The sequence below is a fragment of the Marinobacterium sp. MBR-111 genome (genome assembly GCF_040547585.1).
GTDB classification, from domain to species: Bacteria; Pseudomonadota; Gammaproteobacteria; order Pseudomonadales; family Balneatricaceae; genus Marinobacterium; species Marinobacterium iners.
In genome coordinates this window covers 114,266-171,936 of the sequence record NZ_JBEPQA010000001.1, presented here as the reverse complement: position 1 = coordinate 171,936, position 57,671 = coordinate 114,266, and the positions used below count along the sequence as shown (strand labels likewise).

Annotated in this window: 49 protein-coding genes and 4 tRNA genes (2 of these 53 running past the window's edge); 11 read left to right on the top strand and 42 right to left on the bottom strand. The window is 54.9% G+C overall.

Annotated features, from left to right (window positions below):
• Positions 1 to 1,196, bottom strand: the 5' portion of a protein-coding gene (locus ABIE61_RS00790) for a protein adenylyltransferase SelO (RefSeq protein ID WP_354405988.1). It extends 280 nt beyond the left edge of the window; only the first 1,196 of its 1,476 coding nucleotides appear in the window; its start codon is at positions 1,194 to 1,196; the stop codon falls past the left edge of the window.
• A gap of 125 nt (positions 1,197 to 1,321) precedes the next feature.
• On the opposite strand from ABIE61_RS00790, the gene ABIE61_RS00785 reads away from it, so the two are divergent.
• Positions 1,322 to 1,642, top strand: a complete 321-nt coding sequence (locus ABIE61_RS00785) for a DUF3301 domain-containing protein (protein WP_091823349.1) — start codon at positions 1,322 to 1,324, stop codon at positions 1,640 to 1,642.
• Here the strand turns inward: ABIE61_RS00785 and ABIE61_RS00780 are convergent.
• The 11 genes from ABIE61_RS00780 to sdhC all read right to left on the bottom strand — a co-directional run bounded on the left by ABIE61_RS00780 (position 1,639) and on the right by sdhC (position 14,876).
• Positions 1,639 to 2,097 (bottom strand): YaiI/YqxD family protein, encoded by a 459-nt coding sequence (locus ABIE61_RS00780; protein ID WP_354405986.1) that lies wholly within the window; start codon positions 2,095 to 2,097, stop codon positions 1,639 to 1,641. The genes ABIE61_RS00785 and ABIE61_RS00780 overlap by 4 nt on opposite strands.
• Positions 2,098 to 2,106: 9 nt before the next feature.
• On the bottom strand, positions 2,107 to 3,483 hold the full coding sequence (dbpA, locus tag ABIE61_RS00775) for an ATP-dependent RNA helicase DbpA (protein WP_354405985.1): 1,377 nt from the start codon (positions 3,481 to 3,483) through the stop codon (positions 2,107 to 2,109).
• Positions 3,484 to 3,597: 114 nt separating this feature from the next.
• Positions 3,598 to 4,479 carry a succinate--CoA ligase subunit alpha gene (sucD, locus tag ABIE61_RS00770; protein ID WP_091823358.1) on the bottom strand — a complete coding sequence of 294 codons (882 nt, stop codon included), beginning with the start codon at positions 4,477 to 4,479 and terminating at the stop codon, positions 3,598 to 3,600.
• A gap of 2 nt (positions 4,480 to 4,481) precedes the next feature.
• Positions 4,482 to 5,648: an ADP-forming succinate--CoA ligase subunit beta gene (gene sucC, locus ABIE61_RS00765; protein WP_091823361.1), complete on the bottom strand. Its 1,167-nt coding sequence runs from the start codon at positions 5,646 to 5,648 to the stop codon at positions 4,482 to 4,484.
• Between the two features lie 123 nt (positions 5,649 to 5,771).
• Positions 5,772 to 7,211, bottom strand: a complete 1,440-nt coding sequence (lpdA, locus tag ABIE61_RS00760; RefSeq protein ID WP_206834448.1) for a dihydrolipoyl dehydrogenase — start codon at positions 7,209 to 7,211, stop codon at positions 5,772 to 5,774.
• A 40-nt stretch (positions 7,212 to 7,251) separates the two neighbouring features.
• The gene (odhB, locus tag ABIE61_RS00755) at positions 7,252 to 8,472 is read right to left on the bottom strand and encodes a 2-oxoglutarate dehydrogenase complex dihydrolipoyllysine-residue succinyltransferase (RefSeq protein ID WP_091823368.1); all 1,221 of its coding nucleotides are present in this window, start codon (positions 8,470 to 8,472) and stop codon (positions 7,252 to 7,254) included.
• A gap of 48 nt (positions 8,473 to 8,520) precedes the next feature.
• Positions 8,521 to 11,352 carry a 2-oxoglutarate dehydrogenase E1 component gene (locus tag ABIE61_RS00750; RefSeq protein ID WP_354405982.1) on the bottom strand — a complete coding sequence of 944 codons (2,832 nt, stop codon included), beginning with the start codon at positions 11,350 to 11,352 and terminating at the stop codon, positions 8,521 to 8,523.
• A gap of 309 nt (positions 11,353 to 11,661) precedes the next feature.
• Positions 11,662 to 12,366: a succinate dehydrogenase iron-sulfur subunit gene (locus tag ABIE61_RS00745; protein ID WP_091823375.1), complete on the bottom strand. Its 705-nt coding sequence runs from the start codon at positions 12,364 to 12,366 to the stop codon at positions 11,662 to 11,664.
• Between the two features lie 12 nt (positions 12,367 to 12,378).
• Entirely contained in the window at positions 12,379 to 14,154 is a 1,776-nt protein-coding gene (gene sdhA / locus ABIE61_RS00740) for a succinate dehydrogenase flavoprotein subunit (protein WP_354405980.1), read from the bottom strand.
• 3 nt (positions 14,155 to 14,157) lie between these two features.
• The gene (gene sdhD, locus ABIE61_RS00735; protein ID WP_091823381.1) at positions 14,158 to 14,505 is read right to left on the bottom strand and encodes a succinate dehydrogenase, hydrophobic membrane anchor protein; all 348 of its coding nucleotides are present in this window, start codon (positions 14,503 to 14,505) and stop codon (positions 14,158 to 14,160) included.
• The gene (gene sdhC / locus ABIE61_RS00730) at positions 14,499 to 14,876 is read right to left on the bottom strand and encodes a succinate dehydrogenase, cytochrome b556 subunit (RefSeq protein WP_091823384.1); all 378 of its coding nucleotides are present in this window, start codon (positions 14,874 to 14,876) and stop codon (positions 14,499 to 14,501) included. The genes sdhD and sdhC overlap by 7 nt, the downstream gene beginning before the upstream one ends.
• Positions 14,877 to 15,315: 439 nt before the next feature.
• Here sdhC and gltA point away from each other — a divergent pair, with 439 nt between their 5' ends.
• Complete coding sequence (gene gltA / locus ABIE61_RS00725; RefSeq protein WP_091823387.1) at positions 15,316 to 16,593, top strand: citrate synthase; 1,278 nt, start codon at positions 15,316 to 15,318, stop codon at positions 16,591 to 16,593.
• A gap of 412 nt (positions 16,594 to 17,005) precedes the next feature.
• Here the strand turns inward: gltA and ABIE61_RS00720 are convergent, their stop codons facing one another.
• The 3 genes from ABIE61_RS00720 to ABIE61_RS00710 all read right to left on the bottom strand — a co-directional run bounded on the left by ABIE61_RS00720 (position 17,006) and on the right by ABIE61_RS00710 (position 20,623).
• Complete coding sequence (locus ABIE61_RS00720; protein ID WP_354405977.1) at positions 17,006 to 17,743, bottom strand: HD domain-containing protein; 738 nt, start codon at positions 17,741 to 17,743, stop codon at positions 17,006 to 17,008.
• 98 nt (positions 17,744 to 17,841) lie between these two features.
• Positions 17,842 to 17,918: transfer RNA gene (locus ABIE61_RS00715), tRNA-Val, on the bottom strand.
• A 92-nt stretch (positions 17,919 to 18,010) separates the two neighbouring features.
• Positions 18,011 to 20,623 (bottom strand): putative bifunctional diguanylate cyclase/phosphodiesterase, encoded by a 2,613-nt coding sequence (locus tag ABIE61_RS00710; RefSeq protein WP_354405976.1) that lies wholly within the window; start codon positions 20,621 to 20,623, stop codon positions 18,011 to 18,013.
• Between the two features lie 74 nt (positions 20,624 to 20,697).
• On the opposite strand from ABIE61_RS00710, the gene ABIE61_RS00705 reads away from it, so the two are divergent.
• Positions 20,698 to 21,534 carry a substrate-binding periplasmic protein gene (locus ABIE61_RS00705; RefSeq protein ID WP_354405974.1) on the top strand — a complete coding sequence of 279 codons (837 nt, stop codon included), beginning with the start codon at positions 20,698 to 20,700 and terminating at the stop codon, positions 21,532 to 21,534.
• Here the strand turns inward: ABIE61_RS00705 and ABIE61_RS00700 are convergent.
• The 9 genes from ABIE61_RS00700 to uvrB all read right to left on the bottom strand — a co-directional run bounded on the left by ABIE61_RS00700 (position 21,528) and on the right by uvrB (position 32,462).
• Positions 21,528 to 22,178 (bottom strand): response regulator, encoded by a 651-nt coding sequence (locus tag ABIE61_RS00700; RefSeq protein ID WP_354405972.1) that lies wholly within the window; start codon positions 22,176 to 22,178, stop codon positions 21,528 to 21,530. The two genes, ABIE61_RS00705 and ABIE61_RS00700, sit on opposite strands and share 7 nt — an antisense overlap.
• Positions 22,175 to 23,545, bottom strand: a complete 1,371-nt coding sequence (locus ABIE61_RS00695) for a cache domain-containing protein (RefSeq protein WP_354405971.1) — start codon at positions 23,543 to 23,545, stop codon at positions 22,175 to 22,177. Before ABIE61_RS00695 ends, ABIE61_RS00700 begins: the two co-directional genes overlap by 4 nt.
• A gap of 71 nt (positions 23,546 to 23,616) precedes the next feature.
• Entirely contained in the window at positions 23,617 to 24,906 is a 1,290-nt protein-coding gene (locus ABIE61_RS00690; RefSeq protein WP_354405969.1) for a TRAP transporter large permease, read from the bottom strand.
• A gap of 17 nt (positions 24,907 to 24,923) precedes the next feature.
• Positions 24,924 to 25,460, bottom strand: coding sequence for a TRAP transporter small permease subunit (locus tag ABIE61_RS00685; RefSeq protein ID WP_091823569.1), 537 nt, complete (start codon positions 25,458 to 25,460; stop codon positions 24,924 to 24,926).
• Positions 25,461 to 25,547: 87 nt separating this feature from the next.
• Complete coding sequence (locus tag ABIE61_RS00680; RefSeq protein WP_091823572.1) at positions 25,548 to 26,621, bottom strand: TRAP transporter substrate-binding protein; 1,074 nt, start codon at positions 26,619 to 26,621, stop codon at positions 25,548 to 25,550.
• A gap of 167 nt (positions 26,622 to 26,788) precedes the next feature.
• Positions 26,789 to 28,528 (bottom strand): sensor histidine kinase, encoded by a 1,740-nt coding sequence (locus tag ABIE61_RS00675; protein WP_354405967.1) that lies wholly within the window; start codon positions 28,526 to 28,528, stop codon positions 26,789 to 26,791.
• A gap of 4 nt (positions 28,529 to 28,532) precedes the next feature.
• Complete coding sequence (locus ABIE61_RS00670; protein ID WP_354405966.1) at positions 28,533 to 29,654, bottom strand: substrate-binding domain-containing protein; 1,122 nt, start codon at positions 29,652 to 29,654, stop codon at positions 28,533 to 28,535.
• Between the two features lie 48 nt (positions 29,655 to 29,702).
• Positions 29,703 to 30,416: a sulfite exporter TauE/SafE family protein gene (locus ABIE61_RS00665; protein ID WP_354405964.1), complete on the bottom strand. Its 714-nt coding sequence runs from the start codon at positions 30,414 to 30,416 to the stop codon at positions 29,703 to 29,705.
• 33 nt (positions 30,417 to 30,449) lie between these two features.
• Entirely contained in the window at positions 30,450 to 32,462 is a 2,013-nt protein-coding gene (uvrB, locus tag ABIE61_RS00660; RefSeq protein WP_354405963.1) for an excinuclease ABC subunit UvrB, read from the bottom strand.
• Between the two features lie 187 nt (positions 32,463 to 32,649).
• On the opposite strand from uvrB, the gene ABIE61_RS00655 reads away from it, so the two are divergent.
• The 4 genes from ABIE61_RS00655 (at position 32,650) to ABIE61_RS00640 (ending at position 37,118) form a co-directional block, all read left to right on the top strand.
• Positions 32,650 to 33,837, top strand: a complete 1,188-nt coding sequence (locus tag ABIE61_RS00655; RefSeq protein WP_354405962.1) for a pyridoxal phosphate-dependent aminotransferase — start codon at positions 32,650 to 32,652, stop codon at positions 33,835 to 33,837.
• 59 nt (positions 33,838 to 33,896) lie between these two features.
• Complete coding sequence (locus ABIE61_RS00650; protein WP_354405960.1) at positions 33,897 to 35,090, top strand: GGDEF domain-containing protein; 1,194 nt, start codon at positions 33,897 to 33,899, stop codon at positions 35,088 to 35,090.
• A 71-nt stretch (positions 35,091 to 35,161) separates the two neighbouring features.
• The gene (locus tag ABIE61_RS00645) at positions 35,162 to 35,818 is read left to right on the top strand and encodes a TetR/AcrR family transcriptional regulator (protein ID WP_354405958.1); all 657 of its coding nucleotides are present in this window, start codon (positions 35,162 to 35,164) and stop codon (positions 35,816 to 35,818) included.
• Positions 35,805 to 37,118: a TolC family outer membrane protein gene (locus tag ABIE61_RS00640; protein WP_354405956.1), complete on the top strand. Its 1,314-nt coding sequence runs from the start codon at positions 35,805 to 35,807 to the stop codon at positions 37,116 to 37,118. The genes ABIE61_RS00645 and ABIE61_RS00640 overlap by 14 nt, the downstream gene beginning before the upstream one ends.
• Positions 37,119 to 37,210: 92 nt before the next feature.
• Here the strand turns inward: ABIE61_RS00640 and ABIE61_RS00635 are convergent, their stop codons facing one another.
• From ABIE61_RS00635 to ABIE61_RS00615, 5 genes are all read right to left on the bottom strand, one after another.
• The gene (locus tag ABIE61_RS00635; protein ID WP_206834466.1) at positions 37,211 to 38,002 is read right to left on the bottom strand and encodes a hypothetical protein; all 792 of its coding nucleotides are present in this window, start codon (positions 38,000 to 38,002) and stop codon (positions 37,211 to 37,213) included.
• 35 nt (positions 38,003 to 38,037) lie between these two features.
• Positions 38,038 to 38,685, bottom strand: a complete 648-nt coding sequence (locus tag ABIE61_RS00630) for a hypothetical protein (RefSeq protein ID WP_091823596.1) — start codon at positions 38,683 to 38,685, stop codon at positions 38,038 to 38,040.
• A gap of 24 nt (positions 38,686 to 38,709) precedes the next feature.
• A complete protein-coding gene (dcd, locus tag ABIE61_RS00625) occupies positions 38,710 to 39,276 on the bottom strand; it encodes a dCTP deaminase (RefSeq protein WP_091823599.1) in 567 nt (188 codons plus the stop codon).
• A 113-nt stretch (positions 39,277 to 39,389) separates the two neighbouring features.
• Positions 39,390 to 40,487 carry an iron-sulfur cluster carrier protein ApbC gene (gene apbC / locus ABIE61_RS00620; protein WP_354405954.1) on the bottom strand — a complete coding sequence of 366 codons (1,098 nt, stop codon included), beginning with the start codon at positions 40,485 to 40,487 and terminating at the stop codon, positions 39,390 to 39,392.
• A 53-nt stretch (positions 40,488 to 40,540) separates the two neighbouring features.
• Positions 40,541 to 44,020, bottom strand: a complete 3,480-nt coding sequence (locus tag ABIE61_RS00615) for an acyl-[ACP]--phospholipid O-acyltransferase (RefSeq protein WP_354405952.1) — start codon at positions 44,018 to 44,020, stop codon at positions 40,541 to 40,543.
• Between the two features lie 126 nt (positions 44,021 to 44,146).
• On the opposite strand from ABIE61_RS00615, the gene ABIE61_RS00610 reads away from it, so the two are divergent.
• On the top strand, positions 44,147 to 45,778 hold the full coding sequence (locus ABIE61_RS00610) for a BCCT family transporter (RefSeq protein ID WP_354405950.1): 1,632 nt from the start codon (positions 44,147 to 44,149) through the stop codon (positions 45,776 to 45,778).
• Positions 45,779 to 45,793: 15 nt separating this feature from the next.
• On the opposite strand, the gene ABIE61_RS00605 is transcribed toward ABIE61_RS00610, so the two are convergent.
• Entirely contained in the window at positions 45,794 to 46,549 is a 756-nt protein-coding gene (locus ABIE61_RS00605; RefSeq protein WP_354405949.1) for an EAL domain-containing protein, read from the bottom strand.
• Between the two features lie 157 nt (positions 46,550 to 46,706).
• Here ABIE61_RS00605 and ABIE61_RS00600 point away from each other — a divergent pair, with 157 nt between their 5' ends.
• Positions 46,707 to 47,315, top strand: coding sequence for a peptidylprolyl isomerase (locus tag ABIE61_RS00600; protein ID WP_502915014.1), 609 nt, complete (start codon positions 46,707 to 46,709; stop codon positions 47,313 to 47,315).
• A 53-nt stretch (positions 47,316 to 47,368) separates the two neighbouring features.
• Here ABIE61_RS00600 and paaE read toward each other — a convergent pair whose 3' ends face one another.
• The 6 genes from paaE to ABIE61_RS00570 form a co-directional block, all read right to left on the bottom strand.
• Positions 47,369 to 48,466 carry a 1,2-phenylacetyl-CoA epoxidase subunit PaaE gene (paaE, locus tag ABIE61_RS00595; RefSeq protein ID WP_354405947.1) on the bottom strand — a complete coding sequence of 366 codons (1,098 nt, stop codon included), beginning with the start codon at positions 48,464 to 48,466 and terminating at the stop codon, positions 47,369 to 47,371.
• An 8-nt stretch (positions 48,467 to 48,474) separates the two neighbouring features.
• Complete coding sequence (gene paaD, locus ABIE61_RS00590) at positions 48,475 to 49,014, bottom strand: 1,2-phenylacetyl-CoA epoxidase subunit PaaD (protein ID WP_091823617.1); 540 nt, start codon at positions 49,012 to 49,014, stop codon at positions 48,475 to 48,477.
• Positions 49,015 to 49,020: 6 nt separating this feature from the next.
• On the bottom strand, positions 49,021 to 49,785 hold the full coding sequence (paaC, locus tag ABIE61_RS00585; RefSeq protein ID WP_354405944.1) for a 1,2-phenylacetyl-CoA epoxidase subunit PaaC: 765 nt from the start codon (positions 49,783 to 49,785) through the stop codon (positions 49,021 to 49,023).
• A gap of 19 nt (positions 49,786 to 49,804) precedes the next feature.
• The gene (gene paaB, locus ABIE61_RS00580; RefSeq protein ID WP_091823623.1) at positions 49,805 to 50,098 is read right to left on the bottom strand and encodes a 1,2-phenylacetyl-CoA epoxidase subunit PaaB; all 294 of its coding nucleotides are present in this window, start codon (positions 50,096 to 50,098) and stop codon (positions 49,805 to 49,807) included.
• Between the two features lie 13 nt (positions 50,099 to 50,111).
• Positions 50,112 to 51,053 carry a 1,2-phenylacetyl-CoA epoxidase subunit PaaA gene (gene paaA, locus ABIE61_RS00575; protein WP_091823626.1) on the bottom strand — a complete coding sequence of 314 codons (942 nt, stop codon included), beginning with the start codon at positions 51,051 to 51,053 and terminating at the stop codon, positions 50,112 to 50,114.
• Positions 51,054 to 51,460: 407 nt separating this feature from the next.
• Positions 51,461 to 52,207 (bottom strand): metallophosphoesterase, encoded by a 747-nt coding sequence (locus ABIE61_RS00570; protein WP_206834475.1) that lies wholly within the window; start codon positions 52,205 to 52,207, stop codon positions 51,461 to 51,463.
• A 186-nt stretch (positions 52,208 to 52,393) separates the two neighbouring features.
• Here ABIE61_RS00570 and ABIE61_RS00565 point away from each other — a divergent pair, with 186 nt between their 5' ends.
• Positions 52,394 to 54,259, top strand: a complete 1,866-nt coding sequence (locus ABIE61_RS00565; RefSeq protein WP_354405942.1) for a thiamine pyrophosphate-dependent enzyme — start codon at positions 52,394 to 52,396, stop codon at positions 54,257 to 54,259.
• Positions 54,256 to 54,852: an indolepyruvate oxidoreductase subunit beta gene (locus tag ABIE61_RS00560; protein WP_354405941.1), complete on the top strand. Its 597-nt coding sequence runs from the start codon at positions 54,256 to 54,258 to the stop codon at positions 54,850 to 54,852. The genes ABIE61_RS00565 and ABIE61_RS00560 overlap by 4 nt, the downstream gene beginning before the upstream one ends.
• A gap of 5 nt (positions 54,853 to 54,857) precedes the next feature.
• On the opposite strand, the gene ABIE61_RS00555 is transcribed toward ABIE61_RS00560, so the two are convergent.
• The 6 genes from ABIE61_RS00555 to ABIE61_RS00530 all read right to left on the bottom strand — a co-directional run.
• A tRNA-Ala gene (locus tag ABIE61_RS00555) sits at positions 54,858 to 54,933 on the bottom strand.
• 25 nt (positions 54,934 to 54,958) lie between these two features.
• Positions 54,959 to 55,034 (bottom strand) — tRNA-Glu (locus ABIE61_RS00550).
• Between the two features lie 16 nt (positions 55,035 to 55,050).
• A tRNA-Ala gene (locus tag ABIE61_RS00545) sits at positions 55,051 to 55,126 on the bottom strand.
• Positions 55,127 to 55,214: 88 nt separating this feature from the next.
• Entirely contained in the window at positions 55,215 to 56,699 is a 1,485-nt protein-coding gene (gltX, locus tag ABIE61_RS00540; RefSeq protein ID WP_354405940.1) for a glutamate--tRNA ligase, read from the bottom strand.
• 81 nt (positions 56,700 to 56,780) lie between these two features.
• On the bottom strand, positions 56,781 to 57,152 hold the full coding sequence (locus ABIE61_RS00535) for a diacylglycerol kinase (protein ID WP_354405938.1): 372 nt from the start codon (positions 57,150 to 57,152) through the stop codon (positions 56,781 to 56,783).
• Positions 57,149 to 57,671, bottom strand: partial view of a phosphoethanolamine transferase gene (locus ABIE61_RS00530; protein WP_354405936.1) — the 3' end only. It continues 1,235 nt past the right edge of the window; only the last 523 of its 1,758 coding nucleotides appear in the window; the start codon falls outside the window, past its right edge; it ends in the stop codon at positions 57,149 to 57,151. Before ABIE61_RS00530 ends, ABIE61_RS00535 begins: the two co-directional genes overlap by 4 nt.

Here is a 57,671-nt window from a genome sequence, read left to right as displayed (position 1 = left end):
GCCTTCTCCTGCCTCGCCAACGCAAGCAGACTGTTGGTAGACGAGGTATCGCCCGGCTGCCATTCACACAAGTGACGCAGAAACCGGTTGTGGTCCATCCGTTGTGCAGTCCAGATCGCTTCCAGCCTGACAATCAGATCAGCATCGTCCGACCGAGGGGTTTGCAGTCCTAGACGTGCCCGCATTCTCTTCAGCTTTGCCGCTTCATAGAGCTCTTCGAAGCGATCCAGCTCGACCTCCAACCTTGATTTTTCTATCAGTGGCAGCAGCGCCTGGGCCAGTGCTGAGAGGTTCCACAACACAATGGACGGCTGACGTGAGAAGGCGTAGCGCCCGGCATGGTCATTCTTGTTGGCTACATGATCCGGTTCATAATGGTCCATGAACGTGAATGGGCCATAGTCGAAGGTCTCACCGATGATCGACATGTTATCGGTATTCAGCACACCATGCACAAAACCGTAGGCTTGCCAGAGTGCCACCAGCTCAGCACTACGTCTCACCACTTCGGCAAACATCTGTGCCACGGGCTGCTCGGCTGATTGCAACTGTGGGTAATAGCGTTCTATACAATACTGGGCAAGCCGATGCAGATCATCATGCTGACCACTGTAATAGAAGTACTCGAAGTGCCCGAAACGGATATGGCTGGAGGTGACACGCAGCAACATGGCGCAGGGCTCCATGCCATTGCGCAGGGTGTACTCTTCACTTCCCAGCAGACACAGCGCACGTGTTGTCGGAATGCCCAAACCACACATTGCTTCCGAGGCCAGATACTCGCGAATACTGGAACGCAATACGGCACGACCATCACCGAAACGGGAAAAGGCGGTCTTGCCTGCCCCCTTAAGGTGCAGATCCAGCCGCTGCCCTTCTGGGCCAATCACCTCTCCCAGCAACAAACCGCGCCCGTCACCAAGATCCGGATTGTAGCTTCCGAACTGATGGCCGGTGTACTTCATCGCCAACGGCTCTGTACCCGGCCAGTCGACTTCACCACCACATACCTGTGCCAGCAGGCCTGGACTGACTCCACAGGGATCAAGGCCCAGTTGGCGTGCAACCGGCGGATTGAAGCTGATCAAATGGGCATGCTTCAGCGGACAAATACGTGTCGGTTGAAACCAGTGCCGCGGTAAGCGTGCATAACTGTTGTCAAATACCAGCCCGTCCAGGCCTTGCAAATGAGACATGACCACCCCCTAACGTTCAATGCCATTAACCTAGCATTTTGATCAGGTATTTTCACCCCTCAATTCCACAGGGTTATTTTTAACGCAACGGCTGGTATTATGAGCCCCCCTTGAAGGAGACCTCTATGTGGATTGAGCTGTCTGATCTGTTCTGGCTGGCGCTGACAGCCTGTCTGTGTTTGATGTGGTGGCAGAATCTGAAGGTACGTGAGTATGCCACGCGCCAGGTACGGGCCTATTGCCAGCAACAGGACGTACAGCTACTGGATGAGAGTATCGCATTGAAGAGCATGAAACCGAGGCGCAATTCCAAAGGCCTTCTCGAACTGGAGCGCTGCTACCAATTCAGTTTCACATCAACTGGAGATGAGCGCTATAACGGCCTGATCCGCCTTAGCGGACGCCGGGTACAGGGTTTTGAACTTCCACCCCACCGTATCGGTTAACCCTTGCTTCGCAGCGCCTTACTGATCAGACGGTCGAGCTGATTGGCAAAGGCCTGGCGGTCGGACTGGCTCATGGCCGCAGGACCGCCACTTTGTACGCCGCTGGCGCGCAACGTTTCCATAAAATCACGCATATTCAGCCGGACACGAATATTTTCCGCCGTAAACTGCTCGCCTCGCGGCGTTAGAGCCATCGCGCCCTTGTCCAGCAGCTCTGCCGCCAGTGGTATGTCACTGGTAATCACAAGGTCGCCGGCCTCACAGCGGCGTACGATCTCGTGGTCAGCCACGTCAAACCCACCGGAAACCTGGATCGCGCGGATATTCGCGGAGGGCGGCACCTTGATTGCATGATTGGCAATAAGTGTCAGCTCCAGCCCAGTCCGATCAGCCGCTCTAAAGAGTATCTCTTTAATCACCACCGGACAGGCATCAGCATCGACCCAGATCTTCATGTCTTTTCCTCAACGCAACTGTCGTACACGGCAGCTGCGGCCCTTGATCTTGCCCTGAGACAGCTTACGTACCGCTTCTTTCGCCACCGGCCGACTGACCGCCACATAGGTACAAAAATCAAACACGCGAATTTTGCCGACCTCATCACCCTGAAGCCCCTCGCCACCGGTCAATGCACCCAAAACATCTCCGGGGCGGATCTTCTGTTTTTTACCGATATCAAGTTGCAACGTTGCCATCGGTGGACGATAACTGCCATCAGCACGCGCGGCGGGCAAAGGCTCTTCCGTGGCAATTATATCCAGCTGAGCTTCAATGCCCGCAAGCTTGTGACCTTCCCGGTCGCTGAACAGGGTTACTGCCACACCACTCTGGCCGGCACGACCGGTGCGTCCAATGCGATGTACATGCACCTGAGACTCCTTGGCGGGACGATAGTTGACCACAAGATCAAGCCCTTCTATATCCAGCCCCCTGGCTGCAACATCAGTAGCCACCAATACAGAAGCGCTTTGATTGGAGAACCGCACCAGGGTCTGATCACGCTGGCGCTGATCAAGATCACCGTGCAGAGCCACCGCGGCAATCCCCTCCTGTCGCAAAAAAGATTCCAGATCGCGCACTTCCTGCTTGGTATTGCAGAACACTACCGCCGATACCGGACGATAATGGTAGAGCAGTGCCGTCAAAGCCGCCTGACGCTCCTCTTCGGCAACGCGATGAAAATGCTGGCGAATGCTGCCGGACTGATGCAGCGAGGCCACTTCCACCCGAACCGGGTTGGTTAGAATACGGCTGGCAATGTCCTCAATCTCACGTGGATAGGTTGCGCTGAACAGAAGGCTTTGGCGCTTGGCCGGCGTCTGATCAACAATCGCGTCCACCGCAGCTTGGAAGCCCATTTCCAGCATGCGATCGGCTTCATCCAGCACCAGCACCTGCAACCTGTCCAGTTTGAGAGTGCCCTTGCGCAGGTGTTCCTCAAGGCGCCCAGGGGTGCCGACAACGATATGGGCACCATGCTCCAGTGAGCCAATCTGTGGCCCCAGAGGCTGCCCTCCGCACAATGTCAGCGTTTTGACATTGGGGATCTGACGCGCAAGACGGCGCAATTCCTGTGCAACCTGATCAGCCAGCTCGCGGGTCGGGCAGAGCACCAGCACCTGAACATGAAAACGTGTGGGGTCAAGCTGCTGCAGCACCCCCAGACCGAAGGCCGCCGTTTTGCCTGATCCGGTTCTGCCCTGAGCGATAAGATCCTTGCCGTCCAGAATCACGGGGAGACTCTCATGCTGAATCGGGGTCATCAAGTGATAATCAAGCGAGGCGAGATTGTCCAGCAGCTCGGCACGCAACGGCAGGACTGAAAAGGGATGTTGACTCAAGGGAATACCTTCGGAATGTGTTTCTGAAGGCGCATTCTAGCAGAGGGCGGATAGGGGCGCACGGAAACAAAAAAGGCAGCCGAAGCTGCCTTTTTGAAAGAAACCCGACGGCTCTTACTTCATTGCCCAACCGGTCACTTCAGACAGTGCCTTGCCGATATCGGCCAGAGAGCGAACAGTCTTCACACCAGCGTCTTCCAGAGCCGCAAACTTCTCGTCTGCAGTACCCTTGCCACCGGAGATGATCGCACCAGCGTGGCCCATGCGTTTGCCCGGAGGTGCAGTAACACCCGCGATATAAGAAACAACCGGCTTGGTTACGTTAGCCTTGATGTAGGCAGCCGCTTCTTCCTCGGCAGAACCACCGATCTCACCGATCATAACAATCGCTTCAGTCTGCGGATCGTTCTGGAACATTTCCAGGATGTCGATGAAGTTGGAGCCCGGGATTGGGTCACCACCGATACCAACACAGGTAGACTGACCGAAGCCAGCGTCAGTAGTCTGTTTAACCGCTTCGTACGTCAGAGTACCAGAACGGGAAACGATACCGACTTTACCCGGCAGGTGGATGTGGCCCGGCATGATACCGATTTTGCACTCACCCGGAGTGATAACGCCCGGGCAGTTCGGGCCGATCAGGCGCACGCCCAGTTCATCACACTTCACTTTGCACTGCAGCATATCCATTACCGGGATGTGCTCGGTGATGCAAACGATCAGTTTGATGCCAGCATTGGCGGCTTCCAGGATGGAATCCTTACAGAAGGGAGCCGGAACGTAGATAACAGACGCTTCAGCGCCAGTCGCTTCTACAGCTTCCTTAACGGTGTTGAATACCGGCAGACCCAGGTGCTCAGTACCGCCCTTGCCCGGAGTTACACCACCAACCATTTTGGTGCCGTAGGCAATCGCCTGCTCAGAGTGGAAAGTACCCTGGCCACCGGTAAAGCCCTGACAGATGACTTTGGTATCTTTGTTGATCAGAACGGCCATGATTATTTACCCTCCGCTGCTTTGACTGCCTGCTGAGCAGCGTCAGTCAGGCTGGTTGCTGCAATGATGTCCAGACCGGATTCGGCCAGTTTCTGCGCACCCAGCTCAGCGTTGTTACCTTCCAGACGTACCACAACCGGTACGTTGACACCCACTTCTTTAACTGCACCGATGATACCGTCAGCGATCAGGTCGCAACGTACGATACCGCCGAAGATGTTAACCAGAACCGCTTTAACGTTCTTGTCTTCAAGGATGATCTTGAACGCTTCAGTTACACGTTCCTTAGTTGCACCACCACCAACGTCCAGGAAGTTGGCCGGGAAACCGCCGTGCAGAGACACGATATCCATGGTACCCATGGCCAGGCCTGCGCCGTTTACCATGCAACCGATAGTGCCGGTCAGTGCCACGTAGTTCAGATCCCACTCGGCTGCACGCGCTTCACGCTCGTCTTCCTGAGACGGGTCGTGCATGCCCTGCAGATCCTTATGGCGGTAAACAGAGTTACCGTCGATAACGATCTTGGCATCCAGGCAGTGCAGGTTGCCCTGGTCAGTGATGACCAGCGGGTTGATTTCGAGCAGTGCCAGATCTTTCTCTTCGAACATCTTGGCCAGGCCAAGGAAGATGTTGACGAACTGTTTGATCTGATCACCTTGCAGGCCCAGCTGGAACGCCAGCTCACGACCCTGATACGGCTGAGCGCCGGTCAAGGGATCGATGGTTGCTTTCAGGATCTTTTCCGGAGTCTCTTCAGCAACTTTCTCGATCTCGACACCACCTTCGGTGGAAGCCATGAACACGATGCGACGGCTGGAGCGGTCAACAACCGCACCCAGATACAGCTCGTTAGCGATATCGGTGCAGGTTTCAACCAGAATTTTGGTAACCGGCTGACCATTGGCGTCTGTCTGATAAGTCACCAGACGCTGGCCCAGCCATTTTTCGGCAAATGCCTTGGCGTCAGCCGGAGAGTCAACCAGCTTTACACCACCTGCTTTACCACGGCCACCGGCGTGAACCTGGGCTTTTACAACCCACTTGTCTCCGCCAATTTTTTCAGCCGCTTCAGCAGCCGCTTCCGGAGTATCTACCGCGATCCCTTTGGAGACCGGCAGACCATATTCGGCAAACAGTTGTTTACCCTGGTACTCGTGAAGGTTCATGCTCTAATCCGTTGTATTTTCGGTTATACAGGTACCCCGACCAGAGTGCAGTCAGTCGGGATACACCTTTGCTCTGCAGATCGGCAAAAGCAGGATCTCTGCCCCACCGATTAACCCTTCAGGTTATCGCTTTTTGCGATTTGCAATGTGAATGGCGTGATTGTCCACGGCCAGTGCTGCTTCATGCACAGCTTCGCTGACGGTCGGGTGAGCGAACACCATCAGCTGCAGATCCTCTGCACTGGCGCAGAATTCCATCGCAATCACACCCTGAGCAATCAGTTCGGAGGCGATGCCACCGACCATGTGTACGCCCAGTATGCGGTCGGTCTCTTCGTCAGCAATGATCTTGACGAAGCCGTCAGTTGCATTGGCAGCCATTGCTCGGCCAGATGCAGCAAACGGAAATTTACCAACCTTGATTTTTACACCTTCGGACTTGAGCTGCTGTTCGGTCTTGCCGACCCAGGCCAACTCGGGGAAGGTATAAATAATGTTGGGGATGCAGTCATAGTTCAATGCAGCCTTGTGGCCAGCAATGATGTCAACGACCATAATCCCCTCTTCAGAGGCCTTGTGTGCCAGCATTGGGCCACGCACGGAGTCACCGATGGCGTAGACGCCTGGCGCATCAGTGCGGCAGCTGTCATCAACGAAGATGAAGCCGCGTTCGTCCAGTTTGACACCGCTGTCTGCTGCCAGCAGGCCCTGAGTCTGAGGACGACGTCCAACTGCTACGATCAGCTTGTCGAACACCATCTCCTGGTCACCGCTGGCATCAGCGAATTTTACCTTCACTTCCTTGCCATCGATGATCTCGGTGCCGGTGCAGCGCGCGCCCAGCTTGATGTCCAGACCCTGCTTGGTAAGCAGTTTTTTGGCTTCCTTGGCGACATCAACGTCAGCCAGTGCCAGGAAGTCATCCATCGCTTCAAATACGGTGACTTCAGAGCCGCAACGCGCCCAGATGGAGCCCATTTCCAGACCGATGACACCTGCACCAATGATACCCAGACGTTTCGGGGTTTCATCGATATTCAGGGCACCTTCATTATCCAGAATCAGACCTTCGGTCAGCGGTGCCGGCGGGATCTCGACCGGTACGGAACCAGACGCCAGAATCACGTTATCGGCAGCGTAAACGCCGGTTTTACCGTCCTGGGCCGTTACTTCAACCTGCTTGTTGGCCAGCAATTTGCCGGTACCCTGCAGCAAAGTCACGCCATTGGCCTTGAACAGACCGGCAATACCACCGGTCAGGTTCTTAACGATCTGATCCTTGCGGGCCACCATCTGCTTGGTGTCCATGCGCACGTTATCGGCCACGATACCCTGAGCAGCGAAACCGTGCTGAGCCTCATGCAGCTTGTGCGTGGTTTCAAGCAGTGCCTTCGACGGGATACAGCCGACGTTCAGACAGGTACCACCGAGAACCGGTGTACCCTTGTCATCAACCCACTTCTCGACACAGGCAGTTTTCAGACCCAGCTGAGCTGCACGAATTGCAGCCACGTACCCGCCGGGGCCGGCACCGATAACAATGAGATCAAATTTATCTGACATTACTTAATCCTGTTTTTCACTCGTTCGATTGCGGGTCTGATTAGACATCCAGCAGCATGCGTGCCGGGTCTTCCAGCAGATCCTTGATGGTGACGAGGAATTGTACCGCCTCTTTGCCATCAATCATACGGTGGTCATACGACAGCGCCAGGTACATCATAGGCAGGATCTCAACCTGTCCATTGACCGCCATTGGACGCTCCTGGATCTTGTGCATGCCCAGAATGGCAGTCTGCGGCGGGTTCAGGATCGGAGTGGACATCAGAGAACCGAACACACCACCGTTGGTGATGGTAAAGGTACCACCCTGCATGTCATCCATGCCCAGCTTGCCCTCACGACCACGTTTGCCGAAATCGGCAATAGTGCCTTCCACTTCAGCAAGGCTCATGGAATCCGTGTCACGAAGCACCGGTACCATCAGACCACGCTCAGTTGATACGGCAACACCGATATCCTGGTAGCCGTGATAGACCATGTCGTTACCGTCGATGGAAGCGTTGACCGCCGGGAAGCGCTTCAATGCTTCAGTAGCCGCCTTTACGAAGAAGGACATGAAGCCCAGACGCGTGCCGCCGTGAACCTTCTCGAACAGGTCCTTGTACTGCTTGCGCAGCTCCATGACCGGCTTCATGTTCACTTCGTTGTAGGTTGTGAGCATCGCCGCATTCTGCTGCGCTTCGACCAGACGCTTGGCGATGGTGGCACGCAGACGGGTCATCGGAACACGCTTCTCGGTGCGCTCGCCAGCCGGAATGTTCAGTGCCGGAGCTGCGGCTGCAGGAGCAGCGGCCGCCGGAGCTGCAGCAGGCTTGTTTTTCAGGAAGTTCTGTACGTCTTCCTTGGTGATACCACCATTCTTGCCGGTACCCGGAATTTTGGACGCATCCAGGCCGTTCTCCTCGATCAACTTGCGAGCGGCCGGACCAACCTTATCAGCGTCAGTGGTCACTTCCGCGGCAGGCGAATCGGCAGATTCGGCTGTGGGGGCCTTTTCAGCCGGTGCTGGCGCAGCCGCAGCCGCGCCCTCCTCGAAGATGGCAATAACTTCTTCGCTCAGAACAGTGTCACCTTCACCCTTGACGATCTCCTTGAGAACACCATCTGCCGGTGCAACCACTTCAAGAACGACCTTGTCGGTTTCGATGTCAACGATCAGCTCATCAGCTGAACATGCTTCACCCGGCTGCTTGTGCCAGGTTGCAACTGTTCCGTCAGCAACGGATTCAGGGAAAGTCGGCGCTTTAATATCGATGGACATGCTGTTTCCTTTATTAATGCTGCTCAGGTCTTGTATGCGAACCTGTCATTAACCGTTGATTGCTTCGTTGACCAGCTGCTCTTGCTGCTCAAGGTGAACCGAAATATAGCCTACTGCCGGTGCTGCGGCATGGGGACGACCCACACCCACCAGATGCAGCTTGGGATCATGCTGCTGCATCACATTGCGCATATGATGCTGACTGCAGTACCAGGCGCCCTGGTTCATCGGCTCTTCCTGACACCAAACCACCGATTCCAGATTGGTGTAATCAGCAATGGCATCTTTCAGGCCCTGTTCCGGGAACGGGTAGAGCTGCTCGATGCGAACGATGGCGACATCGTCCTTTTCCAGTTCGGCGCGACGGTTGTACAGGTCGTAGTAAACCTTGCCACTGCACATGACCACGCGTTTTACTTTCTTCGGATTCAGCTGATCCACTTCCGGAATCACCGGCTGGAACGTGCCTTCGGAAAGATCCTCAAGCGAACAGATCGCCTGCTTGTGACGCAGCAGAGACTTCGGAGACATCACAACCAGCGGCTTGCGCAGCGGACGCACGACCTGACGGCGCAGCAGGTGGAAAATCTGAGCCGGTGTGGATGGCACACACACCTGAATATTGTGCTCGGCACACATCTGCAGGAAACGCTCAAGGCGTGCGGATGAATGCTCGGGGCCCTGACCTTCAAAGCCGTGAGGCAACAGCATGGTCAGACCGCACAGACGGCCCCACTTGTGCTCACCGGAGGTAATGAACTGATCGATAACGACCTGCGCTCCGTTGGCAAAGTCACCAAACTGAGCTTCCCAGATTACCAATGCATTCGGCGTAGTGGTTGAGTAACCATATTCGAAGCCCAGTACCGCTTCCTCAGAGAGGAAGGAGTCATAGATATCAAAGGCTGGCTGCCCATCTGCAAGATTCCGCAGTGGAGTATAAGTGGAAGCATCCTTCTGGTTATGGATCACCGCATGGCGGTGAGAGAAGGTTCCACGCCCCACATCCTGACCGGTAAGGCGAATTGGATAGCCCTCAGCCAGCAGTGTTGCATAGGCCATGGTCTCTGCGAAGCCCCAGTTGATTTCCATGGCGCCGGCGGCCATTTTCTTGCGGTCTTCGTAAATCTTCTGTACCTGACGCTGAACCGCCACCCCTTCCGGGAACTCACAGGTTTTATTGGCCAGCTCTTTCAACAGCTTGGCATCCACCCGCGTGTCACATTCGAAAGACCACTGATGGCCCAGGTAGGGGCGCCAGTCAACGAACAGCTCAGAGTTAGGCTGCAGCACCAGAGACTTGGCCACATGCTCACCGTTTTCCAGTGCCTTGCGGTAGTCCTGATCCAGCGCCTTGGATTCTTCAGCCGAGATAACACCCTCTTCGACGAGGCGAGCACCATACAGCTCTCGGGTTGTCTTCTGGGACTTGATTTTACTGTACATCAGCGGCTGAGTACCTGAAGGCTCATCCGCTTCGTTATGGCCTCGACGGCGATAGCACACCAGGTCGATAACCACATCCTTGTTGAATTCGTTACGATAGTCCAGTGCCAGCTGAGTAACAAAGCGGACGGCTTCGGGATCATCTCCGTTCACATGGAAAATTGGAGACTGCACCATTTTGGCCACATCTGTACAATACTCAGTGGAACGCGCATCTTCCTTCTTGGAAGTGGTGAAGCCCACCTGGTTGTTGATCACGATATGGACGGTGCCGCCGGTCTTGTAGGCACGGGTTTGAGACATCTGGAATGTCTCCATCACCACACCCTGACCTGCGAAGGCGGCATCACCATGGATGGCAACCGGGATTACAGTATTGCCAACCGGATCATTACGACGGTCCTGACGCGCACGCACGGAGCCCTCAACCACCGGAGACACAATCTCAAGGTGAGATGGGTTGAACGCCATGGCGATGTGAACTTCTCCGCCCGGTGTCATCACATTGGATGAAAAGCCCTGATGGTATTTCACGTCACCAGAGGTTTCGATTACGCGCTTGCCTTCGAACTCGCCGAACAGATCCTGCGGATTCTTGCCAAACAGATTGACCAGCACGTTGAGACGACCGCGGTGGGCCATGCCGATCACCAGCTCCTTGGCACCGTCACGACCGGCACGCTGAACCAGCTCATCAAGGCACGGAATCAGGCTCTCGCCACCTTCAAGCCCAAAGCGCTTGGCACCGGCATAGCGTGAGCCGAGATACTTCTCGAGGCCCTCAGCCGCGACCAGACGCTCCAGAATGTGCTTGCGCTCATCATTGGTCAGTACAGGATGGCTGCGCACAGGTTCCATGCGTGACTGAATCCAGCGCTTTTCCTGTGTATCGACGATGTGCATATACTCAACGCCGACGGTAGTGCAGTAAGTTTTCTTGAGATCAGCCAGGATTTCTTTCAGCGTGCTCTCTTCGGGACCGAAAAACAGTGAACCCAGCTGAAAGCGGGTATCGAAGTCAGCTTCTGAAAGCTCATGAAAGCGCGGATCAAGGTCAGGCACCTGCTCACGCTGCATCAGGTTCAGTGGATCAATATCAGCGTGCTGGTGTCCACGCACGCGATAGGCATTGATCATACGCAGAACGCGAACCTGTTTCTTTTCATGCTCAGAGCTGACACTGCTGCCGGATACCGGCATGGCGCGCTTTTGATTCTTGGAGAGGAGAAGGAAGTGTTCCCGGATGGTGGAGTGAGGCACATCCTGCGTGATGTTATCACCAACCTTGGGGAGTCGATCGAACTCTTCACGCCATTCTTGTGGAACGGCATTCGGGTCCATCAGGTACGTTTCGTATAGTTGTTCGACATATGAAAGGTTGCCCCCATAGAGATGGGCATTCTTCCACATCTGCTCCATTATGCCATCTTGCATTATCATCTCACCCTGGCTCTGAGAGGGCACTGTAGCGATCAGGCTGCACTATTTCCTGACCCAACAGCCCGTTAACCCTCTGCTGATTACCGTTTTTTGTATCGTCCCGCAGCAACGACGGATCGCGTGCGGCCGCGGTCGATAATTCTACGCTTTTTATTGCGGCCTTAACACCGCTAGCAGGCGAGGATTCTATAAAATTATGCCACATGGATGACATAGGCCTTTTGGCTATGACGTCCGAACCCTCCTGCCTGAGAACCAAAAAAAACGGCATCAAAGATGCCGTTTTTTTATACCCGAGAAAAATCAGGTTGCTTGCTGAATCAGCATGTTGCGAATTTTACCAATCGCCTTTGTCGGGTTGAGACCCTTCGGACACACGCTGACACAGTTCATGATGCCATGACAACGAAATACGCTGAACGGATCATCAAGCTCTGACAGACGTTCATTGGTCGCGGTATCACGACTGTCGGCCAGGAAGCGGTAGGCCTGCAGCAAGCCGGACGGACCCACAAACTTGTCCGGATTCCACCAGAAGGAAGGACAGGCAGTGGAGCAGCATGCACAGAGAATACACTCGTACAGACCATCCAGCTCAGCACGCTCTTCCGGTGACTGCAAACGCTCGATCGCCGGCGGCGGCGTGTCATTGATCAGGAACGGCTTGATCTTCTCGTACTGCTTGTAGAACTGAGTCATATCGATGACCAGGTCACGAATCACCGGCAGACCCGGCAGCGGGCGCAGTACCAGCTTGTCATCCTTGACCACTTCAGACAGCGGCGTGATGCACGCCAGACCGTTCTTGCCATTCATGTTCATGCCATCCGAGCCACACACGCCCTCACGGCAGGAACGACGATAAGCAAGAGTCGTGTCCTTTTCTTTCAGCAGCTGGAGCAGATCCAGCACCATGATGTCCTTGCCACCCGGGATATCAATATGGACATCCTGCATGTAGGGAGCATCGTCCACTTCAGGGTTGTAACGATATACACTTACCAGCATCGCACCAGCCTCTTAATAGGTTCGTACTTTCGGCGGGAACGGATCCATTGTCTTGGGCGCGAAATTCACTGCGCGCTTGCCAACGGACTTGTTCTGCGGGAAGAAGACAGAGTGGCACAGCCAGTTTTCGTCATCACGCTCGGTGAAGTCGTTACGGGCGTGCGCACCACGGGACTCCTTGCGCTCCTCAGCCGCAATCGCGGTTGCTTCAGCAACTTCCATCAGGTTTTCAAGCTCCAGAGCTTCAATACGCGAGGTATTGAACGCCTGACTCTTGTCTTCAAGATGTACGTTGGCAACACGCTCACGGATCTCCTTCAGGAGGCCGAGACCTTTCTGCATGCTTGCGCCATCACGGAATACACCAAAGTACAGCTGCATGGTGCTCTGCAGATCCTTGCGCACATCCGCAACCTTTTCGCCACCAGTGCTGTTATTGAGACGGTTCAGACGAGACATCGCCGCTTCAATATCAGACTCGGTCGCTTCAGCCACAGAGTAACCTTCACGCATCTGCTGCTCGATCTGCATACCTGCCGCACGACCGAATACCACAAGGTCAAGCAGAGAGTTACCACCCAGGCGATTGGCGCCATGTACAGATACACAAGCCGCTTCACCACAGGCGAACAAACCATTGATGATCCTGTCTTCACCGGTCTGAGCATCCGGAGAGATTGCCTGACCACCAATATTGGTCGCAATACCACCCATCATGTAATGACAGGTCGGCACAACCGGGATCGGCTCTTTCACCGGATCTGCGGCAGCAAAGGTCTTGGATAGCTCGCAGATACCCGGCAGGCGTGAATGCAGCACCTCTTCACCCAGGTGATCCAGCTTCAGATAAACATGATCGCCATTCTCGCCACAACCACGCCCTTCGAGAATCTCGAGAATCATGGAGCGTGCAACAACATCACGACCTGCAAGATCTTTGGCGTTCGGAGCATAACGCTCCATGAAGCGCTCGCCATCCTTGTTCACCAGATAGCCACCCTCACCTCGACAACCCTCGGTTACGAGGACGCCAGCACCGGCAATACCGGTCGGGTGGAACTGCCACATTTCCATATCCTGAACGGGCACACCAGCACGCATCGCCATACCAATACCATCACCGGTATTGATCAGTGCATTAGTGGTGGATGCATAGATACGACCCGCACCACCAGTTGCCAGCACAGTTGCCTTGGACTTGATATAGACGGTCTCACCGGTTTCGATGCAAATGGCAATACAGCCAACCACATCACCATCGGCATTCTTGACCAAATCAACGGCATACCATTCATTCAGGAAAGTCGTACCAGCCTTCATGTTGGCCTGATACAGTGTATGCAGAAGCGCATGACCGGTACGGTCAGCCGCTGCACAGGTACGCGCTGCCTGAGTGGGGTTATCCGGCCCCTTGGACTGACCACCGAACGGGCGCTGATAAATGCGGCCAATTTCGGTACGCGAGAACGGCAGCCCCATGTGATCCAACTCGAATACAGCCTGAGGACCTACGGAACACATGTACTCAATTGCGTCCTGGTCACCGATATAGTCTGACCCCTTGACGGTGTCATACATATGCCAGCGCCAGTCATCGTTCGGATCAGCACTGGCAATCGCACAGGTAATACCACCCTGAGCAGACACAGTGTGAGAACGGGTCGGGAATACTTTGGTGACACAGGCCGTATTCAGGCCTGACTGTGCCAACTGCAGCGCAGCGCGCATGCCAGCACCACCACCACCGACGACGATCGCGTCGAAAGTAAGCGTACGCAGTTTAGACATGTTTTAGATACCCCACAGAATCTGGATGCCCCACACGACGTAAATAAACGCCAGCAGGCCGCATGCGGACTGGAACACGAAGCGAGCACCGGTCGCCTTGATGTAGTCAGTAGAAACAGACCACATGCCGATCCAGGCGTGCGCCACCATAGACAGAACTGCCAGCAGGGTAAAGATACGCATGACCGTACCGCTGAACAGTTCTTTCCACTGGTTGTAATCCAGTTCCGGATTCATCAGCAGATAGCCGATCATAAAAATGGTGTAAGCCAGCAGTACAATTGCGGTGACGCGCTGCATCATCCAGTCATACAGACCGCTACGACCAAAGCTTGTGATACTTGTTACCATATCCAGACTCCCGCAAGCAGGATAGCGATGCCCGCTATCACCAAAGTGACCTTGGCTGCCAAACGACCGCTATCCAGTTCTTCACAGTGGCCAAGATCCATGATCAGGTGCTTGATACCTGCAAAGAAGTGGTACAGCAGCGCTGACACCAGCCCCCATGCAATGAGTTTTGCCAGGAATGACTCCTGGAGCATCTCAGCAGCGCGGTCAAAACCGGCCTGAGATTCCAGCGACATACTTAATACATAAAGCATAAAGATGGCGCCAAAGAACAGCGCCACACCTGATACGCGATGCAGTATTGAAGTGATCGCCGGGAGTGGCATTTTTATGGTTCGCAGATCTAAATTTACAGGTCTTTTCTTGTTCACGGCTCTAGTTCACACTTTTCTGTCCAGTTGCAGGACAAGGTTGCTAGGAAGTGCTCAGAGAGTAGTACCTCGAGATGCCAGAACTGACACTTAACCAGTGGGCACGGTGCCAACTCAGGTGCGAGAGTATAGACAGATCACCCTTGGAATACAACGCGCCCAGCGCTACCTAAGGCTTAAGTCTAGTGTGAAGATCCAGACCTGCTGCCTGGCTCGTATAATCATCCTCAGGTCGACATACAACTAATTATTTATTTCCCCAAAGCAACTGAATTGCTAGGAAAATTCTTTCTGTTGCGATGCAACATTTCACCCCCAAGGCTTAATTGACAATCCTGTTTCAAACTCTATAGTGGGTGGGTCCTTTTTCGGGCCATTTCCTATGAAGCGGCTCAGTAGCAAGCCGCAGCAATACAAAACAGAATGATAGGAGCCTCTGATGGCTGACAAGAAAGCACGTTTGACAGTCGATGGTCTGGACGAAGCGATCGAACTGCCGGTCTATTCCGGCACTGAAGGTCCCGACGTCATAGATGTACGCCCACTGACCGGCAAAGGCCTGTTCACCTACGACCCCGGCTTCGTGTCCACTGCGGCCTGCGAATCCAAGATCACCTATATCGATGGTGGCCAAGGCGTGCTGCTGCACCGCGGCTACCCGATCGAACAGCTGGCTGAAAAGTCCGACTACCTTGAAGTCTGCTACCTGCTGCTCAACGGTGAACTGCCCACGGCAGAAGAGAAAGAGAAGTTCGTTAACACCATCTCTAACCACACCATGGTGCACGAACAGCTCAGCCAGTTCTTCAAGGGGTTCCGTCGTGACGCGCACCCAATGGCCATCATGTGCGGTGTTGTTGGCGCACTGTCAGCGTTCTATCACGACTCGCTCGATATCAACAACCCCCACCACCGCGAAGTCTGTGCGTACCGCCTGATCGCCAAGATGCCGACGCTTGCAGCCATGTGCTACAAGTACTCCATCGGCCAGCCGTTCATGTATCCGCAAAACGAACTCAGCTATGGTGCCAACTTCCTGCGCATGATGTTCGGCACCCCCTGCGCTGATTATGAAGTCAATCCTGTACTGGCTCGTGCCATGGATCGCATCTTCATCCTGCATGCCGACCATGAACAGAACGCTTCCACTTCTACCGTTCGCCTTGCAGGCTCTTCCGGTGCAAACCCGTTTGCCTGCATCGCAGCCGGCATTGCCGCCCTGTGGGGACCGGCTCACGGTGGCGCAAACGAAGCAGTATTGACCATGCTGGATGAGATTGGCGATGAGGCCAACATCCCCGAGTTCATCGAAAAGGCCAAGGATCCGAACGATCCATTCCGCCTGATGGGCTTTGGCCATCGCGTATACCGCAACTTCGACCCTCGCGCCAAGGTAATGAAGAAGACCTGCGATGAAGTTCTGGCTCTGTTGGGTATCGAAAACGACCCTCAGCTGCAGATCGCCAAGAGACTGGAACAGATCGCGCTCGAAGATGAATACTTCGTTGAGCGCAAGTTGTACCCGAACGTGGACTTCTATTCCGGCATCATCCTGAAAGCGATAGGCATTCCGACCAACATGTTCACCGTGATCTTTGCCCTCTCCCGCACCATCGGCTGGATCTCGCACTGGAATGAATTCCATTCCAGCCCGAACAAAATTGGTCGCCCGCGCCAGCTCTATACTGGTGCAAAGCAGCGTGATTATCCTGCCTGACTTCAATAAACCAAAAAGCCCTGCCTATGCAGGGTTTTTTTTGGTCCAAACAAACATTTAAATTAGGAAAAATTCCTACTGCTCATGACCTTTAGATAAGCTAAAGTGGTATCAGCAGGACGCTTGTACTCAGGAGGGATCCAACCATGGAACAGATATGCCAACATTGCCGCACTCTATTGAGCAGCGGAATTTTTTCACGACACCACCTCAGCATCAGCAAAATCAATGATAGCGAACTGATCAAGTGCGATCTATGTGACGCATACCTGCTAAGCGAGCAGGGCCACAGAGAAGTACTGAATACGCGCCCAGCCACTCACGCAACGTTGAGCTTTCAACTCAGCACCTCAGGTGCAAGCTACAAACAACTGTCTCGGTAGGACATCCAACCACAATTCACGCACACGCACTATACCTTACTCGACCCAGCCATTCGCTTTGCTTCAGACCAGAGCGTGCGCACCAGTCTTTTCAAGCCATCATCACCTTGAGTCAGCACGCCAACCTCAAGGCGCTTTTCCTCAAGATAATCCGCAAGTTCAACTTCCGAATTAAGACGACACAGAGATGAAAGACGGCATGCAATTTCGGCCAGCTTGACACTATGCACATCCGCATCACCAGCCGCCAACCGCTGCCGGTCACGCCGACTACGCTCCTCACTCGAAATTGAACTATTGGCTGAGCCCGTCAGACACCGCACTCCGTCAGCAATCGAAGCACCAAACGTACGCTCTACCTGTCGCAACGTAACAGCTGTGTCTTCAACCACATCATGCAACCAGGCCAGCGCTACCATCCTGGGGCCTGAATTTCTGCAGGTCGCCACAAGCCCTGCAACTTCAGACAGATGCTTCCAGTATGGCTCTGAAGTATGTCGAAGCTGCTGCCCTGCATGCGCCTCCATGGCAAATTCACGCACTTGCTGCAAACAGATTCCACCAGTGCTTTTACCCAACAACACCAATGCGCGAGAACGATCAAAAGCTTCAACATCAAAACCCACACTAGGCCTCGCCTGTGAGCTGTCGACCTCATCAACTGCAACTGTTTCGAATAGATCTGGACGAACTGCATCCAGATTTTCCTCCACACCTAACAGATCACTCAAGCTTTCAAACGCTTGATCATCTTCCCTGTTCGACATACCCCCTCCCTTTCCCTAGAGTTTGTACAAGCCACATTCAGGTGCAGTGTAACAAAAAAAGCCACTCGGCATGACCCGTAGTGGCTTTTTTATAAATCTGGTAGGACTAGGCGGACTCGAACCGCCGACCCCCACCATGTCAAGGTGGTGCTCTAACCAACTGAGCTATAGTCCTAAAATGTGCTGCGTATTATATAGATGATGACTTTGGGCGCAAGCCCTTCAAATGATATTTTTCTTTTTTTTCATATGCCTGCATCAAGTCACTCAACCGCCTGGGCCTGCCTGATGCTGTTGCAGGTGACGCATCAAAGCCGACTCCGGCATTGGCTTGGCAAGCAGATAGCCCTGTATCTGATCACAGCCGGCCTGCTGCAAAAATCTTAGCTGATGATCTTTATCAACTCCTTCGGCAACCACCTTCATGTTAAGACTTCGCGCCAACGCCAGCATGGCCAGAATGATCTCTTCATCGCCATGGTTTTGCCCAATACCCACCACGAAACTGCGATCTATTTTCAGGTAGTCCGCTCGCAGGTTACGAAGATTTCCAAGTGATGAATAGCCGGTACCAAAGTCGTCTACCGACAGGCGTATTCCGGCAGCGGCAAAAGAAGCCAGATTGGCTTCAAACCTGTCATTCAAATTGATAATTGCCGTTTCGGTTACTTCCACTGTGATCTTGTGCGCCGGAATACCATACTGATCCAGTAGGCTTATCATGCAATTGGCGATCTCGTCACGCGCCAGCTGTACTGCCGATACATTAACACTAAGGTAAAAACGGCTGCTGTTGATCAATTCCCAGTCTGCCATACGCGCGATTACCTGCTCCAATTGCCAGCGACCAAGCTCAATGATCATGCCGCTTTCTTCAGCAACTGGAATAAATTCCGCCGGTGAAATCCACTCTCCCGCTTCAGTCTTCCAGCGCAGCAGCAACTCAGCCGCTACAGGCTTTAATGTCTGGGCATCGAATACTGGCTGGTAGTACATGCTGAAAACACGCTCAGGCCGCGTCAGCGCAAGTCTCAGCCCCTGCTCGATATTCACTCTTCGGCTGACTTGAAAGTCCATCTCTGCATTGAATATTCGATATACGCTACGACCATCATGTTTGGCCGCATAGAGTGCAAGATCAGCCTGCCGCAGCAAGGTTTGGGGGTCGCTTTTGCCCCTTGCCGTGAGAGCCAAACCTATACTGGCCGTCAAACTGAAGCGCTGACCCGCAAGCTCAAAGGGTTCGGCCAACAGGTCGGTTATTCGCTGTGCCAATTGCGACGCCTGTTCGCGCCCCACATCCTGCACCATCACAATTGCAAATTCATCCCCCCCCAGCCGAGCAAGACACCCACCTGGCGGAATCAGGTTATTGAGGCGGGCTACCATGCCAACCAGCAGTTCATCCCCTCGGCCATGCCCAAGCGTGTCGTTGACCGCCTTGAAGTTATCCAGATCGATATACAGCAGAGCGAGATAGGCAGGGCCGTCTGGCTGCAGCCATTGACCCAACCGCGACAGCAGCTCACGCCGGTTGGGAAGTCCGGTCAGGTGATCATGATTGGCAAGATAGAGCGAGCGCTGCTCGGCCGCTCTGCGCGCGGTGATATCTTCATGCACCGCCACAAAATGAGTCAGCTCTCCTTTGCCGCTTTTGATCGGCGTGATTGTCTGTTCAACCATGAGCTGTTTGCCATCACGGGTATGATTGACCACCTCGCCACGCCAAACCTCACCCGCCATGATCGTATCCCATAAGCGTCTGAAGAACAGTGCCGAGTGCTCACCTGAATTGAGAATGGCTGGCGTGCGCCCCAGAGCTTCTTCGGGCGTAAAGCCGGTCAGGCGCGTAAATGCCTGATTGACCCAGCGAATAACGCCACGGCGATCTGTAATCAGCACGGCATTGGCCGTAGTACTGATCGCTGCGCCCAGCAAGTGCAGCTCATCTATCAAACGATACTGGCGGTAGCGCATCCAGGCGATCAGAACTGATGCCATAAGTATCAACACCAACACCACACCCACTATCAACCACATTGTCGCTACCGTTCTATACCAGGGTGCCAACGCCTGATTACGATCGATGGCAAGCGTTAACAATAACGGAAGCATGGAGGTAGCACGGTAGGCTGTTACATTGGCGTCAGGCTGTTCAATAGCGTGATACAGTCCCCACTCGCGTTGGCGCACCAACTCCAACAACTCCCCGGGTGCTGCAGCAAAGCCTTTTGCAGCGACCGGCAGCTCCACCAGCGCTCGACCGTCATGACGATAGAGCTGCACCTGCGCTGGCAGGTTATCAATGATCGGCCGGAACAACTCACGCAACGCATCTGGGTTCAATACTGCAACAAGCCATGTCTGCTGCCCGGCCTCGGCCGAAAACAGCATGCATACCGGCAATTTATACACTCCCTCAGGCCCAGTATCGGAGCCCAGGAAGCGCCCAGGCAGCGGCTCGGAAAAACGCAGCAATGCTGTAACAGGGGCACTTTCCGTACAGGCAAGGGACTCGATATGACTGCCATCACGCGCTATCGCGGAGCTCGCCAACACGGTTAGGCGGCCCTCTTGTCGCTGCAGTACTGCCAGTTCACGCAGCTGGGGCGTCATGGCAACCAGCATCTGCATCCGCTGCTGCAGCTCTAGCGGTTGTTGCAGCAACTCCTGACTGTGCTCCAACAGATCCTCCAGGGAGCGCAAGCGCCCCTGTACGTCCTGAACCGTTCGAGTGACACTGCTTTCAAGCGAGTGTGCCAGCAGGGTGGCTTCCTTTTCCAGCTCAGCAACCGCCCGCTGTGTACCCAGGTTGACGACAACCAACTGCATCACCACCAACGTCGTAATCAGCAGCAGCCCCAACAGCAAAACAGACAAGCCCGTCTTCAGGCTATACCGGGGTTTATCATCTGCTATAGTGCTTGGCATCGTTTACTCTCTGGAGACGTTAAATGCAGGTCAAGGCGCTGTCACCCCGTTCTTGGGTTGTCCTCACGACACTATTGTGCATTAGCCTTGGCCTGAATGCACAAACGAACTCTCCTGATCGACTCAACCGGATCATACAATCACAGATGTTGCGAGTGTGTATCTGGCCCGACTACTTTTCCATCAGCGCACGCCACCCCAAGACAGGCAATCTTGAGGGGATTGATATCGAACTGGCGCATGAATTTGCACGCGACCTTGATGTGGAGCTTGAGTTTGTCGAAACACATTTCGGCCGTTTCATGGATGACCTGGAAGCGGACGCCTGTGACATAGGAATGTTTTCGATAGCAATCACGGACGCGCGTGCCCAGCGCATCGATTACAGTGAGCCCTACCTGGCCAGCCAGATGTATGCAGTCAGCACACGCACGCATCCTGGCATACAACAGTGGAGTGATATTGATCAGCCCGGCGCCATTGTCTGTGTGCAGGAAGGAACCTATATGGAGTCTCAAATGCGCAGTAGCCTGCAACATGCCGACATGATGGTCGTTAAGGACCCTCGAGAACGTGAGCAGGCTGTCATGTCAGGCATGGCGGATGTATTCATCACTGATTACCCATACTCACGCAAGGTGCTCCGTTTCTATGACTGGGCTCGCCTGATTGAACCTCCGGCATCAATGACTGAGCGCCCCTTCCGGTACGCATATGCCGTAGCCAAAGGGCAGCCCCAGTGGCTGGCACGAGTGAATCGCTTTGTCAGTGACATCAAACAGGACGGCCGCCTCAGGAAAGCAGCCGAGGCCAATGATCTTGGGCCCGTTGTGTTAGAGGAGGTCGCGCCGCCTCACTGAACCAGATTGTGCTCCAGCGCATACCGCACCAGGCCTGCAGCTGTGTGAATATTGAGCTTGGACTTGATGTTCTGACGGTGGGTTTCCACCGTCCGCACCGAAATTGACAGGGCACGGGCAATCTCTTTGTTGTTGTGCCCTTCAGCCAGTTGTCGCAACACCATGCGTTCCCGCGGCGTTAATTCCCCGGGCTCCTCTGCCGAAACCGCCGCCTCCGGGTCCGTAAAGTGACTGAATAAGGTCTGCGATGCACTGGCACTGAAGTAAGTACCGCCCTGGCAAACAGTTTCAATCGCCTTCACCATCTCGGCCGCAGAAACATCCTTCAGTATGTAGCCTCGGGCACCAGACTGAATCAGCTGTACCATATATTCCCGGTTGTCATGCATGCTGAGAATCAGCACCCGCGTTTCAGGGGATCGCTGCCGCAACTCTCGGGTTGCCTCAAGGCCATTCATCACCGGCATTGATACATCCATCAACACCACATCCGGCTTGAGAGACTGAACCAGCTCGATGGCTTCAAGACCATTGCCGGCCTGTCCAACCACTTCGATGCCACCCTCGTTTTCCAGCCGGGCCTGAATGCCATCAATAACCAGCGGATGGTCATCCACCAGCAGCACCCTGATCGAGTCTGTCATCGCTCACCTCCTGCCTGCTGCAGGGACAAGCCCGCCAACAGTGTTGCCCCCTGCCCCTGCCGTGAAGCCAGCCTGAACTCGCCACCCAGCAATTCGACCCGTTCGCGCATGTTGCGCAAACCGATACCTTCAAATCGCTCCAGTACCTCGGGGTCAAAGCCACAGCCATCATCCTGCATTTTCAACCACAGCTGACCGCTTTGCTGCCACAAACGTAAGCGTAGCAGCCCCGCACCTGAGTGTCGCTCCACATTGGTCAGACCCTCTTGGACCAGGCGATAGACCGTGATTTCCACGTCCTCTGGCAGCCTTCCACCGGGCAAGCGAATATCCAAATCCAGTCGGATGCAGGTTCGCTCCGTAAAGCGATCAAGCAAGCCTTCCAGCGCCGCCTCCAGGCCCAGATCATCCAGCAGAGTCGGTCTCAGGTCGTGAGAAATCCGACGCACTTCCTGAATCGCTTCATTCAGCACCTGATAGCCCTTGTCCAGGTCAGTCAATCCTTCCTGATCTCCCTGTTTCAGTTTGCGCTGCGCCAACTCAATCCGGTACAGCACTGATACCATCAACTGGTTGATGCCATCATGCAACTCCCGCGAGAAGCGACGTCGATCCGCCACGTTGGCCAGAATGGAACGATGCGCCAGCAGCCTCAGACGACTGTCAGCCAAACGATTCTCATGCAGGTTGATTGCAACTCCCAACAGGACCACCAACACCACAGCCACCGACATGATGACAAGCACGGTAAAAAAGGTGTTGCGAATGTTACGGTTGACCTCGGCACGGATCTTGGCAACCTCACGGCTGATATCATCCAGATACAGACCGGTTCCCAGCATCCAGTTCCACTTGGGCAACATCACCGCATAGCTGATTTTCTCTTCACGTGCCTGCTTGGAGGGTTTTTGCCACAGGTAGCGATGGAAGCCGCCGCCCTGTCGAGCGCGCTCCAGCAAATTGCGAATCACGTAATTGCCACGGGCGTCCTGCATGTCATACAGGTCCTGCCCGACCAGCTCCGGCTGTGTCGGGTGAACCAGATTGACCCCTTCAAGTGTGTAAACGAAGAAATACCCGTCCTGATCATCACCGAAAGTCATATCAGTCAGAATCTGCTTGACCGCACTTTTGGCCTGGGCATCATCGGGGCCTGCCGTATCAACGATATGGGCGATGGATGTCAGCGCCAGGCTGACATAGTTTTCCAGTTCTCGTTGCTTGGAGCCCAGCAAATGCTGCTCAAACAGCCGGATCTCTTCCTCTGACAGCTGACGCGCCTGATTCATGCCAAGCCAGGCAACAGCCGAGGTCACCAGCATCATCGGAAGAATGGAAAGAAGGAGGATCTTGATCTTCAGCGGCATTGAACTGCACCCGCACGGCCAGAAAAACAAAACGCCTGAACGGCATAGGGCCGAACAGGCGTTCGTTAAGTCTAAACCAGACCGTAGAACCCTGGGAACAGGAGAATCGAAATCACGATTGCCACCTGCATGATGATAAAGGGCACGACCCCCTTGTAGATGTCCAGGGTACGCACATTGGGCGGCGCAACCCCCTTGAGGTAAAACAGACTGAAGCCGAAAGGCGGCGTCAGGAAGCTGGTCTGCAGGTTCATTGCGATCAGGATCGCAAACCAGACCGGGGCTATACCCAGAATTTCTGCAGCCGGCAGCAGAATCGGCACGATGATGAAACTGATTTCAACAAAATCGATAAAGAAGCCAAGAATCAGGATTGCCAACATCGACAGCAGCAGGAAGCCCATGGCCCCACCCGGCAGATTGGACAGGTAATGCTCTACAATCTCTTCACCACCGGTATAGCTGAACGCCATGGAGAACGCCGTGGCCCCCAACAGGATGGCAAAAACCATCGCCGTAACTTTCACAGTCTCGATGGCAGAGTTGTATACCATCTTCCAGCTGAACTGGCGGTAGATCAGCGCCAGCAGCAGAGCACCTACGCCACCCAGCGCCGAGGATTCGGTCGGTGTTGCAATACCGGCAAAGATCGAGCCCAGCACCACCAGAATCAGTGCCAGCGGAGGAATAATCGCTTTCAATGCCTTGAAGACTTGCTCCCGACGTGTGCCATCGTCCAGATCCATCGGCAAGGCCGGAGCCGCTGAAGGTTTCAGGTAGGTATACACCAGGATGTACAGAACATAGGCACCGATCAGAATGAATCCAGGCATGATGGCCGCCTGAAACAGATCACCGACCGGAATCCCCATCACGTCACCCAGAATAATCAGGATGATGGATGGCGGAATGATCTGCCCCAGCGTACCGGAGGCACAGATCGTGCCGCAGGCCAGCTTTTTGTCATAGTTGTACTTGAGCATGACCGGCAACGAGATCAGACCCATGGCGACTACGGACGCACCCACCACACCGGTCGAAGCAGCCAGCAGAGCACCTACCAGTACGGTGGAAATTGCCAGACCGCCTCGTACGCCACCAAACAGTTTGCCCATGGATTCCAGCAACTGCTCGGCCAGACGGGTTTTCTGCAGCACGATTCCCATGAACACGAACAAGGGCACCGCCATGAGCACCGTGTTTTCCATGATGCTCTGGATACGGAACGGCATGAAGGCAAACATGTCCGGTCCCTCGGCATAGACACCGAACCAGAGCGCCACACCGCCAAAAATGAAGGCCACCGGGAAGCCGATCAACAGCATGCCCAGGGCAACGAAAAACATTGTAATACCGATCATCGGGAATACCTTGTGCGTTAGTGCTGCATCGGGGTGTAGCCATCATCCCTGTGATGGCCCGCGAGCGTATTAACAGAATGAAGCATCATCCCGACACCACTGATGAAGGTGCAGAAAAAGGCAAAGGGAATAACTGCCTTAATCACCCAACGATACGGCAAACCACCGGGGTCGCCCGAGCCCTCACCCAGCTCAAAGGACTCGCGGGCGAAATCCACGCCATACCAGGCCACCAGCAGACAGAAGGGGAACAACAGCGTCAGGACACCGAAAAGGTCAATCCAGGCTTTCTTTTTCAGGCTCAACCCTTCATAGATCAGATCAACGCGCACATGGCCACCGACCCTCAGGGTAAACGGCACCCCAAGCATGAACATGGCAGCAAACAGATGCCACTCCAGCTCCTGCATGCCGATGGACACATCATTAAACAGGTAACGCGTGATCACGTCGTAGAAAACGTTGAACAGCATGATCACAAAAAGAACGGCAGAGATCTTGCCCAGCCAATCGGAAAAGGCGTTGATCGTCTGCTCAAGGCGTAACAGAAACATTCAGAATCCCTCGCAGCCCAAGGCTGTCAGATACATCTTCCGGATGCGGATCGAGGCTCCGCAACCGGAGCCTCGAAGAGAACAGGCTTACTCGAAGCTGTTCAGGTAGGCACGGTCTGCAATGTCAGTCCACTGACGTACCACACCCATGTACTCGGCCTGGGAGTCCAGAATCTCCTTGGCCAGCTCATCGTTGGCGGCATGCTCAGCCAGCAATTCATCGTTGGCCTTACTCAGCGCCTGGATGACTTCCGGCGGGAACTGCTTGACCTGAACATTCGGGAACTCCGCCTTCATGGTGGCCCAGTTCATACCGGACTCATGGTGCGACTGAATGGTCATGTCATAGGCCGCAACGCGCATGGCAGTGGTCAGGATTTCCTGAAGGTCTGCAGGCAGCTTGTCAAAGGTACGCTTGTTGACCAGGAACTGCAGTTCGGTTGCAGGCTCATGCCAGCCGGTGTAGTAGTAGGGTGCAATCTTGTGGAAGCCCATGCGCAGGTCCATGGAAGGCCCCACCCATTCCAGTGCATCGATGGTGCGACGTTCCAAAGAGGTATACAGCTCACCCGGCGGAATGTTGGTCGGGTTGGCACCCAGCTTGGCCAGCACTTCACCCGCGAATCCCGGAATGCGCATTTTCAGGCCTTCCAGGTCTTCTACAGTATTAATCTCTTTCTGGAACCAGCCACCCATCTGCACACCGGTGTTGCCGCCCGGGAAAGACATCAGATTGAACGGCTCGTAGACCTTCTGCATCAGCTCCATGCCACCACCGTAGTAGAACCAGCCATACTGTTCGGTAGCGGTCATGCCAAACGGCATGGTGGTGAAGTACAGCGTGTTGGGCACCTTGCCTTTCCAGTAGTAGGACGCTGAGTGCCCCATGTCATATTGGCCGGCACGTACCATGTCGAAAACGCCAAAGGCTGACTTGTGCTTGTTGGCAGTATCGATACTGATTTCCAGACGCCCATTGGACATCTTGTTGGCCAGGTCTGCCATGCGGCGAGCCGGCTCGCTGAAAACGCCAAAATTCGTGGGCCAGGTTTCAGCCAGTTTCAGTTTGTGGACTTTCTCGGCCGCCTGAACGGGGCTAACCATGACAGCGGCGCAGGCAGCAGCGGCCATCAGTTTGCGGGCAAAGGTAAATTTAAGCATTGTTGTTATCTATCCTCTGTTGTCGAGTCTGACAATGACTCAGACGAGTCATCAGCCATGACATTATCGACAGCAAAGGCACAGGCCGGTATCGGAAATACCACCCAGAGACGGGAGTGGTTCTACGCAGCCGATACCGCATACTACGCAATATGCGATACGTGTTTTTACGTAGGTGCCTCCCCTGGTCCTTCACACAGATCCACAAATGAATACGCATATTCAGGCGGGATCAGCAGATCAATGCTAACCCCATGGTCGGAGTGAATCTCAACCTGAGCATTCAGATGCCCTGCCCGCTCACGAATCCCCATCAAGCCAAAACCAGAAGTTTCGACTCCACCATTCTGTTCCGACATAAAGCCTACACCGTCATCGGCGATAGTCATACGCAGCCCGTCAGGTTCGTCTCGCAGGCGTACCAGTACCCAGGTTCCACCTGCATGGCGTGTCACGTTGGACAGTGCCTCCTGTGCGATGCGATACAAATTCGATACCAGATCAGGCTTGAGCGGCCGGCTCTGTTCAATATCAAATTCAACCGCGTAATCAAGCTGTTCCAGCAAGTTCACGGCCGGTAAACTGGTCAGACTCACACCGAGGCCAAAATCACTCAGCTCATAAGGTCTCAGCATCCTGATTCGGTCGTAAACCGTGTCATAGATATTGTCGATCAGCTCGGCGGCCAGCTGCAGGTTCTGTTGCGGCAAGCGAGCCTGCTCCAGCTCCTGACGCTGCAATCGCAGGTGCATGCGTACAGCAACCAGCAGCTGCGCCATATCATCGTGCAACTCGTTCGACAGCCGCAGTCGTTCACGCTCCTGGGTTTGCATCAAGTGCTGAAGGATCTGGCGCTTCTCTTCAATGTTCTGTGACAGTCTCTGGTTGACCCCTTCCAGCGTTTGCTCTCGCTCTTTCAGGCGATTAACGATCGCAATGATCTCTTCGCCTATAAGATTGAATTCCCGAATATAGCTTTGCGGCCAACGGGTGTTGCTCTGACGGTTGGCCAGACGGGTAAGGCTGATTAATTGCTGCAACTGCCGGTCAACCGCCGATGACAACAAAAAGGACGAGAGCAGCGAGACGACCAGTGCCAGCAGACAGCCATACAGCAGCGTTTCCGCCAGCGCATCGCGTAATTGACGCTGCGCACTGGCATCAGCCAGCAAACCTATCCGCAGCTGCGGCCCAAGCGGAGTAAGGCCGTTCGAGAGCACCAGATCTTCGGCCATAACCGAATTACTGGATTCGAGTTCCGGCTGGAGCCGACTCAGCACTCGGTCACCATCAAAAAGCGCCAAATGACGTAAATTGTCACTTTTGACCAAAATGGAGCTCAGCAAATAGCGATTCCCACCCAGGCGCATCCCCGACAGTAGCTGGCCAACGATCTTGCCACTGTCGTGCAGGTAAAGCGGCACCGAATATACGGCAAGCTGTTCACCACCCACCTCAAGCAGTTTCCAGCCCTTGTACTGAAAACTGCCATGCTGTTTGATCAGCTGTTCACAGGGCAACTGGTTAAGTTCAGGGGTATAACTGAGCGACAACAGGCAACGCCCCGACTCAAAAAAAGAGAGCGCCACAAAATCATAGCGACGGTTTTCGTGGCTTTCCTCCCACCGCTCAAAGCCGGTTTCAAGCCGGCCAGGGCTTTGGGTGTAGAGTGTTTCAATGCGGGTACGATCGGCCGCCAACGTCAAGACTTCGGTTTCAATTTGCTGCAGATAGTCCGTTACACGCTCTTCATAGCGCAGAGCAAGGCTGCGATTGAGTGTATATGCCTGCTCCTCAATCACACTGCGTGATTGGATGAAGGTAACGACCAGAAACACGGCTACAAATATCAGCGAGATGCCCAATGTCAGCCAAAATGTCAGCGTTTTGAAGCGCAGCCTGCCCATGCGACTAATATCCGCCTGCGCTGTAGCGCCTCGCCTGCGCCTCGTACGCCTGTATTTCTTCCACACTCATGCTGTCATCCAGCACGACAAAATCGCTGGAGTAGATCAACGGCTGTGGCTTGCCCTCAAGGTCACGCTTGATCGCTTCCGCGATGGCGATGGCATTGTCATCATTCATGCGCATCAGAACTGCTTTAAGCCCCCCCAGGAGCAGCTGTTCAATCTCGGCGGGACTGCCACCCCAGCCGTTGACAACCACATCAGCTCTTCCCAGCTCGGCCAGGGCATCCACTGCTCCCAGCGCCACGTCAGTAGAGCAGGCATAAATGTAGTCAAGCTCGGGGTGTTCACGCAGCATCTGCAACGCCGCCTTGCGCCCTCCAACTCGACTGGAATCGGTGTAATAACTGCTGCGCAGACGGTGACTCTCGGGCACCGATTGAATGTAGGTCATTCCGCGCAACTGACTGATCAGACCCTGGCTACGAAACAGCACACCATAGTCGGCACCCTGAGGAAAACGTTTCCCAAAGTGATCAGCCAACAGACGCGCCCCTTCAGCATGATCGAAACCGACATACATGTGTGGCTGGCGGTCACCCCATGCCTTGAGCGGCGTAGTGATGTTCTGCAGAATCAGCCGCGTATCCGTATTTTGGATCAGTCGCTCGATGATCGACTGCTGGCGCGATGAATCAAGGGTATAAAGGAGGTAATCCGGCTGCCAGTCCAGCAGTTCACGTATCTGGTTTACCTGCTCGACCAGCTGGATATTCGGCTCGGTATAGCGTGCTTCCAGATGATATCGAATACCGAGCTGGTTCAGCCGCTGCTGCAGGGCCCGTTCGCTGTCTGGCCAGTAACTTGATGCCTGCAGAGAGGGATATACCATGGCGATGCGCAGCGGCCTCGCCTGCAGGTCTGTCTCAACAGGCTCAGCGCGCTGGCGAACCGCTTCAGTCAACTCAGCCAGCCAGGGCTTCTGCTCAGGATGTTGCCGGTAATACTCGTCGTAGTGCCAATAGTCACTGATGCCTGCAGCCGTCACCACGGTCGTCACCAACAGCAATACCAGCCCAAACACGCCTGCTCTGACCAGGCAGAGTACCTGTTTCACTCCCTGCATGATTCGCCACATCCTTTTTGCTTGGTTTACAATTTTCAACCTGCACCCTCATGCACGCAGGGAAAATACCACTGTCATCATCAGACCCACAACTACGACTCCGCCCTTGACCCAGGCAACCGGCAACAGGCGCGACAGGGCAGCACCCTGATAGCCGCCCAGCGTTGCCGCAAGCATCATCACCAATGCTTCAACCCAAAGCACCTTGCCGGCGATGGCAAAAGCCACAACGGAAATCATCGACAGTACGAATGACAGCCAGTTTTTCAGGCCGTTCATCAGCAACATATTTGCCATGCCGGCGGCTGCAAACATCGCCAGCAACATGATTCCCAGCCCGCCATTGAAATAGCCCCCGTAGACTGCCACCACAAACAGGCCAGGCAGCAGCGGCAGGGGGTTTTCACTGTTGCGCACCAGAGCCAGCAGCTTCTGACCAAAGGCAAACATCAAGGTTGCCAACAGCAACAACAGCGGCACCACTTTCGAGAACAGCTCGGTCGGTGTCACCAGCAGCAACAGCGCTCCTGCCAAGCCGCCAGCCAGGCCCACAACCGACATCTGCACATGCTCTCGCATGGACAGACTGCGCAACTCCTTGCGAAACCCGGCCGCACCGCCCAGGTACCCGGGCAATACGGCCACGGCACTGGTGGCATTTGCCGTTATTGGAGGCACGCCGGCCCAAACCAGCGCCGGAAAGGTCAGAAAAGAGCCACCTCCAGCAATTGAGTTCAGCACCCCTGCCAGATATCCAGCCACTATTAATACACTCCACTCCAGCATCGGATACCCTCAACCGCTGTGCTTCAAACGTTCCAGCTCGTCCCGGTAGCGGGCTGCCTGCTCGAACTCCAGATTTTTGGCCGCTTCGTACATTTTGTCTTCCAGACGCGTGATGGTCTTTGCCAGCTCTGCAGGGCTGAGCAGCTGGGCATCAACCCGATATTCGGCATCCGGTTCGGCAGCCTTGCGCACGCCGCCCTTGCCACGTTTGCCGGGAATCTGGCTGGCACCTTCCATGATATCGGCCACGGACTTGCTGATGCCTCTGGGTGTAATGCCATGCTCTGCATTGAAGGCGATCTGTTTGTTGCGACGCCGCTCCGTTTCATCAATGGCGCGTTGCATCGAACCTGTCATGCGATCAGCATAAAGAATGGCACGCCCGTTGACGTTACGCGCCGCACGACCGATGGTCTGGATCATGGAGGTTTCCGAACGCAGGAAACCTTCCTTGTCGGCATCCAGAATAGTCACCAGTGATACCTCCGGCATGTCGATCCCTTCACGCAACAGGTTAATGCCAACCAGTACATCAAATTCGCCGATGCGCAAATCGCGAATAATTTCCACGCGTTCAACCGTATCGATATCCGAATGCAGATAGCGCACCCGCACATTGTGCTCAGCCAAATACTCGGTGAGATCCTCAGCCATGCGTTTGGTGAGCACAGTCACGATCACCCGCTCCTTGCGTGCGACAACAAGGTTGATCTCGGCCAGCAGATCATCCACCTGATTGCTTGCAGGACGTACTTCAACCTGCGGGTCCACCAGTCCGGTCGGTCGTACCACTTGCTCTACAATCTGCTGAGCATTCGCGGCTTCGTACTTGCTGGGCGTGGCGGAAACGAAAATCATCTGTGGCGCCTGTTGCTCCCATTCCTCAAACTTCATCGGCCGGTTGTCCAGCGCTGAAGGCAACCTGAAACCGTATTCAACCAGGGTTTCCTTGCGCGAGCGGTCGCCCCTATACATGGCACCGATCTGCGGCACGGTGACATGAGACTCGTCGAGCACCAGCAGCGCGCTGTCAGGCAGGTAATCGAACAGGGTGGGCGGTGCCTGCCCGGGATCACGACCGGACAAGTAACGCGAGTAGTTTTCGATGCCGGAGCAATAGCCCAGCTCCATGATCATTTCAATATCGTACAGGGTACGCTGTTCAAGTCGCTGTGCTTCCACCAGCTTATTGTTGTCGCGCAGCTGCTTCAGCCGCTCGCGCAACTCCTCCTTGATATGTTCGGTGGCCTCAAGCAGGGTCTCACGCGGCGTGACGTAGTGGGTTTTGGGGTAGATGGTAGCGCGTGGCACCTTGCGCAAGACTTCGCCGGTCAAGGGATCGAACCAGGCGATCTGATCCACCTCGTCACCAAACAGCTCAATACGGATGGCGTCCCTGTCCGATTCAGCCGGGTACACATCAATCACGTCACCGCGTACTCGATAGGTACCACGATGGAATTCGATATCGTTGCGGGTGTACTGCAGCTCTGCCAGCCTGCGCAACAGATCACGCTGATCGATCACATCGCCTCTGTCCAGGTGGAGCATCATCGACAGATAGGACTTGGGGTCGCCCAAACCATAAATGGCAGATACCGTTGCCACGATGATGGCGTCATCCCGCTCCAGCAGCGCCTTGGTAGCGGACAGGCGCATCTGCTCGATATGATCGTTGATCGAGGCGTCCTTTTCGATAAAGGTATCAGACGCCGGCACATAGGCCTCCGGCTGGTAATAATCGTAATAGGAGACAAAGTATTCAACCGCATTGTCCGGGAAGAACTCCTTGAACTCGCCATACAGCTGTGCCGCCAACGTCTTGTTGTGCGCCATGATAATGGTGGGGCGCTGCACGGCGGCGATCACATTGGCAATGGTGAAGGTCTTACCCGATCCTGTCACGCCCAACAGGGTCTGGGCTGCAAGCCCCGACTCCAGCCCGTCAACCAGCTCACTGATCGCCTTCGGCTGATCGCCGGCGGGCGCAAATGCCGACTGTACTCTGAACCTCTGTTTCATTTTTCCACCTGTTTCAAACCAGCCGCCGATTATACCTGTTTTGATGCAACACACAGAAACCAGCCTGCAACGCCCGCCGATACGCATTTTTTCATAACGGGGCATTCAGACCCGGTGCGTTATGCTGTATGCTCTTTTGGCTATGCATTGATGGATTCCTTGCACCGATTACAGAGAGGACCAAGGCTTGGACGTGCAACTTTCCGACCGCGTTAACAGCATCAAACCTTCACCCACACTGGCCGTCACAAATCGTGCTGCCGAGCTGCGTGCTGAAGGCAAAGACATCATCGGCCTCGGCGCCGGCGAACCCGATTTTGACACCCCGGAACATATCAAGGCGGCGGCGACCAAAGCCATTCAGGACGGCTTTACCAAATACACTGCCGTTGATGGTACCCCGGCGCTGAAGAAAGCGGTGATTGCCAAATTTGAGCGTGAGAACGGTTTCAGCTACGCCCCCAACCAGATTCTGGTTTCAAGCGGTGGCAAGCAGAGCTTTTTCAACATGGCGCTGGCTCTGTTGAACCCGGGCGATGAAGTCGTGATCCCTGCCCCATACTGGGTATCTTACCCGGATATGGTTCTTGTGGCCGAAGGCAAGCCGGTGATCATCACCACTACCCAGGAGCAGCGTTTCAAGATCACGCCGCAGCAACTGGATGATGCCATTACCGAGCGTACCCGTCTGGTCGTACTGAACAGCCCCTCCAACCCATCCGGTGTAGCCTACACACTGGAAGAGCTTAAGGCTCTGGGCGAGGTGTTGAACAAGTACCCGGAGGTACTGGTTGCCACTGATGACATGTACGAACACATCCTGTTCACCGATCAGCCGTTCTGCAACATCCTGAACGCCTGTCCTGAGCTGTATGACCGTACCATCGTGCTGAACGGTGTTTCCAAGGCCTACTCCATGACCGGCTGGCGTATCGGTTATGCGGCAGGCCCGGCCAAGCTGATCGGCGCCATGAAGAAGATTCAGTCACAGAGCACATCCAACCCGAACTCCATCGCGCAGGTGGCGGCTCAGGCAGCACTGGACGGCCCGCAGGACTGTGTCGCCATGATGGTCAATGCGTTCAAGCAGCGTCACGACTTCGTGGTCAATGCACTGAACGAGATCGACGGTGTCGAGTGCATCCGGGCGGACGGTACTTTCTACGCCTTCCCGAGCTTCCACAAGGTGATCGACTCTCGCGCCGAGTTCAATGATGACATTGCACTGGCCGAGTTTCTGTTGCAGGAAGCCGGTGTCGCACTGGTGCCTGGATCGGCCTTTGGCACACCCGGCAACATGCGACTTTCTTTCGCTACCAGCCTGAATGTGCTCGAGGATGCAATCAGCCGCATCAAGGCGGCACTGGAACGCTAAACACAAGCCCCGGCACAGTCCGGGGCTTTTTGTATCCCCTATCCTGATCGAACACTGCCATGAAAACCAGAATTCTGACTCGACTGCTTGCCGACACATCCGCTCCGGCCCTGCTGCTGAAGGACTCCAAAGCCGAATGGAGCAACGAGGCCTTTGAACAATTGCCGAAAAAGCAGCGCAAGAGCATTGTGGACTGGAGCAGTGACAGCAAAAATACCGACATCCTGATCAGTCAGGGCGTGATCTTCGAGCGCCTGAAAACGGATGAGCACTACCTGATATTGGCGTGCGGGCACCGTGCTGGACAACAGCAGCGAGCATTGCTGCAGGAACTGATGCCTGCCCTGGCCTCAGGCAGCGACCCGTTCTTTATTCTGCCGCAACTTCTGGCATCCCTGCTTGACTGGCCCGAGGCGGCTGGCTGCAAGCTGCAGGGCACTGATAAGCTGGCTCTGATGGGACACTGGTCAGGACAGCAGCTGTTGCCACCGCAAACATTGGAGCTTAAAAACAGCTCAGCAGCTCCGCTCTACCAGCAAGGCCAGCCCGGCACCCTGATTCTGGAATGGGACCGGAACGAAGCCAGAGTGCGCGATCCCCTGCTTGGGGATCAGGGACTCTGGATTGCTCAGCGCGTGGATTCCCGCAATGGCAACCCATTGGGACACCTGAGCCTGTGGGGGGCCGAGAAAACAGCCAGCCTGGCTGACAGTATCCATCTGATGCAACTCTGCGCCGATCTTATCAGCGCCTGGCAACCGGAACAGCTGGAGAGCAGTGAGCGCAGCCCTGCTCTCCAGCTGGACCCTTTAACACAACTGCCCGGACGCGACGCACTCGATCACACCCTTGCCGGCAGCGAACAGGAGCGGAAGCAGTCCGGCCGTGACTGTCTGCTGGCACTGATCGACATCGACAGCCTTTCGGCAATCAACAATCTGCACGGCCAGCACGAAGGAGACCGCGTCTTGTGCCAGTTTGCCGACCGCCTGCGCCACATCTGCCGTCCTGATGACCACTTGTTCCGTTTTGGCGGCGACGAGTTCGTCCTGCTGCTTCCCGTCAAACACACGCCACCGCCTTTGCAACAGCGCCTGGATCAGATCAACCGCGCCATGACACAGACATTGGGGTCAGCCTTTCATGCCAGTGCCGGCCTGGCTCTGCTGTCAGAAGTCAACGGCAGTGGTGATGAGCTGCTGCTGCTGGCGGACAGCCGCTTGAGAAAAGAAAAGAAACAGCGCGGGATTTGAGTGACAGATTATTGAACTGGCCAGTCTGTTAATGCACAATGACGCCTTTCTGGAATGATCGGTTCAATTAAATGACACGAGGCAGACCCCCGGTACACAGCCGCGAAGCCTTGCTGGATCTTGGCAACCACCTTTTCCAGCGCCACGGCTATCACGGCACCAGCCTGAGCATGATTCTGGATGCCTGTGACGTTTCGCGTGGTTCCTTCTACAATTATTTCGGCGGCAAGGAATCATTCGCCATCGAAGTCATCGAACACTATCAGGCACTGGAAATGGACCTGTGGCGCGAAGAATTCAGCCGCATTCAGGGCTCCCACGCCGACAAGCTGCGAACCATGATGCTGCGCCTGATCGAAGACTTTTCTGATGAAAACGAACGAATCGGCTGCCTGCTGGCCAACCTGTCCGGAGAGATGGCTCTGGCCTCACCGGAATTTCGGCACGCCATTCGCGATGCAATCCAGCGTGTTATCGATGCCATAAATGACGATATGCTGATCTGTCAGCAGGAAGGCAGTATCCGCACCGACCTCTCTGCCAGTGCCCTGGCGCGCCTGATCTGGGACTACTGGCAAGGCGCACTGCTGCGGATGAAAGTTGAAGATAGCCGCCAGCCACTTTATGACGCAGTTGATATGCTGTGGCAGCAGATTTTGCCCGCTCCGGAACCCAACGACCGGCCCGTACATCACACAAGGGAAGTATTGCACAGTGAAACGCATTAAACGGAAACTCATCCCGCTGCTGGCCCTTGCCAGCTTCAGCAGTGCACCTGCTGGTGCAGCGGCTCTTGCCGATCTGTACCGCATGGCACTGGATAACGACCCGCAGCTCAAGGCCGCAGAAGCCCGCTACCTGGCCGGGCAGGAAGCAGAGACTCAGGGGCTGGCGCAACTGCTGCCACAGATCAATGCCGGTGGCAGCTACACACACAGTAATGATGGCTATCGTGACCAGAGCGCAGATGATCGCGCCTGGCAGGTCTCTCTGGTACAGCCGGTATTCGACACTGCCAAGTGGTTCGGTTATCAGAAAAGCCAACTGATCACAGAACAGACATCGCTTCAATTCGATCTTGACCAGCAGCAGCTGATCCAGCGCACGGTTGACGCTTACCTTGGCGTTCTGCGTGCCATGAGCACGCTGGAGACCGCTCAGGCCCAAGAACGCGCATTGCAGCGCCGACTGGAGCAGGTAAACGCGCAATTTGAGGTTGGCGTGATTGCCATCACCGATGTACAGGAAGCCCAGGCTTCCTTTGATAATGCTGTCGTACAGCGAATCGATGCTGAAGGCGCCCTGACCAACAGCTATGAAGCACTGGAGCGACTGGCGGGACAGCAATTTACCACGGTCGACCTGCTGCGCGAGGATTATCCGATTGAGCCGATTACACCGGCTGAGCCCGCGCCATGGCTCGAAAAGGCACGCAGCGGCAACCTGGCCCTCAAACTCAGCGAGCTTGGCATTGAAACCAGCCGCCGCGACAGTCAGATTGCACGTGCCGGCCATCATCCGCGCGTGAATCTCGAAGCCAACTATGGCTACAGTGAATCTGAATTCAATAGTCGCCCCTGGGAGGACAGCAGTTCGGTAGCCCTGACTCTGAGCGTACCGCTGTTCAGCGGAGGCGCCACAAGTTCTCAGGTACGCGAGGCGCAACAGAACCTGTATGCCGCCCAGTATGAGCGTGAGGACCGGTATCGCGAGGTCACGGAACAGACCCGTTCACTCTTGCGCAACCTGCAAACCAGCGTCCAGAGCGTGAAAGCCCGGATGCAGAGCATCAAATCACGCGAGACGGCCCTGCGTGCAACTGAAGAAGGCTTCAACGTGGGTACCCGCAACGTGGTGGATGTGTTGCAGGCCGAACAGGCGCTGTATCAAGCCCGACTGGACTACGCGACTGCACGATTCAATCATGTGTCCACCCTGTTCCGTTTCAAGCAACAGCTGGGCACGCTGAGCCCCGATGACCTGCTGTCACTGGATGAATGGCTGAAGTCATCGACCGCAGCTCAATAAATACCGACCTTGAATACGTAAAAAGCCGGCAGTTGCCGGCTTTTTACTATTATACTTTTGTGATACCGAATCGCCGGCACATTGCAAGCCACTCAATGCAGCGTGGGCGCATCTTCATCCGATTCAGGCAAAATCAGCTGGCCAGCACTGTCCAGCGGCAAGGCACCCTGCTCCTGAGCCAGTTCCAGCAATTGCTGCAGCAGCATTTCAGTCAAGTGGGCACTGATGATCAGCCCGGCAGGCGGATCACCTTCAAACATGTCTTCATCTACCAATTCGTCGGCACGGAGTCCTAACAGAAGCGGGTTTTCCTGTATCAGCGGTGCCAGATCATCCGGCGCAAACACCACATAATCCGAAGATACCTGCAGCGCCAGCTGATAGGCATCATGAGGGGCTTCCCCCAACTGCCTGAGATAGGCTTTCTCGGCCGCATTAAACAGCACAGACAACTGGCTGTTCTGGCGCTGACTAAGATCAGGTGGAGCCACATCACTGTAGTCCACACTTTTAACTTCGGGAATGTTGTCCAGCTCCCACGCATCGACCAGAATACGGTCATCGCTGTCGATCTGGAGCCACTCACGATTGACAGCCACTGCCAGCAGCCCCTCAAGCGCCGCCGCACAGATATTGCTGGTCACTATTACGCCAATACTTGGGTTTTCAATCTCGGCAGGATCTTCCACCAGCTCACCGGCACGTGCTGACAGCAGTTTCGGATCTTCCGCAATCAACTCCGCCAGAGCTAACGGTGAAAGATTGAGCATCTGCTGACACACCCGGTGTGCCGTGATGTAAGGCTCACGCTGACCACTTTCCTGCATGGTGCGTACATAACGTTGCCGCACCCTGTCCATAAGATCTGCCAGCCGACGACTCATGCCGTGCCTCCGCCCATCTGCAGGATAAACCCTGCTTAGTGAATGGTAATACCCACAGGTTTAACGTCATCTTTCAGCTTGTCAAACTGCTCACGCAGCTGCAGCAAGGGTATCAGACCAAAATCGAGTGGCTCTGCCGGCAGTTCGCACCAATCCAGCGCCCAGATCCGGGTCATCAGCTCATATTCGCCAATCAGAGCATCCATGAAAATCATCACCGCCTCAACCCGCGGATCCATCTCCAGTATTTTGGGAGAATCCTGCAGATAGATGGCCAGGTGCAGCTTGCCTTCGATCACGCGCAGTGAACACCAGAACTCTTCAATATCACAGTACTCTTCACCCAGGTTGACGCAGGACGGTACTGGATCATAGCGGTGATTGAAGGCACGAAAGTTGATGCCACTGAGCTCAGGCGCAGCACCCACCACACTGAGTACAGCATGGATCGACTCAGGATAGCCGTCACAACCAAAGATCATCTCGACCGGCCCTTCTTCATGCTCGCGCTCAAAGTGGAAGGTCAGATTACGGTCGATTTTCTGCAGCGAGACACGGTAGGTATCGAGCAGGTTGTCGGCATCAAACTGCATATCCTGCTGACTATCCAGCAGCTGATCGAGTGTTTGTTCAATCTGCTGCCAGAAAGCGCGGATCTGATTCAAATCAGGATTGGAATTCATGTACACCAATGATGTTAAAGCGTGTCAGGTTCGCGGAACAACAACACCCGTCTGTCCCTGGTATTTGCCACTGCGATCTTTATAGGAGGTCTCACAAACCTCATCTGCGCCGAGAAACAGCATCTGAGCTACGCCTTCATTGGCATAGATACGGGCCGGCAGTGGCGTCGTGTTGGAGAATTCGAGGGTTACATGTCCTTCCCATTCGGGCTCCAGCGGTGTCACGTTAACGATGATACCGCAGCGAGCATAGGTACTTTTACCCAGGCAGATCGTCAGTACGTCTCGCGGGATACGGAAGTACTCGACCGTACGTGCCAGTGCAAACGAGTTGGGAGGAATAATGCAAACGTCAGACTGCACATCAACAAAGCTGCCCTGGTCGAAGTTCTTCGGATCCACGATGGAGGAGTTGATGTTGGTGAAGATCTTGAATTCGTCCGCACAGCGAACATCGTAGCCATAGCTCGAGGTCCCGTAGGACACAATCGGCTGGTCATTGGCACGTCGTACCTGACCGGCCTCGAACGGCTCAATCATGCGGTGTTTGTCCGCCATCTGGCGAATCCAGCGATCCGACTTTATACCCATAGCTGCCTGTTCACCTGAAAGTCTGTTGGCAAATCAACGCACCATTCTATACGTTTTGGGCAAAAAAAACCGCCCCGGTGTAACACTGGGGCGGAAAATTTCATCTCGCTGTACTAGTCACTGTTGACCTGAATAGTGGGAATTGAGTTCCCCGCTGTAGTTAATTTTTTTGCCAGCCGCGCGCCCATGCTCCGAGCAATTTCTCGATAGCGCTGGGCATGGCCACTTTCGGGGTCGGCAACCACCGTCGGCTTGCCGGCATCGGTCTGCTCACGAATCGCAAGCGCCAGCGGCAACTGCCCCAGCAGCTCTGTCTCGTACTGTTGCGCGATGCGCGCGCCACCACCAGCACCAAACAGCGCTTCTTCATGGCCACACTGACTGCAGATATGCACACTCATATTCTCGACAATTCCAAGCACCGGAATATCCACCTTGCGGAACATCTCGATCCCTTTGCGGGCATCCAACAGAGCAATATCCTGTGGCGTAGTGACAATAACCGCCGCGCTGACCGGTACCCGCTGCGCCAGCGTCAGCTGGATATCGCCGGTGCCGGGCGGCATGTCGATCAGCAGGTAGTCCAGATCCTGCCACAATGTCTGGTTCAGCAACTGCTGCATGGCGCCACTCACCATTGGTCCTCGCCAGACCATGGGTGTGTTTTCATCGACCAGATAGCTCATCGACATGGACTGAATGCCATGCCCCACGATCGGACGGAAGTATTTCTCTTCCGCGGTTTCGGGTCGCTGTCCTTCGGGAATTCCCAACATCATACCCTGACTGGGGCCATAGATATCCGCATCCAGAATACCCACCCGCGCGCCCTCGGCAGCCAGCGCCAGTGCCAGATTCACGGTGGTAGTCGACTTGCCAACCCCACCCTTGCCGGAAGCAATGGCGATAATATTGCGAACCCCTTCAAGGCCAGGTAGCTTTTTAGGGCTGGGGTGTGCCTGAATCTGCTGGCAAACCTGGATCTCAACGGTATGCCCTGCATACATCTCGCTAACCGTCTCATTCAGGCCATCATGCAGCCTCGAGTGCTGGCTGGCACAAGCAAATCCCAGCTCAACTACAACCCTGATGCGGCTGTCATCAATTTCTATCGGACCAACCCGGCCAATGTCCGCCAGGGCCAGCCCGGTATCGGGATCAATCCAAGCCTCAATGGCTGCACGTATCTGCTCGGCATTTGCTGCTGTCATGGAAACTCCTTGAACGATCTGAGCCTGATAATAACCCAGTACTATAGTCGGAATTATGCCTCAGATATGCCTTGCTGTTCCAGTGCAAGCTGCCGCAGCGCGGGAAGATCCATCTTGCCACTGCCCAGCAGAGGTATTTGGTCAACGGTATACACCCTTGCAGGCCGACACAGCGGCGCAATTGAAGATTTCCGCAAGCGCGACTGAATCGACTCGGAATCAGCCCCCTCCACCAGCAATACAATTTGCTCGCCCTTACGCTCATCCGGTACAGCAACCGCCGCCAGCACCAGCTCCGGCTGATCCAGTTCTGACTGCACGGCTTGCTCTACCGAGCTGAGCGAGATCATTTCGCCCCCTATCTTGGCAAAGCGTGAATAGCGATCAATGATGGTAAGGAAGCCATCTTCATCCAGGTACCCCTTGTCACCAGTCTTGTACCAACGCAAACCATCCGCCTCAAGGATCACCTCGGCAGTACGATCAGGTTCGTTGAGGTATCCCTTCATGATCTGACTGCCTCCCAGCAGGATCATTCCGCTATCACCAACCGGTAACGGCTTCAGCGAAACCGGGTCTACGACTCTGAACATGGAGCCAGGCAGTGCCATGCCCACGGTCCCTTCGCGCTGCCCCCGCTGCAGGTGCCACCACTGTGTATCGAGGTAATCCGGCAGGTTTACGCTGGCCACCGGCGTGGTTTCTGTACAGCCATATCCTTCCAGGACCGGAACGCGAAAGCGCGCCTCGAAGCCGGATTTTATCTGCGGCGAGAGCTTCTCGGCTCCTGCCACCACCAAACGCAACGAGCTGAACATCAGCGGATGCAATTTCTGGTTGCGCACATAAATGCCAAGAAAGGTGCTGGTACCGCACAGAATCGTGGCACGATAGCGCGCTGCCGCCTTGCCGATATTGACCGCATCAGTCGGATCCGGCTGGCAGACCAGCGGGATTCCCTCCACCAGCGGCATCATGCTGGTAACGGTAAGGCCAAAGGCATGGAACAGGGGCAGCGTTGCCAGTACACAGTCATCCTCCTGAACGTTCAACACGGCCGCGATCTGTTTAAGGTTTGCCATCATGTTACGGTGGCTCAGCATGACCCCTTTGGGGGCTCCCTCGCTACCGGATGAGAACATGATCGCGGCGGTATCATCCAGATCAGACGCCCCCCCATAACGCCAGTGCAACGCCCATACCGGCGTCAGTACTGCTTGCATCAGGGTCAGCAGCGACTCTGGCTTGCCGATCCCGGCTTTTACGTCTTCCAGGATGATTACATTCATTCGCTCCAGCAGCTGCCTGAAACTCAGGCCTCGCTGCTCCAGCTTGCGCAGAAACTGTGACGAGGTGACCAGTGTGCGTACACCGGCCCGCTCGGCACAACCCAGCAACACGTGCTCCGGTGATGTGTAGTTCAGGTTGACCAGCGTCTTGCCTGACATCAAAAGCGCCATATTGGCAATGGCACCACCGGCCGCCGTCGGCAACAACAGCCCAACATTTTGCTCTTCAATCTTTCTAAGCCGGCGACTGAACAGGATACAGGCCGTCAACAGCCTGCGATGGTTAAGCACAGGGCCGTTAAGATCGGTCAAAGCCCATTCAGAGGGTGCCGCCCTGGCTGTACGAATAAAGGCTCGCGGCAGCGTTTCTAGGCTGTCGGTGTACTCATTCCAGGCATGAATCGATAGCTGGGCAACCGTCTGCTTGACCGTTTCAGCACGGGTATCAAGCGGCAGCGGTTCACCAAATGCCACTATCACATCACGTTTGAGCCCACGGTTGTCAAATCCCTGCAGCCGCTCACTGGAGCGAGAAAAGCGACTGCCCCACAACCCCCGCAGATAAAAAGGTATGATCCGCGCATTCGGAACCGGACCATCCCCGCTTTCACGAGCGACCCGCTCAAAGCCACGTTTGAACTCGCCCAGCTGACCGCTGTAACTGATGGCGCCTTCCGGGAACAGACACACGACTCGGCCATCAGCCAGCAGCTTGCGTACCTGGCGCATGGCGCTGCGCGGGCCTCGCGCAGAGATGGGAATGACACGATACAAATCCAGGAACCAGCGCAGATACCAGCGCTCATAAATCGAGCGTTCCATCACAAAATGGATATGACGCGGGCAAGCCATCTGCAGCATGGCCCAGTCCAGCCAGCTGATATGGTTCCCAAGCAGAAGAGTCCCTTCTCCGCTCACCGGCAGGTGCTCGAACCCAAGCACCTTCAGGTTGTAGCGACGTCGAATCAGACTTGTCGCCATAAGACGTACAAGCGCTTGTGGCAGCAAGATCACCGCATAGATTGCACCACATACCGCCACCAGCGCCAGCAGCCAAAGCACCCAAGTTGAGGGTACCGATAACAGTGCACTTGTCACGGTCAGCAGCAGGAAACTGAGCATGGAAACGTTTTGAACAAAATTATTGCCAGCCAGTACGCGACCCAGACGCGACTCTTCAGCGTTAAACTGAATCATGGCGTTGAGCGGGATAATCATCATCGCACCGCTGGCCCCGATCAGCAGAAAGGCCAGCGCACAGAGGGCAATACTGTTCAGTTGTGGCAACAGCAGCAGCCCCAATGCCACACCACAGGCACCCAGGGGAATGAGTCCGGCATTGATGTAGTGTCGTGACAGGCGACCCGCGATGACAGAGCCAATCATGATGCCGACCCCTGCCAGCGCCATCGCTCCCTGAATAATGAATGTGTTGTTCTGGTCCAGATGCTCTTTGGCATAGGCGGGAAATACAGCCAGCATCACCTGACTGATTGACCAAAACATGGCGAGGCCAAATATGGACAGGAGAATGGTGCGTACACTCGCCAGCTCGGCCAGGTTACGCCACAGACTGCGCCCACTGACGTAATCCCGCACGCTAAAACATTGTCGAGGATCGGTTTGGCTCAAGGCCGGCAGACGCAAGGTCAGCAGTAGCTGCAGGGCTGCTCCACCCACCAGAACCCAGCCAAGTGAGGCCACGTTTGGCAGAATTTGATTTGGGCCATGCAGCGTCTGCCCGGCCAGCATCCACTCGAACAGCGCCGAAAACACCACAATGCCACTTAGTATCGCCACAATGGTAACAGCCTGAATCCAGCCATTGCCTTCGCTCAAACGCTCAACACCGAGTAGTTCCCGAATAAAACCGTATTTTGCCGGTGAATAAATCGCACTTTGCACAGCCAGAATAAAGGTCAGGGCAAAGGCGGGAATGAACAGGCCGGCATAGTAACAGGCTGTAATAGCCAGCGTAATTAACAGTGCCGCCGCTGCGGATAGCTGCATGACACGGTGTTTGGGGTACTTGTCGGAAACAAAACCTGCAGGGGTAAACAGCATAATAAAAGGCAGCAGGATCAAGCCATTTACGACAGCCGTCAGCAGAATTTGCGTTTCACCATCATAACTTTTGAAAAGGGTGTTCTGGATGGTGACCTTGTGTCCCAGGTCGATAAACGCATTGATAAACGCCACCAGAATGAACGCCGGAAACCCCCGTATCTTCAGTAATTCCGTCATTCCAACACCCTCTCCCACACCCTCAGCGAACCGACAGCCCGTGACTCTATTTTCTCGGCACGGTTGTAATCAGTGCCTCAACCCTTACCATTTCAGGATCTTACCCGATAAAAGGAGGATAGTGCATTGTATAATCAGGCACAGACAGGCCCGTTCAAGGGGATGAACGCAGGGATGAGCACCATCGCCATCCTGATGGTTCTGGCGACGGTGGTAGCCGGTGTTTTCTTCACCGATGAAAGTGCTGCCGCAATCGGTCAGCTGCGCAGCTGGCTCAACCCCTTTCTGGAATGGTATTACGTCCTGCTGGTTGCCTTTCTGCTGTTCTTCATGATCTGGCTCGGCACTGGGCGCTATAAGAATGTGCGTCTGGGCAACGATGCTGAGGTACCCGAATTTACCTTTTTCTCTTGGGTCAGCATGCTGTTTGCAGCCGGAACCGGGGTCGGGATTCTTTTCTGGTCGGTGGCACAGCCGATTCTTCAGTTTCAAGACAACCCTTTTGTTGAGTTTGGCAGCGCCGATGCCGACGCAGCCATCATCGCCATGCGGCTCTCGTTTTTTCACTGGGGCATCAACGGCTGGGCCATCTTCTCCTTTGTCGGGCTCACCATGGCCTACTTTGCCTTTCGCCACGACCAGCCATTGACTGTACGCTCAGCCTTGCGCCCACTGCTGGGCAACCGAATTCATGGGGCCTTTGGTGATTTGATCGATCTGCTGGCGGTATTCGGCACTGTGTTTGGCATTGCCACAACACTGGGCCTTGGCGTTCAACAGATGAACGCCGGGCTTAATCGTGTATTTGGCATCGTCAATTCCACCGAACTGCAGTTGACCGTGATCGCAGGTATCATGATGATCGCCACCGTCTCGGTGGTATCTGGTGTTTCTCGTGGTGTGCGGCTGCTATCGGAAATGAACTTCTGGCTTAGCATTGCCGCCGTCTTCTTCATGCTGATTCTAGGCCCTACACAGTATCTGATCGGCGTCACCATTGAAGCCACCGGCGACTACATCCAGAATTTGTTGCCCCTGAGTTTCCACACCAACGCCACCCATGGTGGCCACTGGCAAGCAGAGTGGACTGTGTTCTTCTGGGGCTGGTGGCTGGCCTGGAGCCCATTTGTTGGCATGTTTATCGCCCGAATTTCACGCGGGCGCACCTTCCGTGAGTTTGTCACCGGTGTACTGTTGGTTCCTACCGGCATCACTATTATCTGGATAGGCCTGTTTGGCGGCACCGCATTGTATCAGGAGCTGTTTCAAGGCGGCGGTGTCATTGAAGCCGTGTACAACGATATCTCTTCGGCCCTGTTTGTCATGATTGAAGGGATGTCATTGGGTATCATGACACCGGTTGTATCCACTCTGCTGATTGTGCTGATCGGTACCTACCTGATCACCTCAGCCAATGCCGGCACACTGGTGATTACCACCATTCTGTCTGGCGGGGATACCGATCCGCCCTCTGGGCACCGTATTCTCTGGGGAGTTTTTCTGGCTCTGCTGACGGCAGTTCTGCTGTTGGCCGGCGGACTCGAAACCCTGCAGGCAGCTGTTATTACCGCTGCCTTGCCGTTTTCACTGGTGGTGGTGGCCATGGCGACCGGTTTGCTGCGTGCGCTGCGAGAAGAGCGCTATGCTGCTCGCACCGGTGAGCGCAAACTGGCTCCGGCAGAACCCTGGGCGGTAGCGGAAGATGTGATCGAAGAGCCCGCGATCGAACGCAGAGCACAGGATTCAGCCGGTCTATGACCGGCCCTTGCCTGATCAGTCGGGCAGTTTCTCGAAATCAACCTTGGGCAGACATTCAAAGCCCGGTTTGGCAAAGTAGTAGCCTTGCATCAAGGTCACGCCGTGTTGGAGGAAATACTCCATCTCGGCGGCGGTTTCGACCCCCTCGGCCAGAATACGAATATCGAGCTGGTTACAGATATCGATCAACCCACCCACGATGATCTGTTTAACCCGACTGCTGTCGATATCGCGCACCAGCTCCATATCCAACTTCAGCGTATGCGGAATGAAGCTGGCCATAAGATTGAGCCCGGCATGGCCAGCCCCAAAATCATCCAGTGCCGTGATAAACCCTTGCTGACGATAATATTCAAAGATCCGAGTCAGATGATTGGCATCGTGCACCCGCTCTGACTCGGTAATCTCGAACATGATCCGATCAATGGGGAAGCCATGTTCCCGTGCAGCCTGAAGGGTACTGCGAATACAGTGCGCTGGCTCATACACGGCATTGGGCAGAAAGTTGATACTCAACACCTGCTTCATGCCAAGCCGGGCAGCCAGAGCTATCGCCTTTACGCGGCATGCCTGATCGAAGGCATAGCGGTTTTCGTCATTCACCTTTGACAGTACGGAGAAAGCACCCGCCCCATCCACGCCGCGCACCAGCGCTTCGTATCCATAGATCTCGCCACTGGACAGCTCCACTACAGGCTGAAAGGCAAAGGTAAAATCAAAATCCAGCGGCACCTGACATCCGGCACAGCCGGGAAGTGTCTGCGGGGGCATGGTGTATCCTTGTATAAAACACGACTCAGGGGTTTACAGTATTCTAGATCAAAAAAAAGTGTAGTGTCAGAGTGTCACTCTTGAAAGTTACTGCCTATCACGACTATCAACCGAGTGCTCAGTGGTTATAATCGCAGCGATAACCAAGGAGGACACTATGCTCAAACCACTACTGCTTGGCCTGGCACTTCTGCCAGCCACTTTTATGCCTGCCCACGCCGAAGACACGATGCCCCGGGTATTACTGAACACCACACTGGGTCCGATCGAACTGGAGATTAACGCCGACAAGGCCCCCATTACTGCGAAAAACTTCCTGCAATACGTGGACAAGGGCCACTATGACGGCCTGATCTTTCATCGCGTAATCCCGGGCTTCATGATCCAGGGTGGCGGCTTCACGGTCGAGATGGAGCAGGTTGAAACTGATGCGCCGATCAAGAACGAGTCGGGCAACGGCTTGAGCAACCAACGTGGCACCATCGCCATGGCTCGCACACGGGACCTGGACAGCGCCACAGCCCAGTTCTTCATCAATACAGCTGATAACGTTCGGCTTGACGGCCGCAATGGACCAACCGGTTACACCGTGTTCGGTAAAGTGATCAGCGGCATGAACACCATCGATGAAATCAGTGCAGTGAAAACCGGCCGCACAGGCATGCACGGAGATGTACCGCTGACACCCGTGGTGATCGAAAGCGCCGTACGCATGGCCGAACAAACGCTTGACGACACGGCCAGCAACCCATCGAGCGAAGAGTAGAAACGCAAACGCCCCGCACTGGGCGGGGCGTTCTGGTATAAACCAACGCGGTATCAGCGCTGATCGAAGTCCAGCACGACCTCATCGGTGATCGGGTGCGCCTGACAGCTGAGCACGTAACCGGCTTCAATTTCGTGCTGCTCCAGTCCGTGAGAGATATCCATCTCCACTTCACCCTTGGTCAGTTTGCACTTACAGGTGGAGCACACACCGGCCTTGCAGGAGTAAGGCAGGTCCATGCCCGCATCCATGCCCGCATCCAGAATGTTCTGACCCACGGTAGCCAGATCAAACATCACGGAGCGACCATCGGCGACCACGGTCACCTTGCTCATTTTGTCTTCGCCGTACTGCGCTACGCGCGCCTGTGCCTTCTCCAGCATCTCCTTGGAGTCTGCAGATGAAGTGGCAAAAAGTTCGTAGTGAATCTGACTGTCACTCAAACCTTCCATGCGGAAGCCACGAGAGACTTCGGTCATCATCGCCTCAGGACCACAAATGAACGCTTCATCGGTGCTCTTGATATCGATCAGGCCACTCTTCTGCAGTGCATAGCCTTTCTTGTTGTCGATGCGACCGTTTAGCAGATCCGCTCCCTGATCTTCATAGTCCATAATATTGATCCACTGGAAGCGATCCATATAACGGTTCTTGATGAAGTTCAGCTCATCCTTGAACATCACGGTATTGCTGCGCTGGTTACCGTAGATCAGCGTGACCTTGCTGTTGGCTTCGGTTGAAAGCACGGATTTCATGATCGAAATCATCGGCGTAATACCGGAACCCGCCGCGATGCACATGTAGTTCTTGGCGTTATCCGGGTTCAGCTCGGTGTAGAAGCTGCCCTGCGGCGGCATGACTTCAACCTCAACGCCCGGCTTGAAGTGGTCGTTGGCGTAGTTGGAGAAACGGCCGTCCTGTACACGCTTGATGCCGACACGCATGTGGCCATCGTTCACGCCGGAGCAGATGGAGTAGGAACGACGCACATCTTCGCCATCAATCATGGCGCGCAGGGTCAGGAACTGGCCCTGGATAAACTTGAACTTCTGCTTCAGTTCTTCAGGTACTTCGAAAGTCACGCAGATGGCCGAGTCCGTTTCAGGCTGGACTTCGGCCACTTTTAGCGTGTAGAAATTGGTGTCAGACATCGCTTCACCTATATCTTCTTAAAATAGTCAAAAGGCTCGTTGCAATCGTTGCACTGGAACAGCGCCTTGCAGGCGGTGGAGCCAAACTCGCTTATCCGACGGGTGTTGCGCGAGCCACAGTGCGGGCACTTGGCATGGGCATCCGGGGTCAGGCCATCCGCATCGATATCGGCATCTTCCGGCGGTGCCACGCCGTAGTTGCGCAGCTTGCGGCGTCCTTCCGGTGACATCCACTCCGAACTCCAGGCCGGCGACAGCGTCATTTTGACTTCGACCTTGTCATAACCGTTTCGGTTGAGCTGAGCCACCACGTCATCGGTGATGGTGTTCATCGCCGGACAGCCGGAGTAAGTCGGAGTGATGGTGACCACAATACGGTCACCATCACGCTCCACGTCACGCAGAATCCCCAGATCCCAGATGCTCAGTACCGGGACTTCGGGATCCTTCACTTCATCGAGCAAATTCCAGAGTTCCTTTACGTCCGGGGCGTTGCGCTGTTGCAAACGGCGATACTGCTCTTCCGGCATCAGTGAGATTTCATTCATGGCGCGTTACCACTGGCATCCGGGGTGAGAGCGATGCACGATCTGCATCTCGGTCAACATGTGACCCAGATTCTCGGTGTGGTAGCCGGTACGACCACCACGTACGGCCCAGCTGTCTTCCGGTACGGTCAGAGTCGCTTCGGTCAGAATATCGCTGACCACCTTGTGCCACTCATCGCGCAACTTGGATACGTCGACACCGATACCGTTGTCAGCCAGCAGTTGCTCGGTTTCATCCATGTCGAACATCTCGTGGGTGTAACCCCAGAGTGCATCCACGGCCTTTTGAGTACGCTTGTGGCTCTCTTCAGTACCATCACCCAGGCGCAGTACCCAATCGCGGCTGCGACGCAGGTGATACTTGGTTTCCTTGATCGCCTTGGAGGCGATTGCGGCCAGCGTTTTGTCCTTGGACTGCTCCAGATGCGGCAGCATGATGGTGTAGTACACATCCGCGAACAGCTGACGAACCTGAGAGTAGGCGAAATCACCCTTGGGCATTTCCATCAACAACAGGTTGCGGTATTCACGATCGCTGCGCATGTAGGCGAAGTCATCTTCGGTGCGACCATCGTTGGCCAGCTCGGCTGCATAGGTATAGAACATGCGAGCACGACCGATGTAGTCCAGTGCCACATTGCCGTAGGCGATGTCTTCTTCGAGGAACGGACCGTAGCTCACCCACTCGGAGATACGGTGGCCCAGAACCACGGAGTCATCACCCAGACGGGTGGCATATTCAAGCGTTGCCGCCTTGATTGCGTCACTCATTACTCTATCTCCTCACCAATTACATGTTGTTGACGGGATCGGGCAGCACGTAATAAGTCGCGTGACGGTAGGGCTTGTCATCGTTCGGATCGTAGAAGCAATCCGCATCATCTTCCTGAGAGGCGCAGATGTCGCTGGACTTTACGACCCACAGGCTGACGCCTTCGCTGCGACGGGTGTAGCAGTCGCGGGCGTACTCCAGTGCCTGTTCAGGATCTTCAGCGTGCAGGCTGCCGACATGTTTGTGGTCCAGACCACGCTTGGAGCGTACGAAAACCTCAAACAGTTCCAGTTTTTCTGTTGGCTTTGTCATTTCCAGTTACCTCTTAAGCTGCACGCTGTGCTTTTTTGGCGCGTTTCTTTTCGTTGTATGCAGTAATGGCGTCACGAACCCATTCGCCTTCATCGTGAGCGGCAACATGGTGCTCGATACGCTGACGGTTGCAGTGACCGTTACCGTTGATCACACTCCAGAACTCGTCCCAGTTCAGATCGCTGCTGTCGTAGTGGCCACGCGCTTCGTTCCACTTGATGTTGGCGTCCGGGTGGTCAAGACCCAGCACTTCAATCTGCTTGACGGTCTGGTCAACAAATTTTTGGCGCAGATCGTCATTGGTCTCGCGCTTGATCTTCCACTCCATGGACTTCTGGGAGTGGGCAGATTCGGTGTCGTGCGGACCAAACATCATCAGGGCCGGCCAGTAAAAGCGATTCAGGGCGTCCTGAGCCATCGCCTTCTGTTCCGGAGAACCCTTGGCCAAAGCCAGCATGGCTTCATAGCCCTGACGCTGGTGGAAACTCTCTTCCTTACAGATACGGATCATGCCGCGTGAGTACGGACCGTAAGAGGTACGCTGCAGGGATACCTGGTTCACGATGGCAGCACCATCAACCAGCCAACCTATCGCCGCTACATCAGCCCAGGTCAGGGTCGGGTAGTTGAAAATCGAGGAATACTTGGCTTTACCGGTCTGTAGCTGCTCGATCATTTCGGAACGAGAAATACCCAGGGTTTCGGCTGCGCTGTAGAGATAAAGGCCGTGTCCCGCTTCGTCCTGTACCTTGGACAGCAATACCGCCTTGCGGCGCAGAGACGGTGCACGGGTGATCCAGTTGCCTTCCGGCTGCATGCCGATCACTTCAGAGTGAGCGTGCTGAGAGATCTGACGGATCAGGTTCTTGCGGTACTCCGCAGGCATCCAGTCCTTGGGCTCGATCTTCTCTTCCGCTTCGATCTTACGCATGAAATTCTTTTCTTCGGGCGTCATCGTTCTGCTCTCCGATCTTGGTTCATTCTGTCGCACTGTGTAACTTATTTTTCTAAGCCAGAGTGTTTTTTGTATCGCTCTAGCCACTTACAGCCTGTTTAGCTGTACCGCTTCAGGCACAGATACAACAGGATACGCTCACCAACATGCGATAGATTAAATGTACTACCAAATCTACTTAAATGATACATAAAAACAAAACTTTTTTTGAATTATTGTATCACTTGAAGCAATGATACTGCGGGTGCAGTCATACGGATCAGTCTAGTCAATAAATACGACAAGTGAGGGCGTAGCTCCGAGTCAATGCTGAAATTGATTCACGTCAGTTAAGGTATCGCCGAACAGATACTGCAGATGTGCCGAAAACGACTTGAGTTCAAGAGTGACACCGCACCGATTGCGGTTCAGTGAGCTGAAATCACAAACAATTCGCTGAGTTCGATCGCCGTAATACGCGGGTTATGAGTACGGCTTTCAGGCTTCAGCGGCTGTTCAAACAACGCAGCCCCCGTATCAATATATATGCCGTTGCCACGTCGCTCGACCCTTGGCACAACCACATGGCCATGTACCGTCAGGTCGATCCCCTCCACATGGTGGACAAATTCAGGCTGCTTAATGGGGCGTTCCCACAACAAGGCTTCCTGCAACGCAGGCTCAAACGGTAGCCTCAGGGCGAGGTCTTCCCATTCATCCAGCGGGAAGGTGCTGTGTGAGATGCCGATTCTGCGCCCATCACCCACCTCAAGCTCAATTACCCAGGGCATTTGCTCTGCCAGCATCTCAGCATGCTGGCGCAGCTTCGCATGGCGAGCAAAGTAGTGTTCCGGACCGGTGCCCAACCAGGCTCTGCCGCCGTATCGCAGCCATGTTTCCACATCCACCGCCTCAGGCTGTTTCAGCCAGTTGAACAATATTTGCTCGTGATTTCCGCGCACCGCAAAAAACCAGGGCTCTTGAGTCAACAGCAGGCAACGTTCTGAATCCGGCCCTCGATTGATCAAGTCCCCCACTGAAAACAGCCGATCCCGGGCAGGGTCAAAACAGACCGCCTCCAGCTCAGCCATTAAGGGCCCGTACCAGCCGTGAATATCACCCACCACAAAATCGCGCCCACGCTGATTAGCTGCCACATGCTGGATTACATTCATAACATTCCCGCTCCCTGATGATCGACATCAACGCTCTTCGCCGCGCTGCTATTGGCTAATGTGCCACATTCACGCTTTATTGATCCAGATCCGTATACGCCCGTGGCTGCAGCTCTACACTCGAAACATGATTCATTTTCGAACAAGACCTTTAATAAAAAATATCATCTTGTCATGGAGCGCCCAATGACCGCCGCCGAACAGGTACGTAACCCACAGGCCATATTCATTTCCGGCAACGAAGCGGTAGCGATGGCTGCCCGCGATGCCGATTGCCGTGTGGCAGCAGCCTACCCCGGAACACCATCCACCGAAATACTGGAATATCTGTCAGCCTATCCAACGGTCTACTCAGAGTGGTCGATCAACGAAAAGGTGTCACTTGAGGTCACGATTGGCGCTTCGCTGGCCGGAAGCCGGGCCCTTTGCGCCATGAAGCACGTCGGACTAAACGTGGCATCCGATGCTTTGATGACTCAAACACTGATTGGCGCGGTTGGCGGACTGGTCATTGCAGTGGCGGATGATGTGGGGCTCTCTTCCTCACAGAATGAGCAAGACTCTCGCTACTGGGGTCGGTTCGCCCATATTCCGGTGCTGGAGCCTTGTGACGCGCAGGAAGCCTACAGCATGACCCGCTTTGCTTTCAGCCTGTCAGAACAGTTTTCAGTACCCGTGCTGCTGCGCCTAACCACCCGTATCTGCCACGTAAAGGGACTGGTCCGAACCGATGCGTCCGAAAAAACGGTTGCACGGTTCTTCAATAAGGACAGCAGCCGCTACGTAATGGTGCCGGGCAACGCACGCAACCGCATACCGTTGATGATGCAACGCGATAAAGAGTTGGCGCAATTTTCAGAAGGCTGTGAACTGAACCGGTTCGAGCCAGGCCGGGATCGGCGGATTGGCTTTGTCACCTCGGGAGCCGCCTATTGCCATGTACGCGAAACATTTCCGGAAGCCCCCGTTCTGAAGCTTGGGCTTAGCCACCCCGCCCCCATTGAAACAATCAGAGCCTTTGCCCAAGGGGTTGACCAGCTTATTGTAGCAGAAGAGGTCGAACCCCTGCTCGAAACCGAGTTGAAAGCGGCCGGCATCCAGCTCAGCGGTAAGGATATCCTGCCTCGGATCGGAGAACTGACACCTTCCGTACTAAGGCCCGCATTGGCCCAGCTCACCGGTGACACCTGCACCACTGCCCCTGCCACTCAAAACGACCTGTTTCCGCGCCCACCAACCCTGTGCGTCGCCTGCCCTCACATGGGCATCTACTACTGCCTCGCACACGTTAAAAACACCATTATCTCCGGCGACATCGGTTGCTACACGCTGGGGGCCGGCCAGCCATGGAATGCACTGGATACCTGCATCAGCATGGGGGCTTCACTAAGCGTTGCCCAAGGGATCGACAAGGGGCGCAGTGAAGCGGATCAAAACAAGAATGTCATTGCGGTCATCGGCGATTCCACATTCCTGCATATGGGTATGCAGGGACTGCTGGACATCACCTACAACCGTGGCAACGTTACCATCCTGCTGCTGGACAACCGAGCAGTTGGGATGACCGGTGGACAGAACGCCCCCTCTTCAGGCCTTGATCTTCATGGCGAGGAAACCATACAGGTAGATTTCAGAAAGCTGTGTGAGGCCCTAGGTGTCAAACCAGCGCGAATCCATGAGGTAAACCCATATGAACTGCCCGTACTGTTCAAGGCGTTGCGCGAAGAGGTCAAACAAACCGGGCCGTCGGTCATCATCACCAATCAGCCCTGCGTCCTTACCGAGCGTTACCGACAACAACCGGCTCTGGCGGTAGATGCCGACAGCTGTACCGGCTGCAGCAACTGCCTTGATGTAGGCTGCCCGGCCATTCTGGTTGAACGGCGTGAAACGGTGATCAAACCCAACGGTCGTGAAAAGCAACTGGCATTCGTGAAAATCGACAGCGCAGCCTGTACCGGATGCAATCTTTGCATCAACACCTGCGGCCCGGATGCCATCATTCCGCTAAGCCGCGACAGCCGAATCAATGCAGTGGAGGTAAGTGCATGAGCTACGTAACCAATATACTGGTGGCCGGAATTGGCGGACAAGGCGTCATGACCGCAGCGGACATTATTGCTCAGGCTGCCATTCGCGCCGGCCATGATGTGAAAAAGACAGAGGTAGCAGGCATGGCACAGCGCGGTGGTGTTGTAACCTCCCACGTCCGCTTTGGTGAGCACGTGTACTCCCCTTCCATCACACCCGGACACGCCGACTTGCTACTGGCGTTCGAGCCAGCTGAGGCACTGCGCTGGGCGGGACATCTGCGCACAGGTGCAGCTGCACTGGTAAACACCTTTGCACAAACTCCACCGGTTGTATCTTTAGGGTTGTTTGAATATCCGGATGCACCACTGGAACAGCTGGCCCGGTATCCGATCAGCGTCAGCAGCTTGAATGCCGGGGATATGGCCATTGGCATGGGGGATCGTCGATTGGTAAACAGCCTGATGCTCGGTGCCGCAGCCAGACATCTGCCTTTCGACAGCGGCTTGCTGAAACAGGCTTTGCTGGACCGTTTTGCCAACAAGGGTGGAAAAATGCTGACTCTTAATGAGCAGGCATTTGATGCCGGTTACAGAGAACCTGGAAAGATATAAGAGGATGGTGGAGCCTAGCGGGATCGAACCGCTGACCTCAACACTGCCAGTGTTGCGCTCTCCCAGCTGAGCTAAGGCCCCACAATCAGGCGAATGCCTGTAAAAATGGCGTCCCATAGGGGGTTCGAACCCCTGTTACCGCCGTGAAAGGGCGGTGTCCTAGGCCACTAGACGAATGGGACGCAGTGTATGACGATTTGGTGGAGCCTAGCGGGATCGAACCGCTGACCTCAACACTGCCAGTGTTGCGCTCTCCCAGCTGAGCTAAGGCCCCTCGTCAAAGGACGGGGCGTATAGTAATGGCCCCACCCTGTGCTGTCAAACGTTTTCTTGCAGGAAATTTGACAATTTGCACAACTGAATCAGTCAGTTAGCGCCTTGTATTCCTTTTCGAGACGCTTGGTTTCCTTCTTGGACGGCGTACCCACTACTTCAAGTGCATGGCGCAGACGGGCGCGGCTCATATCCGGTCCCAAAATGGACATGGCATCCACCACTGAAACACTTTGTGCCGTACCGGATATGGCTACGAACAGCGGGAACAGGAAATCACGAATCTTGATATCCATACCATCAGCCAGTTTTTTCAGCTCGGCGAACAGGCTGTCACGGTCCCACTGGCCCTGCTGATCCATATGCCAAACACTGAACTGCAGGATGCGACGCACCTCATCAAGCTCGACTTTCTTGTGCTCAAAATCCGCCTCGGTGATCGACAACATTCCGCTGAGGAAGAAACCAGCCAGCGGTGCGATGTCGGTAAATTTCTCGACGCGTGGCTGAATCAGCGGAATGATCTGCGCCAGATACTCGGGGTTCAACGCCCACTTCTGTACCTGTGCCGCAAACTGCTCTGGGCTCAGCTCTTCACGGATCCACAGGCCATTGAGCCAACTCAGCTTTTCCTGATCAAATACGGGCCCACCCAAAGACACACGTTGAATATCGAAGTTGGCAAACATCTCGTCACGATTAAACTTCTCGCGTTCATCCGGCATCGACCAGCCCATGCGACCAAGATAGTTCAGCAGCGCTTCCGGCAGATACCCCATGCGCTGATAGTACAGAATACTGGTCGGGTTCTTGCGTTTGGAGAGTTTGGATTTGTCCGGGTTGCGCAGCAGCGGCATGTGGCACAACTGCGGCATCTCCCAGCCAAAGTACTGGTACAGCAGCTTATGCTTGGGCGCTGAGTTGATCCACTCTTCGCCACGAATCACATGTGTGATCTGCATTAAATGGTCATCGACCACGTTGGCCAGATGGTAGGTCGGCATGCCATCGGACTTGAGCAGGATCTGAGCATCAACCTGCCCCCAATCCAGCTCGATCGGGCCGCGCAGCATGTCGTCAATCACGCAGACACCCTCTTCGGGTACCTTCATGCGGACCACGTAAGGCATTCCCGCCGCCATGCGACGCTCAACCTCATCCTGCGGCAACTCAAGGTCACTCTGTTTCAGGGCGGTATGCTTGCCATCGGCACGACGGGTTTCACGCAGCTCATCCAGCTCTTCGGCGGTACGGAAACAGAGGAACGCCGTGCCCTCTTCCACCAAACGCATGGCAAAGTCCTTGTACATATCCTTGCGTTCGCTCTGGCGATAAGGACCATGTGGACCGCCCACATCAGGGCCTTCGTCCCACTCCAGCCCCAGCCAGCGCAACGAGTCAAGGATCGCCTGTTCAGACTCGGCCGTACTGCGGGTTTGGTCGGTATCTTCAATACGCAGAATGAACTGACCGCCATGCTGACGGGCAAAAGCGAGGTTAAACAGTGCAATATAGGCGGTGCCTACGTGGGGATCGCCAGTAGGTGACGGTGCTACACGGGTACGAACAGTCATGATGGTGACTCGATCCTGTAATGGGGTGAGTTAAACGCGGCATTATAACGCGCAAGGCAGGCAAGCTGCCATGCAGGAACGTCAGCTGAAATTGTCCCAGGCGATACCGCCCCAGATCAAAGCCGTAATAAACAGCGCCAGCAACACCGCTGCCGATCCAAGATCCTTGGCCAGGCCAGCCAGAGCATGGAACTCGGTACCGGCACGGTCGACCACCGCTTCTATGGCAGTATTGATCAGCTCCATGATCAGCACAAACAGCAGTGAGCTGATCAAAAGCCCCAACTGCAAGCCGGATTGAGCCAGCCAGAATGCCAATGGCAACAGTAACGTTGCCGCCCACAGCTCATACCGAAATGCTGGCTCACTGCGATAGGCAGCTCGCAGTCCCTTGATTGAATAGCGGGTGGCGTAATAAAACCTCGCCAGCCCCGTGGTTTTGGTTACGATCATTCGCTTGTTTTCCCTGCATTAATTCGACGGTCGAACATCTGACGGTACTGCTCATCCATCTGGCGGTAGGGAATCACACTCTCCCCATCGGCCAAGCGTACATTACTGCGTTCAAAATCCACTTCCCAGATACGACGATCCGGGAATACCAGCGCAGCCCGCGGATCATTATGCAGAGTTTTCATAAACGCCGTGACAATTCGTATCCGATCTTCAGGAATGTCCCCCAACAGGCTCAAGCCATCAATAGGTGTCACCGGTTCCACTTGCATCAGTTCCAGCAGAGTAGCGAAAATGTCTGCCTGTGACAGCGGAGCATCCACCTTGCCAATAACCGTTTCATAATGTGATGCAGGCGGGAAAACCAGAAAACTGTTGTGTGTCACCTCATCCTGAAAATCGCCATGAAATGCGCCACCCTTTCCGGTCACATGCTCCCCATGATCGGATGAGTAAAAGATCCAGCTGTTCGGATTCTCGGCTCTTACTGACTGAAAAAGTTCATTTAGAACAAGATCG

Excerpts from the sequence above, each read along its gene's own strand:
- ABIE61_RS00680 (WP_091823572.1), bottom strand. The coding sequence starts at position 26,621 with ATGCTTAAATTTACCTTTGCCCGCAAACTGATGGCCGCTGCTGCCTGC.
- odhB (WP_091823368.1), bottom strand. The coding sequence starts at position 8,472 with ATGTCCATCGATATTAAAGCGCCGACTTTCCCTGAATCCGTTGCTGAC.
- ABIE61_RS00745 (WP_091823375.1), bottom strand. The coding sequence starts at position 12,366 with ATGCTGGTAAGTGTATATCGTTACAACCCTGAAGTGGACGATGCTCCC.
- uvrB (WP_354405963.1), bottom strand. The coding sequence starts at position 32,462 with ATGAAACAGAGGTTCAGAGTACAGTCGGCATTTGCGCCCGCCGGCGAT.
- ABIE61_RS00605 (WP_354405949.1), bottom strand. The coding sequence starts at position 46,549 with ATGCCCCCGCAGACACTTCCCGGCTGTGCCGGATGTCAGGTGCCGCTG.
- lpdA (WP_206834448.1), bottom strand. The coding sequence starts at position 7,211 with ATGTCAGATAAATTTGATCTCATTGTTATCGGTGCCGGCCCCGGCGGG.
- ABIE61_RS00600 (WP_502915014.1), top strand. The coding sequence starts at position 46,707 with ATGCTCAAACCACTACTGCTTGGCCTGGCACTTCTGCCAGCCACTTTT.
- ABIE61_RS00630 (WP_091823596.1), bottom strand. The coding sequence starts at position 38,685 with ATGAATTCCAATCCTGATTTGAATCAGATCCGCGCTTTCTGGCAGCAG.
- ABIE61_RS00690 (WP_354405969.1), bottom strand. The coding sequence starts at position 24,906 with ATGATCGGTATTACAATGTTTTTCGTTGCCCTGGGCATGCTGTTGATC.
- ABIE61_RS00675 (WP_354405967.1), bottom strand. The coding sequence starts at position 28,528 with ATGGGCAGGCTGCGCTTCAAAACGCTGACATTTTGGCTGACATTGGGC.
- ABIE61_RS00780 (WP_354405986.1), bottom strand. The coding sequence starts at position 2,097 with ATGAAGATCTGGGTCGATGCTGATGCCTGTCCGGTGGTGATTAAAGAG.
- paaD (WP_091823617.1), bottom strand. The coding sequence starts at position 49,014 with ATGAATGAAATCTCACTGATGCCGGAAGAGCAGTATCGCCGTTTGCAA.
- ABIE61_RS00645 (WP_354405958.1), top strand. The coding sequence starts at position 35,162 with ATGACACGAGGCAGACCCCCGGTACACAGCCGCGAAGCCTTGCTGGAT.
- ABIE61_RS00535 (WP_354405938.1), bottom strand. The coding sequence starts at position 57,152 with ATGATCGTAACCAAAACCACGGGGCTGGCGAGGTTTTATTACGCCACC.
- paaC (WP_354405944.1), bottom strand. The coding sequence starts at position 49,785 with ATGAGTGACGCAATCAAGGCGGCAACGCTTGAATATGCCACCCGTCTG.
- sucD (WP_091823358.1), bottom strand. The coding sequence starts at position 4,479 with ATGGCCGTTCTGATCAACAAAGATACCAAAGTCATCTGTCAGGGCTTT.
- gltA (WP_091823387.1), top strand. The coding sequence starts at position 15,316 with ATGGCTGACAAGAAAGCACGTTTGACAGTCGATGGTCTGGACGAAGCG.
- gltX (WP_354405940.1), bottom strand. The coding sequence starts at position 56,699 with ATGACTGTTCGTACCCGTGTAGCACCGTCACCTACTGGCGATCCCCAC.
- ABIE61_RS00570 (WP_206834475.1), bottom strand. The coding sequence starts at position 52,207 with ATGAATGTAATCCAGCATGTGGCAGCTAATCAGCGTGGGCGCGATTTT.
- ABIE61_RS00695 (WP_354405971.1), bottom strand. The coding sequence starts at position 23,545 with ATGCCGCTGAAGATCAAGATCCTCCTTCTTTCCATTCTTCCGATGATG.
- sdhD (WP_091823381.1), bottom strand. The coding sequence starts at position 14,505 with ATGGTAACAAGTATCACAAGCTTTGGTCGTAGCGGTCTGTATGACTGG.
- ABIE61_RS00685 (WP_091823569.1), bottom strand. The coding sequence starts at position 25,460 with ATGTTTCTGTTACGCCTTGAGCAGACGATCAACGCCTTTTCCGATTGG.
- ABIE61_RS00650 (WP_354405960.1), top strand. The coding sequence starts at position 33,897 with ATGAAAACCAGAATTCTGACTCGACTGCTTGCCGACACATCCGCTCCG.
- ABIE61_RS00700 (WP_354405972.1), bottom strand. The coding sequence starts at position 22,178 with ATGACAGACTCGATCAGGGTGCTGCTGGTGGATGACCATCCGCTGGTT.
- ABIE61_RS00635 (WP_206834466.1), bottom strand. The coding sequence starts at position 38,002 with ATGAGTCGTCGGCTGGCAGATCTTATGGACAGGGTGCGGCAACGTTAT.
- paaB (WP_091823623.1), bottom strand. The coding sequence starts at position 50,098 with ATGACAAAGCCAACAGAAAAACTGGAACTGTTTGAGGTTTTCGTACGC.
- dcd (WP_091823599.1), bottom strand. The coding sequence starts at position 39,276 with ATGGGTATAAAGTCGGATCGCTGGATTCGCCAGATGGCGGACAAACAC.
- ABIE61_RS00615 (WP_354405952.1), bottom strand. The coding sequence starts at position 44,020 with ATGACGGAATTACTGAAGATACGGGGGTTTCCGGCGTTCATTCTGGTG.
- ABIE61_RS00785 (WP_091823349.1), top strand. The coding sequence starts at position 1,322 with ATGTGGATTGAGCTGTCTGATCTGTTCTGGCTGGCGCTGACAGCCTGT.
- sucC (WP_091823361.1), bottom strand. The coding sequence starts at position 5,648 with ATGAACCTTCACGAGTACCAGGGTAAACAACTGTTTGCCGAATATGGT.
- ABIE61_RS00750 (WP_354405982.1), bottom strand. The coding sequence starts at position 11,352 with ATGCAAGATGGCATAATGGAGCAGATGTGGAAGAATGCCCATCTCTAT.
- sdhA (WP_354405980.1), bottom strand. The coding sequence starts at position 14,154 with ATGTCTAAACTGCGTACGCTTACTTTCGACGCGATCGTCGTCGGTGGT.
- paaA (WP_091823626.1), bottom strand. The coding sequence starts at position 51,053 with ATGACGCCCGAAGAAAAGAATTTCATGCGTAAGATCGAAGCGGAAGAG.
- paaE (WP_354405947.1), bottom strand. The coding sequence starts at position 48,466 with ATGTCTGACACCAATTTCTACACGCTAAAAGTGGCCGAAGTCCAGCCT.
- ABIE61_RS00670 (WP_354405966.1), bottom strand. The coding sequence starts at position 29,654 with ATGCAGGGAGTGAAACAGGTACTCTGCCTGGTCAGAGCAGGCGTGTTT.
- ABIE61_RS00705 (WP_354405974.1), top strand. The coding sequence starts at position 20,698 with ATGCAGGTCAAGGCGCTGTCACCCCGTTCTTGGGTTGTCCTCACGACA.
- apbC (WP_354405954.1), bottom strand. The coding sequence starts at position 40,487 with ATGACAGCAGCAAATGCCGAGCAGATACGTGCAGCCATTGAGGCTTGG.
- ABIE61_RS00560 (WP_354405941.1), top strand. The coding sequence starts at position 54,256 with ATGAGCTACGTAACCAATATACTGGTGGCCGGAATTGGCGGACAAGGC.
- ABIE61_RS00565 (WP_354405942.1), top strand. The coding sequence starts at position 52,394 with ATGACCGCCGCCGAACAGGTACGTAACCCACAGGCCATATTCATTTCC.
- ABIE61_RS00720 (WP_354405977.1), bottom strand. The coding sequence starts at position 17,743 with ATGTCGAACAGGGAAGATGATCAAGCGTTTGAAAGCTTGAGTGATCTG.